The sequence below is a fragment of the Cupriavidus numazuensis genome (genome assembly GCF_905397435.1).
GTDB classification, from domain to species: domain Bacteria; phylum Pseudomonadota; class Gammaproteobacteria; order Burkholderiales; family Burkholderiaceae; genus Cupriavidus; species Cupriavidus numazuensis.
This window is the reverse complement of the sequence record NZ_CAJPVI010000020.1, coordinates 57,672-113,058: the sequence shown is the minus strand read 5'-3', so window position 1 is coordinate 113,058 and position 55,387 is coordinate 57,672. Positions and strand designations below refer to the sequence as shown.

General features: G+C 66.2%; 55 protein-coding genes, 1 other RNA gene and 1 riboswitch (1 of these 57 running past the window's edge). Of the genes, 30 read left to right on the top strand and 26 right to left on the bottom strand.

The features are described from left to right. Positions 1–79: 79 nt before the first annotated feature. The 5 genes from KHO41_RS17560 to KHO41_RS17540 all read right to left on the bottom strand — a co-directional run bounded on the left by KHO41_RS17560 (position 80) and on the right by KHO41_RS17540 (position 3,409). The gene (locus tag KHO41_RS17560; RefSeq protein ID WP_211954549.1) at positions 80–631 is read right to left on the bottom strand and encodes a CinA family protein; all 552 of its coding nucleotides are present in this window, start codon (positions 629–631) and stop codon (positions 80–82) included. 80 nt (positions 632–711) lie between these two features. Then, the gene (locus tag KHO41_RS17555) at positions 712–936 is read right to left on the bottom strand and encodes a DUF2188 domain-containing protein (protein ID WP_211954548.1); all 225 of its coding nucleotides are present in this window, start codon (positions 934–936) and stop codon (positions 712–714) included. A 193-nt stretch (positions 937–1,129) separates the two neighbouring features. Then, positions 1,130–2,149 (bottom strand): FUSC family protein, encoded by a 1,020-nt coding sequence (locus tag KHO41_RS17550; protein WP_211954547.1) that lies wholly within the window; start codon positions 2,147–2,149, stop codon positions 1,130–1,132. Between the two features lie 86 nt (positions 2,150–2,235). Then, positions 2,236–2,517 (bottom strand): hypothetical protein, encoded by a 282-nt coding sequence (locus tag KHO41_RS17545; RefSeq protein ID WP_211954546.1) that lies wholly within the window; start codon positions 2,515–2,517, stop codon positions 2,236–2,238. A gap of 214 nt (positions 2,518–2,731) precedes the next feature. Next, on the bottom strand, positions 2,732–3,409 hold the full coding sequence (locus KHO41_RS17540; RefSeq protein WP_211954545.1) for a DUF2076 domain-containing protein: 678 nt from the start codon (positions 3,407–3,409) through the stop codon (positions 2,732–2,734). Positions 3,410–3,615: 206 nt separating this feature from the next. Between KHO41_RS17540 and KHO41_RS17535 the strand changes: the two genes are divergently transcribed. The 3 genes from KHO41_RS17535 (at position 3,616) to fdxA (ending at position 6,302) form a co-directional block, all read left to right on the top strand. After that, the gene (locus tag KHO41_RS17535; protein WP_211954544.1) at positions 3,616–4,653 is read left to right on the top strand and encodes a transporter; all 1,038 of its coding nucleotides are present in this window, start codon (positions 3,616–3,618) and stop codon (positions 4,651–4,653) included. 291 nt (positions 4,654–4,944) lie between these two features. Then, positions 4,945–5,868, top strand: coding sequence for a polyphosphate kinase 2 (gene ppk2 / locus KHO41_RS17530; protein WP_211954543.1), 924 nt, complete (start codon positions 4,945–4,947; stop codon positions 5,866–5,868). A 104-nt stretch (positions 5,869–5,972) separates the two neighbouring features. Next, the gene (fdxA, locus tag KHO41_RS17525) at positions 5,973–6,302 is read left to right on the top strand and encodes a ferredoxin FdxA (protein ID WP_211954542.1); all 330 of its coding nucleotides are present in this window, start codon (positions 5,973–5,975) and stop codon (positions 6,300–6,302) included. Positions 6,303–6,328: 26 nt separating this feature from the next. Here the strand turns inward: fdxA and KHO41_RS17520 are convergent, their stop codons facing one another. Beyond that, entirely contained in the window at positions 6,329–7,426 is a 1,098-nt protein-coding gene (locus KHO41_RS17520) for a substrate-binding domain-containing protein (RefSeq protein WP_211954541.1), read from the bottom strand. A 146-nt stretch (positions 7,427–7,572) separates the two neighbouring features. Between KHO41_RS17520 and KHO41_RS17515 the strand changes: the two genes are divergently transcribed. The 5 genes from KHO41_RS17515 to KHO41_RS17495 are packed head-to-tail and all read left to right on the top strand — an operon-like array spanning position 7,573 to position 13,669. Continuing rightward, a complete protein-coding gene (locus KHO41_RS17515) occupies positions 7,573–8,100 on the top strand; it encodes a formate dehydrogenase subunit gamma (RefSeq protein WP_211954540.1) in 528 nt (175 codons plus the stop codon). Continuing rightward, positions 8,097–9,662 (top strand): formate dehydrogenase beta subunit, encoded by a 1,566-nt coding sequence (locus KHO41_RS17510; RefSeq protein WP_211954539.1) that lies wholly within the window; start codon positions 8,097–8,099, stop codon positions 9,660–9,662. The genes KHO41_RS17515 and KHO41_RS17510 overlap by 4 nt, the downstream gene beginning before the upstream one ends. Before the next feature lie 33 nt (positions 9,663–9,695). Then, positions 9,696–12,566 (top strand): formate dehydrogenase subunit alpha, encoded by a 2,871-nt coding sequence (gene fdhF, locus KHO41_RS17505; RefSeq protein WP_211954538.1) that lies wholly within the window; start codon positions 9,696–9,698, stop codon positions 12,564–12,566. Between the two features lie 15 nt (positions 12,567–12,581). After that, complete coding sequence (gene fdhD, locus KHO41_RS17500; protein ID WP_211954537.1) at positions 12,582–13,448, top strand: formate dehydrogenase accessory sulfurtransferase FdhD; 867 nt, start codon at positions 12,582–12,584, stop codon at positions 13,446–13,448. After that, complete coding sequence (locus KHO41_RS17495; protein WP_211954536.1) at positions 13,445–13,669, top strand: formate dehydrogenase subunit delta; 225 nt, start codon at positions 13,445–13,447, stop codon at positions 13,667–13,669. Before fdhD ends, KHO41_RS17495 begins: the two co-directional genes overlap by 4 nt. A gap of 751 nt (positions 13,670–14,420) precedes the next feature. On the opposite strand, the gene KHO41_RS17490 is transcribed toward KHO41_RS17495, so the two are convergent. Further along, a complete protein-coding gene (locus KHO41_RS17490) occupies positions 14,421–15,116 on the bottom strand; it encodes a transglycosylase domain-containing protein (RefSeq protein WP_211954535.1) in 696 nt (231 codons plus the stop codon). 336 nt (positions 15,117–15,452) lie between these two features. Between KHO41_RS17490 and KHO41_RS17485 the strand changes: the two genes are divergently transcribed. Next, positions 15,453–15,719, top strand: coding sequence for an RNA-binding protein (locus tag KHO41_RS17485; RefSeq protein ID WP_211954534.1), 267 nt, complete (start codon positions 15,453–15,455; stop codon positions 15,717–15,719). Between the two features lie 62 nt (positions 15,720–15,781). After that, positions 15,782–16,612 carry a tyrosine-protein phosphatase gene (locus tag KHO41_RS17480; RefSeq protein WP_211954533.1) on the top strand — a complete coding sequence of 277 codons (831 nt, stop codon included), beginning with the start codon at positions 15,782–15,784 and terminating at the stop codon, positions 16,610–16,612. 24 nt (positions 16,613–16,636) lie between these two features. Here the strand turns inward: KHO41_RS17480 and KHO41_RS17475 are convergent, their stop codons facing one another. Beyond that, positions 16,637–17,860 (bottom strand): acetate/propionate family kinase, encoded by a 1,224-nt coding sequence (locus KHO41_RS17475; protein ID WP_211954532.1) that lies wholly within the window; start codon positions 17,858–17,860, stop codon positions 16,637–16,639. Between the two features lie 34 nt (positions 17,861–17,894). Next, positions 17,895–18,878 (bottom strand): phosphate acetyltransferase, encoded by a 984-nt coding sequence (locus KHO41_RS17470; RefSeq protein ID WP_211954531.1) that lies wholly within the window; start codon positions 18,876–18,878, stop codon positions 17,895–17,897. 295 nt (positions 18,879–19,173) lie between these two features. On the opposite strand from KHO41_RS17470, the gene KHO41_RS17465 reads away from it, so the two are divergent. Genes KHO41_RS17465 through KHO41_RS17445 form a run of 5 tightly spaced genes read left to right on the top strand, consistent with a single transcriptional unit; the run spans position 19,174 to position 24,106 of the window. Continuing rightward, the gene (locus KHO41_RS17465; RefSeq protein ID WP_211954530.1) at positions 19,174–21,555 is read left to right on the top strand and encodes a DUF3141 domain-containing protein; all 2,382 of its coding nucleotides are present in this window, start codon (positions 19,174–19,176) and stop codon (positions 21,553–21,555) included. A gap of 33 nt (positions 21,556–21,588) precedes the next feature. After that, on the top strand, positions 21,589–22,368 hold the full coding sequence (fabI, locus tag KHO41_RS17460) for an enoyl-ACP reductase FabI (protein WP_211954529.1): 780 nt from the start codon (positions 21,589–21,591) through the stop codon (positions 22,366–22,368). 33 nt (positions 22,369–22,401) lie between these two features. Further along, positions 22,402–22,680, top strand: a complete 279-nt coding sequence (locus KHO41_RS17455) for an RNA recognition motif domain-containing protein (RefSeq protein WP_211954528.1) — start codon at positions 22,402–22,404, stop codon at positions 22,678–22,680. A gap of 51 nt (positions 22,681–22,731) precedes the next feature. Next, a complete protein-coding gene (locus KHO41_RS17450) occupies positions 22,732–23,526 on the top strand; it encodes a TOBE domain-containing protein (RefSeq protein WP_211954527.1) in 795 nt (264 codons plus the stop codon). Between the two features lie 40 nt (positions 23,527–23,566). Beyond that, positions 23,567–24,106: a class IV adenylate cyclase gene (locus KHO41_RS17445; RefSeq protein WP_211954526.1), complete on the top strand. Its 540-nt coding sequence runs from the start codon at positions 23,567–23,569 to the stop codon at positions 24,104–24,106. On the opposite strand, the gene KHO41_RS17440 is transcribed toward KHO41_RS17445, so the two are convergent. From KHO41_RS17440 to KHO41_RS17420, 5 genes are all read right to left on the bottom strand, one after another. Further along, positions 24,076–24,798: an ATP-binding cassette domain-containing protein gene (locus KHO41_RS17440; protein WP_211954525.1), complete on the bottom strand. Its 723-nt coding sequence runs from the start codon at positions 24,796–24,798 to the stop codon at positions 24,076–24,078. The genes KHO41_RS17445 and KHO41_RS17440 overlap by 31 nt on opposite strands. A gap of 8 nt (positions 24,799–24,806) precedes the next feature. Further along, the gene (gene modB, locus KHO41_RS17435; protein WP_211954524.1) at positions 24,807–25,523 is read right to left on the bottom strand and encodes a molybdate ABC transporter permease subunit; all 717 of its coding nucleotides are present in this window, start codon (positions 25,521–25,523) and stop codon (positions 24,807–24,809) included. Between the two features lie 18 nt (positions 25,524–25,541). Then, positions 25,542–26,339 (bottom strand): molybdate ABC transporter substrate-binding protein, encoded by a 798-nt coding sequence (modA, locus tag KHO41_RS17430; protein WP_244873874.1) that lies wholly within the window; start codon positions 26,337–26,339, stop codon positions 25,542–25,544. 217 nt (positions 26,340–26,556) lie between these two features. After that, positions 26,557–26,751, bottom strand: coding sequence for a DUF1059 domain-containing protein (locus KHO41_RS17425; RefSeq protein WP_011296823.1), 195 nt, complete (start codon positions 26,749–26,751; stop codon positions 26,557–26,559). 63 nt (positions 26,752–26,814) lie between these two features. After that, positions 26,815–27,756 carry a 2-hydroxyacid dehydrogenase gene (locus tag KHO41_RS17420; RefSeq protein WP_211954523.1) on the bottom strand — a complete coding sequence of 314 codons (942 nt, stop codon included), beginning with the start codon at positions 27,754–27,756 and terminating at the stop codon, positions 26,815–26,817. A 160-nt stretch (positions 27,757–27,916) separates the two neighbouring features. Here KHO41_RS17420 and KHO41_RS17415 point away from each other — a divergent pair, with 160 nt between their 5' ends. After that, on the top strand, positions 27,917–28,468 hold the full coding sequence (locus tag KHO41_RS17415) for a nucleoside 2-deoxyribosyltransferase (protein ID WP_211954577.1): 552 nt from the start codon (positions 27,917–27,919) through the stop codon (positions 28,466–28,468). Between the two features lie 898 nt (positions 28,469–29,366). On the opposite strand, the gene ilvD is transcribed toward KHO41_RS17415, so the two are convergent. Then, positions 29,367–31,040, bottom strand: a complete 1,674-nt coding sequence (gene ilvD, locus KHO41_RS17410; protein WP_211954522.1) for a dihydroxy-acid dehydratase — start codon at positions 31,038–31,040, stop codon at positions 29,367–29,369. Positions 31,041–31,171: 131 nt separating this feature from the next. Here ilvD and KHO41_RS17405 point away from each other — a divergent pair, with 131 nt between their 5' ends. Then, positions 31,172–32,128, top strand: coding sequence for a LysR family transcriptional regulator (locus KHO41_RS17405; RefSeq protein WP_211954521.1), 957 nt, complete (start codon positions 31,172–31,174; stop codon positions 32,126–32,128). 17 nt (positions 32,129–32,145) lie between these two features. Continuing rightward, positions 32,146–32,976 carry a prolipoprotein diacylglyceryl transferase gene (gene lgt / locus KHO41_RS17400; RefSeq protein WP_211954520.1) on the top strand — a complete coding sequence of 277 codons (831 nt, stop codon included), beginning with the start codon at positions 32,146–32,148 and terminating at the stop codon, positions 32,974–32,976. An 18-nt stretch (positions 32,977–32,994) separates the two neighbouring features. Here the strand turns inward: lgt and KHO41_RS17395 are convergent, their stop codons facing one another. Then, positions 32,995–34,038 carry a M48 family metallopeptidase gene (locus tag KHO41_RS17395; protein WP_211954519.1) on the bottom strand — a complete coding sequence of 348 codons (1,044 nt, stop codon included), beginning with the start codon at positions 34,036–34,038 and terminating at the stop codon, positions 32,995–32,997. Between the two features lie 50 nt (positions 34,039–34,088). Further along, complete coding sequence (locus KHO41_RS17390) at positions 34,089–35,189, bottom strand: YjgN family protein (protein ID WP_244873876.1); 1,101 nt, start codon at positions 35,187–35,189, stop codon at positions 34,089–34,091. 758 nt (positions 35,190–35,947) lie between these two features. On the opposite strand from KHO41_RS17390, the gene KHO41_RS17385 reads away from it, so the two are divergent. The 5 genes from KHO41_RS17385 to KHO41_RS17365 all read left to right on the top strand — a co-directional run bounded on the left by KHO41_RS17385 (position 35,948) and on the right by KHO41_RS17365 (position 41,704). Next, positions 35,948–36,682 carry a GntR family transcriptional regulator gene (locus KHO41_RS17385; protein ID WP_211954518.1) on the top strand — a complete coding sequence of 245 codons (735 nt, stop codon included), beginning with the start codon at positions 35,948–35,950 and terminating at the stop codon, positions 36,680–36,682. Beyond that, positions 36,679–38,121, top strand: coding sequence for a malonyl-CoA decarboxylase domain-containing protein (locus KHO41_RS17380; RefSeq protein ID WP_211954517.1), 1,443 nt, complete (start codon positions 36,679–36,681; stop codon positions 38,119–38,121). The genes KHO41_RS17385 and KHO41_RS17380 overlap by 4 nt, the downstream gene beginning before the upstream one ends. A gap of 138 nt (positions 38,122–38,259) precedes the next feature. Then, positions 38,260–39,264 carry a Bug family tripartite tricarboxylate transporter substrate binding protein gene (locus KHO41_RS17375; protein WP_211954516.1) on the top strand — a complete coding sequence of 335 codons (1,005 nt, stop codon included), beginning with the start codon at positions 38,260–38,262 and terminating at the stop codon, positions 39,262–39,264. Between the two features lie 3 nt (positions 39,265–39,267). Beyond that, positions 39,268–40,050, top strand: a complete 783-nt coding sequence (locus KHO41_RS17370; RefSeq protein WP_211954515.1) for an enoyl-CoA hydratase/isomerase family protein — start codon at positions 39,268–39,270, stop codon at positions 40,048–40,050. 100 nt (positions 40,051–40,150) lie between these two features. Beyond that, positions 40,151–41,704, top strand: a complete 1,554-nt coding sequence (locus KHO41_RS17365; RefSeq protein WP_211954514.1) for a malonate--CoA ligase — start codon at positions 40,151–40,153, stop codon at positions 41,702–41,704. Between the two features lie 112 nt (positions 41,705–41,816). Here the strand turns inward: KHO41_RS17365 and KHO41_RS17360 are convergent, their stop codons facing one another. From KHO41_RS17360 to KHO41_RS17335, 6 genes are all read right to left on the bottom strand, one after another. Continuing rightward, the gene (locus KHO41_RS17360) at positions 41,817–42,521 is read right to left on the bottom strand and encodes an SIMPL domain-containing protein (protein ID WP_211954513.1); all 705 of its coding nucleotides are present in this window, start codon (positions 42,519–42,521) and stop codon (positions 41,817–41,819) included. Between the two features lie 106 nt (positions 42,522–42,627). Continuing rightward, a complete protein-coding gene (locus KHO41_RS17355; protein WP_211954512.1) occupies positions 42,628–43,440 on the bottom strand; it encodes a sulfite exporter TauE/SafE family protein in 813 nt (270 codons plus the stop codon). Positions 43,441–43,534: 94 nt separating this feature from the next. Continuing rightward, the gene (locus tag KHO41_RS17350) at positions 43,535–44,038 is read right to left on the bottom strand and encodes an EVE domain-containing protein (RefSeq protein WP_211954511.1); all 504 of its coding nucleotides are present in this window, start codon (positions 44,036–44,038) and stop codon (positions 43,535–43,537) included. Between the two features lie 101 nt (positions 44,039–44,139). Next, positions 44,140–44,357: non-coding RNA, 6S RNA (gene ssrS / locus KHO41_RS17345), on the bottom strand. Between the two features lie 253 nt (positions 44,358–44,610). Next, positions 44,611–44,952: a cell division protein ZapA gene (locus tag KHO41_RS17340; RefSeq protein WP_211954510.1), complete on the bottom strand. Its 342-nt coding sequence runs from the start codon at positions 44,950–44,952 to the stop codon at positions 44,611–44,613. Next, positions 44,949–45,284 (bottom strand): hypothetical protein, encoded by a 336-nt coding sequence (locus KHO41_RS17335; protein WP_211954509.1) that lies wholly within the window; start codon positions 45,282–45,284, stop codon positions 44,949–44,951. The genes KHO41_RS17340 and KHO41_RS17335 overlap by 4 nt, the downstream gene beginning before the upstream one ends. A 219-nt stretch (positions 45,285–45,503) precedes the next feature. Further along, positions 45,504–45,755, top strand: a riboswitch (cobalamin riboswitch). A gap of 73 nt (positions 45,756–45,828) precedes the next feature. Between KHO41_RS17335 and KHO41_RS17330 the strand changes: the two genes are divergently transcribed. The 7 genes from KHO41_RS17330 to cobC are packed head-to-tail and all read left to right on the top strand — an operon-like array spanning position 45,829 to position 52,687. Continuing rightward, positions 45,829–47,745 carry a TonB-dependent receptor plug domain-containing protein gene (locus KHO41_RS17330; RefSeq protein WP_211954508.1) on the top strand — a complete coding sequence of 639 codons (1,917 nt, stop codon included), beginning with the start codon at positions 45,829–45,831 and terminating at the stop codon, positions 47,743–47,745. A gap of 18 nt (positions 47,746–47,763) precedes the next feature. Then, the gene (locus KHO41_RS17325) at positions 47,764–48,771 is read left to right on the top strand and encodes a FecCD family ABC transporter permease (RefSeq protein WP_211954507.1); all 1,008 of its coding nucleotides are present in this window, start codon (positions 47,764–47,766) and stop codon (positions 48,769–48,771) included. After that, positions 48,768–49,601, top strand: coding sequence for an ABC transporter ATP-binding protein (locus KHO41_RS17320; protein ID WP_211954506.1), 834 nt, complete (start codon positions 48,768–48,770; stop codon positions 49,599–49,601). The genes KHO41_RS17325 and KHO41_RS17320 overlap by 4 nt, the downstream gene beginning before the upstream one ends. Beyond that, entirely contained in the window at positions 49,598–50,239 is a 642-nt protein-coding gene (cobO, locus tag KHO41_RS17315) for a cob(I)yrinic acid a,c-diamide adenosyltransferase (protein WP_211954505.1), read from the top strand. The genes KHO41_RS17320 and cobO overlap by 4 nt, the downstream gene beginning before the upstream one ends. Before the next feature lie 46 nt (positions 50,240–50,285). Then, on the top strand, positions 50,286–51,326 hold the full coding sequence (gene cobT, locus KHO41_RS17310) for a nicotinate-nucleotide--dimethylbenzimidazole phosphoribosyltransferase (protein ID WP_211954504.1): 1,041 nt from the start codon (positions 50,286–50,288) through the stop codon (positions 51,324–51,326). A 9-nt stretch (positions 51,327–51,335) separates the two neighbouring features. Next, positions 51,336–52,112, top strand: coding sequence for an adenosylcobinamide-GDP ribazoletransferase (locus KHO41_RS17305; RefSeq protein ID WP_211954503.1), 777 nt, complete (start codon positions 51,336–51,338; stop codon positions 52,110–52,112). After that, on the top strand, positions 52,097–52,687 hold the full coding sequence (cobC, locus tag KHO41_RS17300; RefSeq protein WP_211954502.1) for an alpha-ribazole phosphatase family protein: 591 nt from the start codon (positions 52,097–52,099) through the stop codon (positions 52,685–52,687). Before KHO41_RS17305 ends, cobC begins: the two co-directional genes overlap by 16 nt. Here cobC and KHO41_RS17295 read toward each other — a convergent pair whose 3' ends face one another. The 3 genes in view from KHO41_RS17295 to cbiB are tightly spaced (at most 14 nt apart) and all read right to left on the bottom strand, a layout consistent with a single transcriptional unit that may run on beyond the window. Continuing rightward, positions 52,688–53,590, bottom strand: coding sequence for a cobalamin-binding protein (locus KHO41_RS17295; protein WP_211954501.1), 903 nt, complete (start codon positions 53,588–53,590; stop codon positions 52,688–52,690). Positions 53,591–53,604: 14 nt separating this feature from the next. Beyond that, complete coding sequence (cobD, locus tag KHO41_RS17290) at positions 53,605–54,627, bottom strand: threonine-phosphate decarboxylase CobD (RefSeq protein WP_211954500.1); 1,023 nt, start codon at positions 54,625–54,627, stop codon at positions 53,605–53,607. After that, positions 54,624–55,387, bottom strand: the 3' portion of a protein-coding gene (gene cbiB, locus KHO41_RS17285) for an adenosylcobinamide-phosphate synthase CbiB (RefSeq protein ID WP_211954499.1). The gene runs 217 nt beyond the window's last position; only the last 764 of its 981 coding nucleotides appear in the window; the start codon falls outside the window, past its right edge; the stop codon is at positions 54,624–54,626. Before cbiB ends, cobD begins: the two co-directional genes overlap by 4 nt.

Genomic DNA, 55,387 nt, shown 5'->3' with positions numbered 1-55,387 from the left:
CGCCACCGTTGGCCTCATTGGCCGTCTTGCGGCTATTCGTCCGGCGGCGTTCTGCCATCGGGGGTTCCGCTGTTGGAAGTCATTGTCGGCTCCTGCTTATCGGTAAGGTTGGACTTCGCATCGGCGACTGGCTGGTAGAAGTTGCCAGCGCGTAGTAGTGCGGAATGCGCTGCAGGGCCCACGCCGAGGCGGCCTGGCGGATATCGGTGCGATTGCCGCAGAAGCGCCGTGTCTCGGTGAACGTGTGCGCAAGTGCGGCGCGTCCGGGCAGCCGGATCAGCCAGGCGAAGCATTGCGTGCCCGGTGGCGTGCCGTCCGGCGCGCCGTCATCGGCAACGCCGGTGTTGGCCACGGCGACATTGGCCTGGCTGATGGCCATCACGCCGTGCGCCATGGCCAGCGACACGGCTTCACTGGTCAGGCCGTGGCGTTCGATCAGCGCGGCGCTGACACCCAGGATCTGTTTCTTGGCCTCGGGCGAATAGGCGACGACCGCACACTGCAGCGTGCTGCCGCAGCCGGGAACGTCGGCAATGTGCGAGGCAATGAGTCCGGCCGTGCATGACTCGGCCGTGGCAAGACGCAGGCCGCGCCGCTGCAGAAAGCGGGCGGTCTGCTCGATGGGATCCATCACTTACTCCGCTGGGCTGATTGGGGACTTCTGCAAGGTTCAAGCCCGACATGCGCCGCGATGCGCAATGTCAGGCGCCTTCAGCCCCTGGTATTGCGCGGATCATTGCCGAACGAACTGCGGCTGCGGATCTGGCCGTCCCGGCCGTGGATGAACAACTCGCTCTTGCTCCGCATGGCCATCTCGGTGGCAACCGCAATGGCGTCTTCCTGCGTCGCAAACAGCTTGCGTCCGGACGGATGGCTTGCTTCCTCGACGGCCCAGCCTTCCTGTGCGGGAACGACATGCACGTCCATGGACTTCATTCCGGTACCTCCGGTTTGCTTGCACACCTTCAGATATTCCTTGCATGGCGTGCCGCAACTATCCGCGCCAGTCTGACAACGGCGTAGGTGGGAACCGTACTACCGCCGGCGGCCCGCAGCCCGGCAGGGACAATGTATGGAACTCGGGACTTGCGCAGCGTGCGGTGTCAGGGCTACCGCACCCCACGGGCTGTTATCGTACCTTGTACGGGAACCCGTGTTGTGCGCTCAGGCGATCCAGCCGCGTGCGCATGCGCGTCAGGTCCGCGGCGAGCTGCCGCGCCATGAACGGGAGCGGGCCCGGCTGCGTGTCGATGTCGTTCTCGACCGTGGCCACGGATGAAGCGGGCGTCGGTGCCTGCCCAGTTTCCAGCGCCTCGGCCATCGCCAGCAGGGAGGGCTCGATGCCCGGGTCCTCGCCTTCGCGCAGGCCGGTCTCCTGTTCGATCGCGGCCATCAGTTCGAGCGCGCTGATGCAGACGCGCGCGGCATGCTGGATCTCTTCGAACTCTGACGACGGTACGCCAGTTTCCTTCGCTACCGAAGGAATCAGTCCGCGCAGCGGGATCAGCCGCGTGCCGAGGTCAAGCATCGCGGCACGCTGTTCGGCGGCATCGGCAAAGCCGCTCTGCATCTTGCGGTGCACGGCCGCGCTTGCGCGCAGCAGCGCGGCCAGCCGGATGCGCCAGGAATACGAGGCATAGGCCGGCAACGCGAACGAGAACACCAGCGCGATGGCTGTGCCGATGAATACATCGACCGTGCGCCACAGCGCGTCATAGACGTTCTGGTTGCCGTGGCCAGCCGTGATGACCACCGTGATCGCCGCGAGCAGCGCGATATAGCCGCCCTTGCCGATCGCGTGGTACGCGCAATAGCCGCAGATCACGGCCATCAGCGCATAGGTCAGCAGCGGCGCGCCGAAATACGACTGCTGCAGGATCAGCGCAAGCCCGACCAGCGCGCCGATCAGCGTGCCAACGCCGCGTTCCGCCGCGCGGCGCCGGATATTGCCATGGTGCTGCAGCCCACCGATTACCACCAGTACGGTAATGGTGGCCCATTCGCCATGCGGGATGTCGATGCCCGTGGTGAGCGCGATCGATACCAGCAGTGCAAACGCGACGCGTATCGCATGGAACAGCCTGGCCTGAAGGAAACGCCGGTTCGTGTCGAACAGAACATCGGTGGTCTTGCGCAGGATGTCGAGCATGGTCGCGTGGCGGCAAGGGGGCGAATGCCCAGTGTACGTCACGTAATGGCAATCGACTCCCCGTCGGTGCGCAGTCTGCTGGCAACCTACTCGTTCACCCAGGCCTGATTGCGCCACGACACAATTTCACTCGGCGGCGCGGCACCGCCGGGGGCGACGCCCTTGCGATAGGCCAGCGTGAAAAGCACCAGCGAGGTGCGACGTGACGAGTACCGGTCGCGCAGCGGCATGCCGGATCTTGCCGGCCACCAGTGCGGCGGCAGACGCCCGGCGCTGGCATACGCCAGACCGCAATATCCCCAGCCAGTGGACGACAACTGCCACAGCCAGCGGAATCCTGCGATCGGAGAGCGGGAGCGTGCGCGCATGCGAGTCCCTCCGTGATGCGCGTCGGGCGCGATGTCCTGTGCGGCGCGGCCGGCGTTGTCGCAATGCATGCCGGCCTGCCGCGCGCATGCGGAAACGGGCAGGGTGCCTCGCGTCAGCGAGGGGGCCTGCCTCGGATCCGTACCTGCCAACATAGCATCTGACGGCGGCTTAGCAAACCTTCACGGCCGCCGCGCGCGAATTACCGCGTGCGCGTCACACGAGCGATGAATCGTCATCGGCGAAGCCACTGTCGTCGAGACCGCTCGACAGTCCGCCGTCGTCAAGGAAGCTGTCAGCCGTATTGCCACCACGTGACAAGGCGGGATCGTCGTTGCCGTAGTAGTTGTTGACGATGGTCGTGTCGGACGCAGGCAAGCCCGAACCCGACTGGCCGAAGAAGCCGTTGCCGCTGCCGCTGTTGCGGTGGAACAGGTTCTCGATGCCCTGGAACAGGAATGCCCCGCCCGCGACGCCGGCAGCCGTGGTGGCGATGCTGCCCAGCGTACTGCCGAGCCCGCCGCCCAGGAAGCCCGAACGCGCCGGTTGCACGGGTGCTGCCTGGGGCGGCACGGGCGCCGGTACGGCCGGCATCGGCGCGGCACTGTTGCCCCACGCGTTCTGCGCGCTGATGAAGCTGCCATTGCCAGCGCCATTCATCGAATTGGTTTGTGCAGCCGCAAGCTGTCCCTGCAGCGACGTGACCTGCGCCTGTGCCGCTGCGAGCGCGTGATCGAGCAGCATGGCGCGCTGGACCAGCAGGTAGGCGGCATCGGGCTGGCGTGCCACAGCCTCGGCAATAAGCTGTTGCGCCTGCGGGTCCTTGGCGCCGGCACGGGCCTGCGTGAGCTGGGTCAGAAAGGCTTCGAGTGCCTGCAGTTCCTGCGGGGTCATGAGATCTCTCCTGTCCGGATGGTCCGGTGCTTGCGTATGGAGGGCAGTCTATGGGGACAGACTTAAGCGAAACTTAAAGGCTCGCGAAGGCATGTGGCGGGTGCGTACGGAACCTGCGAACCCGCCAGCGCGGTCTGGCCAGCACGTCACGCTGGCGTGGTAATGTCTCCGGTCAAGCAAACAGTACTGCGGCAACGAGGGCATGCATGCAACCTGGCATCGTCGAACCCGGCTATGGCTCCGATCCGGTGGGGCTGGTCAACGGCTATCTCTTTACTCCCGGCCAGCCGGCGCGTGAGATCGGTTCGGCCGATGCGCTCGAATGGCTCGCGCGTGCGCGCGCCGCGGAGCAGGGTGGCTTGAGCGGCGAGGCCTTCCTGTGGCTGCATTTCAACCTGTCGCACAGTGCCTGCGAGCGCTGGATGAAATCCCGCCTCGAATTGCCCGAGGACTTCTTCGAGTCATTGCGCCAGGGCTCGCATTCCACGCGCATCGAGCGCCAGGACCCGGCGCTGCTCGCGGTGGTCAATGACGTGATCTACAACTTCGGCGTCTCGTCCAACGACATCTCGACGCTGTGGGCGTGCGCCGACCGCTGCCTGCTGGTCACGGCGCGCGCGAAGCCGCTGCGCTCGGTCGACAAGCTGCGCGCCGCGGTGCGTCGCGGCGAGGGCTTTCGTTCGCCGCTGGACCTGCTGGTGCACCTGCTGCGCGACCAGGCCGATGTGCTGGTGCAGATCGTGCGCGAGACCGGCATCGGCGTGGACCGCATCGAAGACCAGCTGCTCGCGCAGCGGCTGCAGGCCAATCGCGCCGACCTGGGCGCCATGCGGCGCGGCCTGGTGCGGCTGCAGCGCCTGCTGGCGCCTGAGCCGGGCGCGATGTTCCGGCTGCTCAACCGACCGCCGGCATGGATCCGCGACGACGACCTGCAGGAACTGCGCGAAGCGACCGAAGAATTCTCGCTGGTGCTCAACGACCTGGCGGCCATGGTGGAACGCATCAAGCTGCTGCAGGAAGAGATCGCAGCCAAGCTCAACGAGCAGACCAACCGCACGCTGTTCACGCTGACGCTGGTCACCGTGCTGGCGTTGCCGATCAATATCGTGGCGGGCTTTTTCGGCATGAACGTCGGCGGCATTCCGCTGGCCGAACACCCGCATGGTTTCTGGATTCTGGTGGCACTCGTTGCCACGTTCACGGTGCTGGCGGGGCGCTGGGCATTCCGCAAGGAGGGACCCTAGTCCACTGCGTCAGTCGAAAAGCACCCCCGATCGACTGCGCCTCAAGGCCGCATGCGTCGTTGCAAATGCTCGCAATAGCCGTGCTATTGCTGCGCTTTGCGCCTAGCCTGCAACCTTGATGCACAGCCGCTCGGGTGCGTTTTCTCTGACGCAGCGGACTAGCAGCCGCAGATTCAGGGCTGACGGGTTTCACACGAATGCCATATTGCCGCGCTAGCATCGCCACCCGGAGGGTCTGTGCCGGACCCTCTGGAACCGTACCAAGCGGGCCCAAAGCATGCGGAGCGAGCCATGACAGACCACGAAGAAGCGCTGATCCGGCGCATCCACCGCGAGGTGGCGGACAACTACGACGAAGAACTCGAACTGGAGCTCGAAGACCGCGAGTTCGTGCTGGGCCCTGACGGCCAGGCCATGCTGGTCGAGGACGGCCCCGACGAGCGGGCGCATCGCCAGCATTACTTCCACGAGTTGTTCCGCCTGCAGGGCGAACTGGTCAAGCTGCAGAGCTGGGTCGTCAGCACGGGGCACAAGCTGGTGGTGCTGTTCGAAGGGCGCGATGCGGCTGGCAAGGGCGGCGTGATCAAGCGTATCTCGCAGCGGCTGAACCCGCGCGTCTGCCGCGTGGCCGCGCTGCCTGCGCCCAACGACCGCGAGCGCACGCAGTGGTATTTCCAGCGCTATGTGTCGCACCTGCCCGCCGCCGGCGAGATCGTGCTGTTCGATCGGAGCTGGTACAACCGCGCCGGCGTCGAGCGCGTCATGGGTTTCTGCAACGACGACCAGTACGAGGAATTCTTCCGCTCCGTGCCGGAGTTCGAGCGCATGCTGGTGCGCTCGGGCATCCAGGTCGTCAAGTACTGGTTCTCGATTTCCGACGACGAACAGCACCTGCGCTTCCTGAGCCGCATCCATGATCCGCTCAAGCAGTGGAAGCTCAGCCCGATGGATCTGGAGTCGCGCCGGCGCTGGGAAGACTACACGCGCGCCAAGGAGATCATGCTGGAGCGCACGCATATCCCCGAGGCGCCGTGGTGGGTCGTGCAGGCCGTGGACAAGAAGAGCGCGCGCCTGAACTGCATCGACCACCTGCTGCGACAGGTGCCCTATGCGGATGTGGAGAGCCCCTCCGTGGTGCTGCCCAAGCGCGAGCGGCATGCCGACTATGTGCGCATGCCGGTGCCGCAGGACATGATCGTGCCGGAGATCTACTGACCGGATTGAAGCAATTTGAACGACTCGGACAGTGCGCGCCGTCCTGTGGGCCGTGTCGGCGCGCTAGTATCGACAGGTTTGCTGTCCGCTGTTCGCCCCCCCAGATGACCTTTGTCGTAACGGATGCCTGCATCCAGTGCCGCCACACCGATTGCGTGGAAGTCTGCCCCATGTCGTGTTTCCACGAAGGGCCCAACTTCCTTGCCATCGACCCTGACCAGTGCATCGACTGTTCGATGTGCGTGCCGCTGTGTCCGGTGGGCGCCATCTATTCCGAGCATGACCTGCCTGAAGACCAGCGCCATTTCCTGGCGATCAACGCCGAACTCGCGCGCCGTCCGGACTGGGTGCCGTTGCTGAAGGCCAAGGGGCCTTTGCCCGACCATGCCGACTGGGCCGATCATCCCGACCGGTTTTCGCTGTTGATCCGCTAAGACGGCGACAGAGCCCGATATTCCGCTCAGCGTTTCCCGGCCCGGTATTCGGGGAACGCCTCCGCCAACGTCAGGACCGTGCCTGTCAGGCTGCCGTCGTAGCCGGGCAGCGCATCGACGCGCTGGCGGAAGGTCTCGCTCGTGAGCGCGCCCACGGCGCCGGCCAGCGCGGAGCTGGCGAGCATCTTCTTTTCGATCGCGAAGAAGTAGCGCTCCTTCAGCACCGGCACGAATTCCAGCCCGAAACGCCGCGCGGCGGTCTCTACGCCAAAACCCACGTCCGCCATGCCGCTGCCGATGTAGGCCGCTACCGCTGCGTGGGTGAACTCGCCATTGTTGTAGCCCTCGATCCGGGCCGGATCGATGCCGCGTGCTTCCAGGATCAGGTCCAGCAGCAGCCGGGTGCCGGAGCCGACCTGGCGGTTGACGAAGCGCACTTCACGCCGCGTCAGGTCTTCGAGTGTCTGCACGCCGAGCGGATTGCCCATGCGCACGAATAGCCCCTGGCTGCGTACCGCAAGGTGGATCAGGCAGTGCGTGTCGGGTTTCAGCCACGTGGTGAAGTGCCGGACCATGCCGTGCTCGAACTCGCCGACCGGCACATGGAAGCCCGCGATGTCGCACGCGCCTTCGGCCAGCGCGGCCACAGCCTCGACGCTGCCGCAGTACTTCAGGTCGTGCCGTACCTGCTGCTCATCGAGGAAATCGCGCAGCGCCGCCACGGCGAAACCATGGCTCGCGTGCAGGCGCACCGTCGGGTCGGTGCGGTCCATCAGCTTCTTCAGTTCGATCTCCAGCTCCGATGCCAGGCTGTCCAGCGTCGGCGACAGGCGCGCGCCGATGCGCTTGCTGGCCCACACGAGTTGCTGCGCGAGCGGCGTGAGCGCACTGCCGCGCCCGCGTGTCTTGGCAATCAACGGGCCGCCGAACAGCGATTCGGCATCGCGCAGGATGCCCCAGGCGTAGCGGTAGGACAGCGCCACGGCCTCGGCGGACTGGCTGATGCTGCCGGAGGCCTCGATATGGCCCAGCAACGCTACCAGGCGCGACACGTCCAGCGGGTCGCCAGCCGGGTGGTCATCGTCCCGGATCTGCAGATGGGGGGAGATCGAGATGCGGATCATATGAACAAAATAGCTTATTGAATCAGTCCAAACAGTTATTTATAGTCGCTCCAACGGCCATAAACCCGTCGTTATACTCGGTAAATAGGAAAAAAATAGCATATAAACGGTCGCCCTGCCGAGGGCGCGGCCCCACAGGAGACGCCATGCCAGATACCGCCACTTCCGCTCCGGCGCCGGCCGACGCGGCCCGCACAGCGGCCATCGCCGCGATCGTGGCGGCGCGCCAGGATATGCCGGGCGCTTTGCTGCCCATCCTGCACGAAATCCAGGACACCCAGGGCTACATCCCCGAGACGGCCGTGCCGGTCATCGCCAAGGCGCTGAACCTGTCGCGCGCCGAGGTGCATGGCGTGATCACGTTCTACCACCATTTCCGCCAGCAGCCGGCCGGCCGCCAGGTGGTGCAGGTCTGCCGTGCCGAGGCCTGCCAGTCGGTCGGCGCCGAGGCGCTGGCCGAGCACGCCAAGCGCGCACTCGGTTGCGACTTCCATGAAACCACCGCCGATGGCGCTGTCACGCTGGAGCCGGTCTACTGCCTCGGCCAGTGCGCGTGCGGTCCGGCCGTGATGATGGGCGAGCAACTGCACGGCTATGTCGACGCAAAGCGCTTCGACGTGCTGGTGCGCAAGCTGCGCGCCGACCAGACCGCCAACGAGGAGGCTCAGGCATGAGCGCCGCTGTCACCACCATCTTTGTCCCGCGCGACTCCACTGCGCTGGCACTCGGCGCCGACGACGTGGCGCGCGCGATTGCACGTGAAGCCGCTGCGCGTGGCGAGTCGGTGCGCATCGTGCGCAACGGTTCGCGCGGCATGTTCTGGCTGGAGCCGCTGGTCGAAGTGCAGACCGAGGCGGGCCGCTTGGCCTACGGCCCGGTCAGCGTCGACGATGTGCCGGGACTGTTCGATGCCGGCTTGCTGCAAGGTGCCGAGCATGCACTCGCGCATGGCCTGACCGACGAGATCCCTTTCCTCAAGCGCCAGGAACGCCTGACGTTCGCGCGTGTCGGCATCACCGATCCGCTGTCGCTCGACGACTACCGTGCTCATGAAGGCTATGCCGGCCTCGAGCGTGCGCTGTCGATGGAGCCCGCCGCAATCGTGCAGGAAGTGACCGACTCCGGCCTGCGTGGCCGTGGCGGCGCGGCGTTCCCGACTGGCATCAAGTGGAAGACCGTGCTCGGCGCGAAGTCCGCGGTCAAGTACATCGTCTGCAATGCCGACGAAGGCGACTCGGGCACGTTCTCCGACCGCATGGTGATGGAAGACGACCCGTTCGTGCTGATCGAGGGCATGACCATCGCCGGTCTCGCGGTCGGCGCGGAGTCCGGCTATATCTACTGCCGTTCCGAATACCCGCATGCGATTGCCGTGCTGAATGCAGCCATTGCCACTGCCGTGGCCGCCGGCTGGCTCGGCGACGATATCCGCGGCAGCGGCAAGCGTTTCCACCTGGAAGTGCGCAAGGGCGCTGGCGCCTATGTGTGCGGCGAGGAAACCGCGCTGCTCGAAAGCCTCGAAGGCAAGCGCGGCGTGGTGCGCGCCAAGCCGCCGCTCCCGGCGCTGGAAGGTTTGTTCGGCAAGCCCACGGTCATCAACAACGTGATTTCGCTCGCGACCGTGCCGGTCATCCTTGCACGCGGCGCGCAGCACTACCGCGACTTCGGCATGGGTCGTTCGCGCGGCACGCTGCCGTTCCAGCTCGCGGGCAATATCAAGCAGGGCGGCCTGGTTGAAAAGGCATTCGGTGTGACGCTGCGCGAACTGCTGTTCGACTACGGCGGCGGCACGCGCAGCGGCCGCGCCGTGCGCGCGGTGCAGGTCGGCGGCCCGCTGGGCGCATATCTGCCGGAATCGCGCTTCGATGTGCCGATGGACTACGAAGCCTATGCCGCGTTCGGCGGCGTGGTCGGTCACGGCGGCATCGTCGTGTTCGACGAAACCGTCGACATGGCCAAGCAGGCGCGCTACGCGATGGAGTTCTGCGCGATCGAATCGTGCGGCAAGTGCACGCCGTGCCGGATCGGCTCCACGCGCGGCGTGGAAGTCATGGACCGGATCATCGCGGGCAACGAGCCCGTCAAGCATGTGAAGCTCGTGCGCGACCTGTGCGACACCATGCTCAACGGCTCGCTCTGCGCCATGGGCGGCATGACGCCGTACCCGGTGCTGTCCGCACTCAACGAATTCCCCGAGGACTTCGGCCTCGCCTCCAACCCAGCCAAGGCGGCCTGAGCCTGCGCCAGAACAGAACAACGGGAGACAACCATGGATTGCCGCGATGTGATTGACTTCGGCACCCCCGCCAGCGAATCGACCGAGATGGTCACCCTCGAGATCGACGGCGTCAGCGTCACCGTGCCGGCCGGCACGTCGGTGATGCGCGCCGCGATGGAGGCGGAGGTCAGCGTGCCCAAGCTGTGCGCGACCGACAGCCTGAAGTCCTTCGGCTCGTGCCGCCTGTGCCTGGTCGAGATCGAAGGGCGCCGCGGCTATCCGGCCTCGTGCACCACGCCGGTGGAAGCCGGCATGAAGGTCAAGACGCAGAGCGACAAGCTGGCCGACCTGCGCCGCGGTGTGATGGAGCTGTACATCTCCGACCACCCGCTCGACTGCCTGACCTGCCCGACCAACGGCAACTGCGAACTGCAGGACATGGCCGGCGAAGTGGGCCTGCGCGAGGTGCGCTACAACGACGGCGGCCCGATCGCCACGCACACCGACATGAAGAAGGATGAGTCGAATCCTTACTTCACCTACGATCCGTCCAAGTGCATCGTCTGCAACCGCTGCGTGCGCGCATGCGAGGAAACGCAAGGCACGTTCGCGCTGACGATCTCGGGCCGCGGCTTCGACTCGCGCGTTTCGCCGGGCACCAGCCAGTCGTTCATGGAATCGGACTGCGTGTCGTGCGGTGCCTGCGTGCAGGCCTGCCCGACCGCGACGCTGACCGAGACTTCCGTCATCAAGCTGGGCCAGGCGCCGCGCAGCGTCGTCACTACGTGCGCCTACTGCGGCGTCGGCTGCTCGTTCAAGGCCGAGATGAAGGGCAACGAAGTCGTGCGCATGGTGCCGTACAAGGACGGCAAGGCTAACGAAGGCCACGCGTGCGTGAAGGGCCGCTTTGCCTGGGGCTATGCCACGCACCAGGACCGCATCCTCAAGCCGATGATCCGCGCGAAGATCACCGATCCGTGGCGCGAGGTGTCGTGGGAAGAGGCCATCAACTACGCGGCTTCGGAGTTCAAGCGTATCCAGGCCAAGCACGGCAAGGACTCCATCGGCGGCATCGTCTCGTCGCGCTGCACGAACGAGGAAGGCTACCTCGTGCAGAAGCTCGTGCGTGCCGCGTTCGGCAACAACAACGTCGACACCTGCGCCCGGGTCTGCCACTCGCCGACCGGCTACGGCCTGAAGCAGACGCTCGGTGAATCGGCCGGCACGCAGACCTTCAAGTCGGTCGAGAAGTCCGACGTGATCATGGTGATCGGTGCCAACCCGACCGATGGCCATCCGGTGTTCGCCTCGCGCATGAAGAAGCGCCTGCGCGCCGGCGCCAAGTTGATCGTCGCTGACCCGCGCAAGATCGACCTGGTCGATTCGCCGCATATCCGCGCCGACTTCCATCTGCAACTGCGACCGGGCACCAACGTCGCGCTGGTGACGTCGATGGCCCACGTGATCGTGACCGAAGGCCTGCTCGCCGACGCGTTCATCGCCGAGCGTTGCGAAGACCGAGCGTTCCAGCAATGGCGCGACTTCGTCTCGCAGCCCGAGAACTCGCCCGAAGCCATGGCCGACGTGACCGGCGTGCCGGCCGACACGCTGCGCGGCGCTGCACGCCTGTACGCTACCGGCGGCAACGCTGCGATCTACTACGGCCTCGGCGTGACCGAGCATGCGCAGGGCTCGACCACGGTGATGGGCATCGCCAACCTCGCCATGGCGACCGGCAACGTCGGCCGCGAAGGCGTGGGCGTGAATCCGCTGCGCGGCCAGAACAACGTGCAGGGCTCGTGCGACATGGGCTCGTTCCCGCATGAACTGCCGGGCTACCGCCACGTGTCGGACTCGACCGTGCGCGCCCTGTTCGAATCGGCATGGAACGTGGAGATCAGCCCGGAGCCGGGCCTGCGCATCCCGAACATGTTCGAAGCCGCGCTCGGCGGCAGCTTCATGGGCATGTACTGCCAGGGCGAGGACATCGTCCAGTCCGATCCGAACACGCAACACGTGGCCGAAGCGCTGTCGTCGATGGAATGCATCGTCGTGCAGGACATCTTCCTGAACGAAACCGCCAAGTATGCGCACGTATTCCTGCCGGGTTCGTCGTTCCTCGAAAAGGATGGCACCTTCACCAACGCGGAACGCCGCATCTCTCGTGTGCGCAAGGTGATGCCGCCCAAGGCCGGCTACGCCGACTGGGAAGCGACCATCCTGCTGGCCAATGCGCTTGGCTACCCGATGCACTACAAGAACCCGTCCGAGATCATGGACGAGATCGCGCGCCTGACGCCGACGTTCCACGGCGTGAGCTACAAGCGCCTCGACGAGCTGGGCAGCATCCAGTGGCCGTGCAACGAAGACGCGCCCGAAGGCACGCCGACCATGCACATCGACCGCTTCGTGCGTGGCAAGGGCAAGTTCATCATCACCAAGTACGTGCCGACCACCGAGAAGATCACACGGGCCTACCCGCTGATCCTGACCACGGGCCGGATCCTGTCGCAGTACAACGTGGGCGCGCAGACGCGCCGCACCGAGAACGTCCACTGGCACGACGAGGATCGGCTCGAGCTCCATCCGCACGATGCCGAGGAGCGCGGCATCAAGGACGGCGACTGGGTCGGCGTGCAGAGCCGGGCAGGGGAGACCGTGCTGCGCGCGATCGTCAGCGAGCGCATGCAGCCGGGCGTGGTCTACACGACCTTCCACTTCCCGGAATCGGGCGCCAACGTGATCACGACCGACAACTCCGACTGGGCCACCAACTGCCCCGAGTACAAGGTGACTGCGGTGCAGGTGATGCCGGTGGCGCAGCCTTCGGAGTGGCAGAAGCAGTATCAGGCGTTCAACGCGCAGCAGCTTCAGCTGCTCGAAGCGGCAAGCGCCGACCCGGCCCAGGCCGCAGTAGGCTGACAGGAGGACCGCATCATGATGCGCTGCCTGAACGGGCCGGAACTCGAACCGGCCCAGCAAATGGAAGGCGAGCCGGCCACGCACAGCACCTTCGCGGTGAGCCGGTGGCGCCACGGCGAACATGCGCTGAGCCCTGACGAACTCGCAGAAGAGGTGCCCGTTGCGCTCGAATACAACGGCATCTCGCATGCGGTGATGCTGGCCACGCCGGCCGACCTGGAGGACTTTGCGCTGGGCTTCAGCCTCAGCGAAGGCATCGTCTCCAATGCGCGCGATGTGTATGACATCGAGACCGAGACGCGTGAGCATGGCATTGCCGTGCGTATCGAGATCGCCTCGGAAGCCTTCATGGGCCTCAAGGAGCGGCGCCGTTCGCTAGCCGGCCGCACTGGCTGTGGGCTGTGCGGTACGGAATCGCTGGAGCAGGTGATGCGCATGCCTGCACCGGTGAAGAGTGTGGCGAGCTTTCACACCGACGTGATCCAGGCCGCGTTCGTGCAACTCCAGTTGCGGCAGGCGCTGCAGCGTGAGACCGGTGCCACGCATGCTGCTGCATGGCTGCGTGCCGACGGCCATGTCGCGATGGTGCGCGAGGATGTGGGGCGCCATAATGCGCTCGACAAGCTCGCCGGTGCGCTTGCGCGCTGCGGCGAGGACATAGCCACCGGCGCGGTGCTGGTGACCAGCCGAGCCAGCTATGAAATGGTGCTCAAGACTGCGGCCATCGGCGCTGGAGTGCTGGCTGCCGTTTCAGCGCCGACGGCGCTGGCCGTGCGGCTGGCCGAGCAGGCCAACATCACACTGGCCGGCTTCGTCCGCGCGAGTGGCCACGTGGTTTATTCCCATCCCCAACGACTGCAACACGAAGCGAGTCTGGTATGAAGATCGACAACCTGATTACGATGGCCAATCAGATTGGCAGCTTCTTTGAGGCTATGCCGGATCGTGACGAGGCAGTGGCCGATATTGCCGGGCATATCAAGCGGTTTTGGGAGCCGCGGATGCGGAGGGCTTTGCTTGGTCACGTGGATGCCGATGCTGGCACCGGGCTGCTGGAGATTGTGCAGGAGGCGGTGGGGAGGCATCGGGGGGTGTTGGAGTAATTGGGAGGTTGATGGGACGTCGTGCTTGGCAGGCGCCGCTGTTTCGCCGGCGTAGCCGGCGACCTCCTTTTGTCCGAGCGACAAAAGGAGGCAAAAGCGCGTTTGCGTCGTCAATCCAAGGCTCGATGCCGTTGTTGCATCAGAGGACCGCTGGACTGCCTGCCGCGTAGATGATTAGGATGGGACAGCGCGTACGAGCGAACCCGGATTACGGAGTGGTCCCTTCTAATAACGCCTTCACGGGGACGCCTACGGCTGCGCTACGCGCGGCTCGGAGTAAGAACGTTGAGGTCTAGTCCTAACCTCGCCTCGGTGACGATGCCTTGGGCGCATTGCATGCGCGTAGAGGCAGGACATCGGGAACTGGAACTGGAACTGGAACGGGGACTCGTGCGCCAGCCACGTTGATGAGCTTGCATCCAGACGACGACGTGCGCGCAGCGCAGCCGAAGGCGTCCCACCACTGACCGTGTTGAAACGCTGTACCCGAGTCCGTCTTGGGGATCGTCCAAAAGCCGTGCCGCGTCAGGCACAGGTTCTGACTCACATGGCGTAGCAGGGTCGAACGGCCGACCACCATCGCAGGCGTCCAAAGCCGTCTGAACCACTGCCACCGTGGAATTGATGGCCAGCGGCAACGACGCGCTTTTTGGTTACTTTTTGTCGCTCGGACAAAAAGTGACTCGCCGGCTACGCCGGCGAAACAGCGGCGCCCGCCAAGAACGACAACCCCAACAAGCCCACAAAACCCTCACTTCAACCTCATCGGCTCCAGCAACGCCCCGTCATACTCCCCCCTGGAAATCTTCCCCAACTCCAGCATCCGATGCAGGATATAAGCCTGCCGCTGCCGCGCCCGCCGAGGATTGACCACTGGGTTGTTCGCAGACGGCGCCTTAGGCAACCCAGCAAGCATCGCGCATTCGGCAAGCGTCAGCCGCTCAACCGGCTTGCCAAAATAAGTCCGCGCCGCATCGCCAAATCCATACGCCCCCTGCCCGAGATAGATCTTGTTCATGTAGAGCTCAAGAATCTCATCCTTGCTCATGGCATGTTCGATCCGGTACGACAGCAACACTTCATACAGCTTGCGGGTGTACGTCTTCTCGCGCGACAGGAAGAAATTCCGCGCGACCTGCATGGTGATGGTGGACGCCCCCTGCGACAACTCGTCGGACAGATTGGCGACGCCCGCACGAATCACACCGACGTAGTCGATGCCGTCATGCAGATAGAACCGCTCATCCTCGATGGCGACCACCGCGTCGGTCAAATCGCGCGGAAATTCGCGCAGCGGCACGTAGTCGGATGTGCTGCGGAACGCGGTCAGTGCATCGAGCGATGGCAACTGGCGATTGGCCACCAGCACGGCGACGGTGGCAAGCAGCGCGCCGCCGATCATGGCGAGCACCAGCAGTTTGACAAAGGCGGACCAGAGACTTTTCATGCCGCGTATTGTGCCAGCCCGCGTGGCGCGGTGTCGCGCGGGCGTCGCATATGGGCCGCGGCAGCGGCCCGCCCTGGCGAACCGCCGCGTTCGCACGATGGGAATCCTGGGACGCGGTTCAGAGCTTTTGTCGAGCCGGAAGCAGCGCAAATTGCGGCCGCCATGAGCCAGATCAAGATTGCAGGCGATGCGGGGATTCCTCGCGCGGCAGCGGCGTCTTACCTGTAAAGGCGCATGCAGCAAGGCAAAGCGGCATGCGCCGGGGTCCTGCGCAATGCGGGAAATTGGCAGGTGACGCATGCGCGGGCAGGGACATGAAATAATCAGGAGTCGATCATGAAGGTTTTGGTGCGTGGTCTCCGGCCCGGTGTTGATGCGGCAACCTTGCGCAAGGCGCTGAAGCCCTATGCCGAAGTGCGCGCAGTGGAATTCGTGCGCGAAGGCGATCCGAATCGCCCGTGGGCATGGGTCGATATCGCGGCGGGCGCGCTGGCGGTATGGAAGCTGGTGCACCGCCTGGATGGGCGTTACATTGCCGGTTGCCATTTGCGCTGGTACGTGCCGGCCTATCGCGGCCGTACCGCGGCGCCGGCAGCGGCCTGAAGGATCGCCAGGAACGAGGCGCGAAGAGACAGCGCCAGAGAAGACAGATAAGAGGACAACAGATGATCAGCCATTGGTTGGCCTGGGCCGGATGCCTGCGGGCATCGCACGCGCCGGGCTTGCACGCGGTAGTGCCGTTCGGGCCTGCCGGAAACGGAAGCGAACTGGGACTGGAAAGCATCAGCAATGCACGGGATCTCGGTGGTCTGGCCGGCGCCGGCGGAAGCCGCGTGCGGCATGGCCGCCTGTACCGCAGCGGCAATCCCGCGCTCGCGTCCGTCGCGGACATCGAGCGCTTGCAGGGCCTGGCCCTCGACGCCGTCGTGGACTTCCGCTCTCCGGGCGAGAAGTCGGCCGACGAAGCGCCGTTCGGGCAGCGCTTCAACTGGATCGCCATGCCGGTGCTCGAAGGCAGCATGGCCATGGACGTGCTGATGCCGCGCCTGCGCGAGAGCACGCCGGAAGACGTCGATGCGTTCATGCTCGGCGTCTATCGCGATTTCCCGGTGCGCTACCGGCAGGTGTTCGGCGATTTCATGCGCAATGCCCAGTCGGGCAAGACGCTGCTGTATCACTGCACCGCGGGCAAGGACCGCACGGGCTTCGCGTCGCTGCTGCTGCTCTCTGCGCTCGGTGTGGCGCAGGACGATATCCTGGCCAACTATCTCGAATCGAACCAGCGCAATGCGCGTTTCAACACGCAGGCGCTGGAGCGCATCACGCAGTTTGGCATTCGGCCCGAGGTCATGATGCCGCTGCTCGAGGTGCGCGCCAGCTACCTCGATGCGTCCGTGCAGGCCATCGAGGCCGCGTACGGCAGCATGGACGGCTTCCTGCGCGACGGGCTGGATGTCGACGTGGCGCAGTTGCGCGCACACTACCTGGAAGCCTGACACGCGGCGTGCGCCGCGCCGGCCTTACAGCTTCCCGCTTTCGCGCAGGATGCGCGCGGTGCTCAGCGCGATCATGCCTTCTTCGTCGGTGGGCAATACCAGCACCGGCACGCGGCTGGCGTCGCTGCTCACGCGCTGGCTGTTGTCGTTGTTGGCCGCATTGTCCAGGCTGATGCCGAACAGGTCCGTCAGGTGCGCACAGATACGGGCGCGCACCGGCGGCGAATTGGCGCCGATGCCGGCGGTGAACACCAGCGTGTCCAGGCCGCCGAGTGTGACGGCCAGCTTGCCGATTTCCTGCGCGGCGCGGTAGGCGTAGAAGTCCACCGCGAGCCGCGCGCGCGGCGCTTCGCTGGCCAGCAGCGCGCGCATGTCGCTGCTGACACCAGACAGCCCCTTCAGGCCGGATGCCCCATACAGCATGTTCTGGATCGCGTCAGCGGTCATGCCCTGCTGCGCCAGCCACAGCACTGCACCGGGGTCGATCGCGCCGCAGCGCGTGCCCATCGGCATGCCGTCGAGTGCCGTCAGCCCCATGGTGCTATCCACGCTGCGGCCATCGCGCATGGCGCACAAGCTTGCGCCGTTCCCAAGGTGGGCGACGATCACGCGGCCCGCGGCCACGTCCGGTGCCACCTGGCCCAGGCGCCGTGCAATGTACTCGTAGGACAGCCCATGGAAGCCATAGCGCCTGATGCCTCGCTCGTAGTACTCGTAGGGCAGCGCCATCAGCTGCGCGAGCATGTCGTGCCCGGCATGGAAGGCCGTGTCGAAGCAGGCGACCTGCAGCAGCTCGGGCGCGGCCTTGCGTACCGCGCGGATCGCGGTCAGGTTGTGGGGCTGGTGCAGCGGCGCCAGCGGGATCAGCGCCTCGAGGCGTGCGATCACGTCGTCGTCGATGCGCACGGCCTGCGCGAAGTCACTGCCGCCGTGGACCACGCGGTGGCCGATGGCGACCGGCGGGTTGTCGCGCAGCCCGACGCTCAGCACCAGGCGTACCAGGCGGAAAGCCGCGTCGTGGTCGGCGATCTGCGCGACAGGAAACGATTCGTCGGCAACGACATGCCCATCGGCCATGTTCGCGCGCAGCCGCGGCGCGACGCCGATGCCTTCGATCTGCCCGTGCGCGCTTAGCACGGGGTTGATGTCTGCGTTGTCATGCGCGGCTTCCGGCACGTTGTAGACGGAAACCTTGACGCTGGAAGAGCCGGCATTGACGACCAGGATGACAGGATGGGTGGCACTCACGCTCGATGCACTCCGCATAAGGTTGGGGGGCGGCTCAGACCGGTACGGCAGCTTCGGCGCTGCGGCGCGCGTGCGCCAGCAGGACCGCGATGGCGCAACTGCCGATGCGCGCGCGCACGCTGTCGGCGCGGCTGGTCAGGATGATGGGCACGCGAGCCCCCAGCACGATGCCCGCGGCTTCGGCGCCCGCCAGAAACGTGAGCTGCTTGGCGAGCATGTTGCCGGCTTCGAGGTCGGGCACAAGAAGGATGTCAGGGTCGCCGGCCACCTCCGAGTCGATGCCCTTGGTAATGGCGGCTTCGCGGCTGATGGCGTTGTCGAACGCAAGCGGGCCGTCGAGCAGCGCGCCGGTGATCTGCCCGCGCCGGCTCATCGTGCACAGCGCCGCGGCATCGATGGTCGACGGGATCTTGTCGGTCACGGTCTCCACGGCAGAGAGGATGGCCACCTTCGGGCGCTCGACGCCGAGCACGCGCACGAGGTCGATCGCATTGCGGCAGATGTCGGCCTTGTCGTTGAGCGTGGGGAAAATGTTCACCGCGGCATCGGTGATGAACAGCGGCTTGTGGTAGCTCGGCACATCCATCGCGAATACGTGCGACAGGCGCCGGCCCGTGCGCAGGCCGCTGCCCGAGGCGGTCACTTCGTGCATCAGTTCATCGGTGTGCAGGCTGCCCTTCATGAGCAGCTCCGCTTCGCCATTGCGCACCGCTTCGACCGCGCGCGCGGCGGACGCATGGCTGTGCGGCGTATCGACGATGACGGTGTCGCCAAGCGGCAGCCCCTGTTCGGCGGCGACTTCGCGGATACGCGCCTGCGGACCGAACAGGATCGGCACGATCAGTCCGAGGCTGGCGGCTTGCATGGCACCGCTCAGCGATGAGGCGTCGCACGGATGCGCCACCGCGGTGGGAATCGGCGGCAGGCCGGCACAGCGGGCCAGCAACGTGGCGTACTTGTCGGTGCCGGGAGCAGCGGGCTCGGCAGGCACGGACAGGGCGGGCGAGGCAGCAGTCATGGCGGATTCCGGTCAGGTTGGTCGGCATGTTGCGCTGCGCAAGGCGCATCGCGCCCAGTATAGGCGACGAATCTTGCCATTCCGTGTTTCATAGAATGTGCCGGAATGACCACGGGCGCGAGGCCGCGAGGTGCGCGAACCGCCTCGCGATCGACATAGTGCGGCGATTGCCATCGGCACGACACGCTGGTAGGCTTGTTTTTGCTGCGAAGCACAACGCGTCACATCCAGGTGATCCCGAGGGACTGTTCCGGCACGCGTGGCGCGTCCGCCGACACCAATCAGGGGAAGTGGAATGTCAGCTAGCGAATCCACCGGCACGCCGGGCACGCAGTCCGGCCAGCCTCAATCCACCGGCTCACTGGCGCAGTTCGGCGCCTTCGCACCGTTCTTTGCGTGGCCATGGGCCGCCGTCGAATACGGTGTCGATGCCTGGCAGCGCTCCATCCTGCTGCAGGACATCCTGCGCCAGCGTGGCAACGAATCCACCGAGCACGAGCGTGAAGGCATGCCGCCCGTGCTGGTGTTCGAGCACGAAATGCTCGCTGACGCGCGCACGCTGCCCGAGCCGGTCAACTACGCGCTCCTGCGCATCATCCCGCCCGCCGACATGCCGACCGATCCGGCCAAGCGGCCGTTCGTCGTGATCGACCCGCGCGCCGGGCACGGCCCCGGCATCGGCGGCTTCAAGGCCGACAGCGAAATCGGCATCGCGCTGCGCACCGGGCACCCGTGCTACTTCATCACGTTCTTCCGCGACCCGTGTCCGGGCCAGACCATCGAGGCCGTCGCGCGCGCCGAGGCGGGCTTCATGAAGATCGTCAACGAACGCCACCCTGACGCACCCGGCAAGCCGTTCGTGGTCGGCAACTGCCAGGCGGGCTGGGCGCTGATGATTCTCGCGGCGGTGGCGCCGGACGCCGTCGGCCCGTTGCTGGTGGCCGGCGCGCCGCTGTCGTACTGGGCGGGCGTGCGCGGCACCAACCCGATGCGCTACAGCGGCGGCCTGCTGGGCGGCTCCTGGCTGGCCTCGCTGACAGCGGACCTCGGCAACGGCCGCTTCGACGGTGCATGGCTCGTGCAGAACTTCGAGCAGCTCAATCCATCCAACACGCTGTGGGGCAAGCTCTACAACGTCTACGCCAAGGCCGATACGGAAGGCCCGCGCTTCCTCGAATTCGAGCGCTGGTGGGGCGGCCACTTCCTGATGAACCGCGCCGAGATCGACTGGATCGTGCAGAACCTGTTCGTCGGCAACCGCCTCACCGCGGGACAGGTGCGTAGCGCCGACGGCAAGACCGTGGTGGACCTGCGCAACATCCGCTCGCCGATCGTTGTGTTCGCGTCGTGGGGGGACAACATCACGCCGCCGCAACAGGCGCTGAACTGGATTCCCGACCTGTATGCGACCGACGAAGAGCTGGTGGCCAATGACCAGGTCATCGTGTACTGCCTGCATCCGACCGTGGGCCACCTGGGCATCTTCGTATCGGCTGGCGTGGCCAACCGCGAGCACAGTGAACTGTTTTGCGCGCTCGACCTCATCGACGTGCTGCCGCCCGGTCTGTACGAGGCGAAGATCGAGGACATCGCGCCAGGCACGCCGCATCGCGACCTGATCGAAGGGCGCTACCTGGTGCGCTTCGAGCGTCGCAAGATTGCCGACATCCTCGCGCTGGACGATGGTCGCGAGGACGAGCGCCCGTTCGAAGTGGTGCGCCGGATTTCGGAAGTCAACCAGCATCTCTACGACACCTTTGCTTCGCCAATGGTGCGCGCGTCGACGACCGAGCTCACCGCGGAAGCCGCGCGCTCCGTCCACCCCTCGCGCCTGGAGCGCTCGCTCGCCACCGACAACAATCCGTGGATGGCGTGGGTCCGCGCGCTGGCGCCGATGGTGCGCGAGCATCGGCAACCTGTCGCACAGGACAATCCTTTGCTCGCGATGGAGCGCGCGGTGTCGGCGCAGATCATCAGCGCGCTGGACCAGTACCGCGATACGCGCGATGCCTGGTACGAGCTCGTATTCGAGACCCTTTACCAGTCGCCGATGATGGCGGCGCTGGTGGGCATGCAGGCGCAGGCGCCAGTCAACCTGGAATCGCCGGTGACCGTGCAGCTGCGCAAGGAGTTGGCGCAGCGCCGCCTGAGCGACGCCCAGGCCGCCACGGAACAGGGCGGTATGCGCGAGGCTTTCGTGCGGATCCTGGCCTACGTGGCAGACGCCGGCGCGGCGATCGAGGAGCGACCGTTCAACCTGCTGCGCCAGATGGCGCGCGAACAGCCGGAAGGGCGCGGCCGCCTGACACTGGCCGAATTCAAGTCGCTGGTGCGGCAGCAGACCTCCATCGTGCAGCTTGACCGACAGCGCGCGCTCCGTGCGCTGCCGCAGCTGGTGCCGGACCACGACGAGCGGCGCAGGCTGATGGTGGCCGCGCATCGCGTACTGACCGTGATCGCACCATTGGAAGGTGAACGCCTGACGCGCTACCGCGAAGTGGCCGAGGTGCTCGGCACCGACCACGCCCATGGCGGGGCACAACCGATCGAGCCGGCGGTGGCGCCAAAGGCCCCGGCGGCAAAGACCGGCAATGGACGCGCGCGGGTCACGCGCCCGGGGGCGAACAACACGCAGGCGGCCGGCAAGCCCCGTGGCAACCCCGGCCCGCGCACTTAGCCTTCACTGACCGAAGCCTTCCGGGAGTTCGCCATGGTGCAAGTATCGAGTCCGCCGCTGGGCGGCGCGCGTGTGCTGATCGTCGGCGTCGCCAATGCCGATTCCATTGCCTGGGGATGCGCGCGCGCGTTTCGCGAGCTGGGCGCGGAAATCGCGCTGACGTATCTCAACGACAAGGCCCATCCGCACGTCGCGCCGCTGGCCGAAGCGGTGCAGGCGCCGATCCTGATGCCGCTCAATGTCGAGGACGACACGCAGATGGACGCGCTGTTCGCACGCATTGCCAGCGACTGGGGCCGGCTCGATGCGGTCGTGCACTCGGTCGCGTTCGCGCCGAAGGAAGACCTGCAGGGCGGCCTGATCAACTCGTCCGCGGCCGGCTTCGCGCGCGCGATGGATATCTCGTGCCACTCGTTTATCCGCATGGCGCGCCGCGCGGTGCCGCTGATGACCGAAGGCGGCACGCTGTTCGCCATGAGCTATGAGGGCGCTAACCGCGTGGTGCCCAATTACGACCTGATGGGGCCGGTCAAGGCCGCGCTGGAAGCGAGCTGCCGCTATCTCGCGCATGAACTCGGGCCGCGCGGTATCCGCGTGCATGCGATTTCGCCGGGGCCGCTCAAGACGCGTGCGGCATCGGGTCTGAAGGACTTCGACCTGCTGCTTGCCGAGGCCGCGGGCCGCGCACCGCTCGGCGAACTGGTCGACATCATGGACGTCGGCTTCGCGACGGCCTACCTGGCCACGCCTTATGCGCGGCGCATCTCCGGCAATACGATGTACGTCGATGGCGGCGTGCATATCATGGCCTGAACGCCTGCGCCGCGTTCCAGCGCCACGAGCGCCATGCAGATACTGATCCGCGGCCTGCGCCGCAACGTCACCGAAGCGATGCTGCGCGACATGCTCGCGCGGCATGCACCGGTCAGCTCCGTGGAGATCGTGCGCGACGGCGATCCTGAGCGCCCGTGGGCATGGGTGGACCTGGCGGTCGACCGCTTCACGGCGTGGAGCCTGATGCGCCAGTTGGACCGGCAGGTCTTTGCCGGCGGGCGCATGCACTGGTACATCCCCGTGCATCAGGAGTCTGATGGACGGCCTGGCGGCGCAAAGCGATTACCATAGCCGCATTCCGACTCTGTCGCGCTGCCATCGCAAGGCGGCGCCATTCACGCCATGCTTGAACTCCAGGGGGCCATCTGGTTCCGCGCCGGCTCGCAGGACTGGGGCGGCAAGGACCGCATCGCGCTGCTGGCCGCCATTGGCGAGCAGGGCTCGATCACGGCCGCCGCGCGCGCCGTGGGCATCAGCTACAAGGCCGCGTGGGATGCCATCGACGCCATGAACAACAGCGCGGGCGAACCGCTCGTGGTACGCGCCGCCGGCGGCAAGGGCGGCGGCGGCACGCGCCTGACCGAGCGCGCCGAGCAGTTAATCCGTACCTATCGCGCGCTCGAAGAAGAACACCGGCGCTTCGTCGCACACCTCGGCCGGCTCGGCGATGCGGCGGCCGAAGACCTTAACGTAATGAGGCGTTTCATGATCCGTACCAGTGCGCGCAACAAGCTCTTCGGCAAGGTAGAAAGCGTCCGCGGTGGCGCCGTCAATGACGAGGTGGTGCTGGCCTTGCCGGGCGGGCAGACCATCGTGTCGACGATCACGCACGAGAGTGTCGAGACGCTGGAGTTGCAGCCCGGCGTGGAGGCGTTCGCGCTGGTGAAGGCATCCTCGGTCCTGATCGGCCTGCCTGACCCGGGCCTGCGCCTGTCCGCGCGCAACCAGCTTCCCGGCGTGGTGTCGCGGGTCGTGCCGGGCGCGGTCAATGCGGAGATCGTGCTGGACCTTGACGGCGGCGGCAGCGTCGCGGCCATCGTCACCAATGAAAGCGTGCAGACGCTGGCGCTCGCACCGGGCGTGCGCGCGCTGGCGATCTTCAAGGCATCGGCCGTGATCCTCGGGGTGGTCGGGTAGGCCGCCTGCGCATTCGTCATTTCATTACGGCAGATAGCCCATGGCAAGAAACGTAGAAATCAAGGCACGCCTGGACAGCATCGGCGCCATCGAACCACGCGTCGCCGCGCTGGCGGACAGCGGTCCCGAGCGAATCGAGCAGGACGACACCTTCTTCCCGTGCGCCAACGGCCGGCTCAAGCTGCGGGCGTTCGGCCCCGATCGCGGCCAGCTGATCTTCTATGCGCGCTCCGATCAGGCCGGTCCCAAGGAAAGCTTCTACATCCTGTCGCCGACGGCATCGCCCGATACGTTGCGAGCGGCACTGACGGCTGCACAAGGCGAAGCAGGGCGCGTGCGTAAAGTGCGCACGCTGTACCTGGTGGGCCGCACGCGCGTGCACCTGGACCGTGTGGAAGGGCTGGGGGATTTCCTCGAGCTCGAAGTCGTGCTGGCCGACGACGAAAGCGTCGCGGCCGGCGTGGCCGAGGCGCATGGCCTGCTGGAACGGCTCGGGGTAGAAACGGGCGCCCTGATCGAGGGCGCCTATGTGGACCTGCTGCGTGCGGTTCAGACCACCCCGGCTCGCAGCGGGGCGTAGACGGGCGGGTGCTGTCGCGTGTTGCCGCTGCCGTAGATCCTGCCTTCGCGGATTTCCAGCACGTGTTCGCCGAGTGCTTCCACATCGGCCGGATCGTGCGAGATCACGAGCATCGGCACGTCCAGACTGGCTTGCAGCGCGCGCAATTCTTCGCGCATGCGGACGCGCAGGGCCGGATCCAGCGCGGAGAACGGTTCGTCGAGCAGCACGATATCGGGCTGCGCGACCAGCGCGCGCGCCAGTGCCACGCGCTGCTTCTGCCCGCCGGATATTTCGGCCGGATAGTTCCCGACGATCTCGCGCAGGCCGAAGGCTTCGATCCACCGCTGCGCTTCCGGAAGCGAGGCGCCGCGGCGCGGATTGCGCCAGCCCTTCGCGAGACCGAACGCGATATTCTGGCCCACGGTCAGGTGCGGGAACAGCGCGTATTCCTGGAACAGGTAGGCCACGCGGCGTTCCTGCGGACGCACGTTGATGCCGGCCTCGGCATCGAACAAGGTTCGGCCGTTGAGCACGATGCGGCCTGCGTCGGGCATCAGCAGCCCGGCGATGGCGCGCAGCGTCAGGCTCTTGCCCGCGCCGGACGGGCCGAACAGCGCAATGCGCCGGCTGTCCGAATCAAAGGCGATGTCGAGCGCGAACTGGCGGTCGGACGAGACCATGCGCTTGCGGATGCTGACTTGCATGCCCATGGCGTGCCTCACTGGACCGGGCGCGCGCGCCGCAGGCGCCCGCGCTCGTAGATTTCCGCCGGGTTGCGCGCGGTGGCGGGCACCAGCCGTCCGGCCACCACCAGCAGCACGATGCACGTGACCGAGGTCACCAGCACGAGCAGGTTGGCGGTGTTGTCGTCGCCGGCCTGCACGGCTTCGTAGATCGCGACGGATAGCGTCTGCGTGCGTCCGGGCAGGTTGCCGGCGATCATCAGCGTGGCGCCGAACTCGCCAAGCGCGCGTGCAAACGCGAGCAGCACACCGGCCACGATGCCGCGTGCGGCCAGCGGCAGCGTCACGCGGAAGAAGATGCCGGCTTCCGGCACGCCCAGCACGCGCGCAGCGTTCTCGAGCTGGTGGTCCACACCTTCAAACGCGGCGCGGGCCGATTTCAGCACCAGCGGAAACGCGACGATGGTCGAGGCCAGCACCGCGCCCTGCCATGTGAACACCAGTTCGATGCCGAGCTTGCCGAGCCATTCGCCGAACACGCCGCGCCGGCCCACCAGCACCAGCAGGTAGTAGCCGAGCACCGTCGGCGGCAGCACCAGCGGCAGTGTCAGCACGGCATCGACGACATCACGTGCCGGCGAACGCCAGCGCGCCAGTGCGTAGGCGGCCGCCACGCCGAGCACGGCGTTGAGCGCGGTAGCCCAACCTGCGACCTTCAGCGACAGCAGCAGCGGTACCCAGACAGCGTCCATGGCTTGCGGCGACTCCGGTCAGGGCTTCTGGAAGCCGTAGCGCGCCAGGATGGCCTGGCCTTCGGCCGACATCACATAGCTGACGAAGGCCGTCGCCTGCGCGTTCTGTTTGGTGACGCTGGTCACGGCGATGGGGTAGGTCACCGGCGTGCGGCTCGGCACGCGCACGGCCACCTTCACCTTGTCAGGCATGACCGCCGCATCGGTGGCGAACACGAAGCCGGCCTCGACCTCGCCGCGCGCGACGTAATCCAGGCTCTGGCGCACGTTCTGCGCGAGCACGCCCTTGGCGGAGACGGCGTCCCACAGTCCGGCGGCTTCGAGCGCGCCCTTGGTGTAGCGGCCGACCGGCACCGAGGCCGGGTTGCCGAAGGCGATGCGCTTCACCTCGGGTTTGGTCAGGTCCTGCAGCGAGGCGAGGTTGAGCTTGCTGTCTTGCGGCACGATCATCACGATCTGGTTCGCGGCAAAGTCGCGGCGCGTCGCCGGGACCACGACCTTCTCGGCCTCGGCCTTGTTCATCGCTTCCTGGTCGGCCGAGGCGAACACGTCGGCCGGCGCGCCCTTGACGATCTGCTGCATCAGCACGTCCGATGCGCCGAAGTTCAGCACCACTTTGGTATCCGGATGCGCTTTCTCGAACGACTCGGCCAGCGTCTTGAACGCATTGGTCAGGCTCGCCGCCGCCGAAACCACCAGGTCGGCGCCAAAGGCGGGCGGCGCGGCCAGCGCCAGGGTGGCCAGCGCGGCGCTGGCGAAATGAACGGCACGGCGCCGGAAAGCCGAGCCCGCGCGGTCGGTGCGGAAGGTGTGCATGGAAAGATTCCTGGAGTCGCGCGCGTGCGCGCATGGCCTGAGGTGTACTGTCAGGCGCAATATAAGGCTGTATATAGCGAGGCGTCAATGTTGCGCCATCACGGCCGGCATGGGTATGGGCAAAGGCACAAGGCGGGTATCACGGGCGGCGAATGCCGCACAGGCGGGAATGGCGGGGCAGGGAGCTGGCGCGCCGGAGCCGGCGCGCCAGCCGGGTTCAGGCTGGCGGAGCGCCGTCCTTGAACATGGTCTTCAACTGCGCGCGCAGCTCAGGGGTGTCCTGATGCTGGTGCACCGCTACGGCATGCTGGACCGCGGCTTCGAGCAGTTCGTCTTCGCTGTCGGCGCTAAGCGCGACCGTACAGTTTGTGTCGCTCGGGTAGTCGCGGCAATCGACATACTTGCGTCCCATATCGCCTCCTGACGCCGGCCTGGTAACCGGCGTTTTCCAGTATAGGGCGCACGCTCGCGTCGGTTACAGGACCGGGGTCAGCACCTTGCCGGTGGCCAGGAACGCTTCCAGATTCTCAAGCGTAAGGGCAGTCATGGCAGCGCGCGTTTCATGCGTGCCGCTGGCCATGTGCGGTGCCAGCACGACATTGTCGAGCGTCAGCAGCGCGGGCGGGACATTGGGTTCGTCGCGGAACACGTCGAGTCCCGCGCCGCCGAGCCGGCCTTCGACGAGCGCCTCGACCATTGCCGCCTCGTCGATCACGCTGCCGCGCGACACGTTGACCAGAATGCCCTTAGGCCCCAGCGCCTCGATGATCTCGCGCGAGACCAGTCCGGCGGTTTCCGGGCCACCGACAACGGCCACCACGAGGAAGTCGGCCCATGCCGCCAGCGCTTTCAGGTCGCCTTCGAAGCGCCACGGCGCACCGTCGCGCGGACGGCGGTTGTGATACGCGATCTCCATGTCGAAGCCGCTGGCCCGGCGCGCCACGATCTCGCCGATACGGCCCAGGCCCAGGATGCCGAGCTTCTTGCCCGAGACACGCGTGGTCAGCGGAAAGCCGCCTTGCGGCCAGCGTTGCGCACGCACGAAGCGGTCGCCATGCGCAATGCCGCGTGCGGCGTCGATCAGCAGCCCGAAGGCCAGGTCGGCCACGCAGTCGTTAAGCACATCGGGCGTATTGCTGACCTGGATGCCGCGCGCGCGTGCCGCATCCAGTGCGATGGAGTCATAGCCCACGCCGAAACTGACAATGGCCTCGAGCTTCGGCAGCGCACCGATCAGTGCCGCGGTGCAGCCATGGCGCGCGGACGTCACCACGACGCGCACCTCGCCGCCATGCTCGCGCGCCCACGCCAGCGGATCAGCCTGCTGCCACAGCGCGGCCGCGCCGAAGCGTTCCTGCAGGGTCGAATTGGTCTGCGGCGCGAGCGGGCCGACCTGGAGGATCTGGATAGCGGACATGGAAGCGGACGGAAATCGGGAGGATGAATGGGGCAGCGCGGGCTGGGCGCTCGAGCCGGCAATAGTAGCGCAGCCCCCACGATCTTGCCGGCCGCTGCCGTGCGCGCTGCGTTATGCTGACAATCGTGCCGATCCATCGCCGCGCATACGCGCCCATGTCATGAAGACCCTCTACCTGGCCGGTTTTGATGTGTTCCGCGAAGATGCCCTCGACTGGGGCAGGCAGCTCAAGGCGCTGTGCGCCGAGTTCGGCTTCGAAGGGCTGTATCCGCTCGACAAGCAGGTGCCGGTGGGCCTGCAAGGGCCCGACGCCGCGCGATGGATCTACGACGCCAACATTGCGCTGCTGCGCCGTGCCGATATGGTCATGGCCAATCTTGATGACTTTCGCGGGCCGGGTGAACCGGATTCCGGCACGGTGTTTGAAGTCGGGTTTGCCGTGGCGCTGCAGAAGCCGGTATGGGGTTATTTTGCTGACGCCGGGACGTTGCTTGAACGGGTGGGGGTGGGTGTGGACGACGAGGGTCGCGCGCGCGATGAAAAGGGTTTTCTCGTCGAAGATTTCGGCTTACCGAAGAATCTGATGCTTGCGTGTCCGGTCAGGCTGGTGCGCGGTGGGCCGCTGGAATGCCTGCAGGCGATGGTTGATGGTGAGCGGCGGCGCGCCGTGCGACGGGAGCGTGAGGCGGGGTTTTGGGATGGGGATGATTAAGGTGTTTGAGGGGGGCGTGCTTGGCAGGCGTCGCTGTTTCGCCTGCGTAGCCCAAGGGGCTTCTCGTTGGGGGTGGGTTATCGCTCTTGGCAGGCGCTGCTGTTTCGCCGGCGTAGCCGGCGAGTCACTTTTGTCCGAGCGACAAAAGTAACCAAAAACGCGTTTTGGTTGCCCCAAAGGGGCGAATTTTTATCGTAGTGTGCCAGGGGTGTTGTACGGGTATAGGCTTCAGAGTTCTTCACGCTGCCTGCCGCGTGGGGCACGACCGTGGTCAGAATTACAGCGCTGATTGAACGAGCCCTGCAAGCGTCTGTGGACCCTGCTGCTAGCGGCATCGTGTGATCGCCTTCGGCTGCGCTCCGCGCAGAGCTCTAGTCTGGGCACGCAGGCCCAGGGCGAACCACGCCTCGGTGACGATGCCTGCCAATGCATGTGCGGAGTAGAGAGAGGGGCGAGAAGAATGCAGACCTCGGGCGCCAGCGAGGTTGATCAGCTTGCGCCCAGGCTACGACGCGCGCGCAGCGCAGCCGAAGGCGTCCCACCACTGATCTGGTTGAAACGCTGTACCCGAGTCCGTCTTGGGGATCGTCCAAAAGCCGTGCCGCGTCAGGCACAGGTTCTGACTCACATGGCGTAGCAGGGTCGAACCACTGATCACCATCGCAGGCGTCCAAAGCCGTTTGAACCACTGTCGCCGTGGAATTGATGGCCAGCGGCAACGACGCGCTTTTCTGCCTACTCTTTTGTCGCTCGGACAAAAGAGTAGGTCGCCGGCTACGCCGGCGAAACAGCGGCGCCCGCCAAGAGCGATAACCCCCCTTTAACCAGAAGCCCGCCGGCGACGCCGTCGAAACAGCGGCGCCTGCCATGAACGATAACGTAACCCCATCCCAATCCCTCAGTCCGTCACCGCCCCCTTACTAGCCGTCGACGCCAGCCGAGCAAATTTGGCCAATACCCCCCTCGTATAACGCGCCGCCGGCTGCTTCCACTCAGCCCGGCGGCGAGCCAACTCTTCATCCGACACATTCACCTGCAACACCAGCTTGTGCGCATCGATCGTGATCGAATCTCCTTCCCGCACGAGCGCAATAGTGCCGCCGACATAAGCTTCCGGCGCGACGTGCCCGACAACCATCCCCCAGGTACCCCCAGAGAACCGGCCATCGGTAATGAAGCCAACTGACTCGCCCAACCCCTTGCCGATGATGGCCGACGTAGGCGCCAGCATCTCCGGCATCCCGGGCCCGCCCTTGGGCCCAAGGTAGCGCAGCACCAGCACATCCCCCGCATTGATCTTGTCGGCCAGGATCGCCTCCATGGCGCTCTGCTCATCCTCGAACACCCGCGCCGGGCCGGTGATGACCGGATTCTTGAGGCCGGTGATCTTGGCCACCGCGCCTTCTTCGGCCAAATTGCCCTTCAGGATCGCCAGATGCCCCTCCGCATAGAGGGCCTTCTCGATCGGCATGATCACATCCTGATCGGCCCGCGGCTGGTCTGGCACGTGCTCCAACTCTTCAGCCAGCGTGCGGCCCGTGATGGTCAGGCAATCGCCATGCAGCAGCCCGGCCTTCAGCAGGATCTTCATGACCTGCGGAATGCCGCCCGCCTTGTGCAGGTCGGTGGCCACGTACTGGCCCGACGGCTTCAGGTTGCAGAGCACCGGCACCTTGCGGCGGATGCGCTCGAAATCGTCGATGGTCCATTCGACTTCGGCCGAGTGGGCGATGGCCAGGTAGTGCAGCACCGCGTTGGTCGAGCCGCCGGTGGCCATGATCAGCGCGACGGCGTTTTCGATCGACTTGCGCGTGATGATGTCGCGCGGCTTGATGTCCTTCTTGACCGCCTCGACCAGCACGCGCGCCGATTCGGCCGCGCTGTCGACCTTTTCCTGGTCAGGGTTGGCCATCGTCGACGAATACAGCAGCGACATGCCAAGCGCCTCGAACGACGAGCTCATCGTATTGGCGGTGTACATGCCGCCGCACGATCCGGTCGACGGACAGGCGTTCTTTTCCACGCCCTCGAAGTCTTCTTCGCTCATGCGGCCGGCGGTGAATTCGCCCACGGCTTCGAACGACGACACGATGGTGAGGTCCTTGCCTTTCCAGTTGCCCGGCTTGATCGTGCCGCCATAGACGTAGATGCCAGGCACATTGGTGCGCGCCAGCGCGATCATGCCGCCCGGCATGTTCTTGTCGCAGCCGCCGATCACGACCACGCCGTCCATCCACTGGCCCTGCGCAGCGGTCTCGATGCAGTCGGCGATGACCTCGCGCGAGATCAGCGAGTATTTCATGCCCTCGGTGCCCATCGACATGCCGTCGGAAATCGTCGGTGTGCCGAATACCTGAGGATTGGCGCCCGAGGCCCTCACGGCGTCGATCGCCGCGTCGGCCAGGCGCTGCAGGCCCGCGTTGCACGGCGTGATGGTCGAGTGGCCGTTGGCAATGCCGACCATGGGCTTGTCGAAGTCTTCCTTCTGGTAGCCGAGCGCGTAGTACATCGAGCGGTTCGGGGAACGCGCCACACCTTGCGTGATGTTACGGGAGCGTTTGTTGAATGCCATGGTCGTGTCTCCGGGGGATGTTCTTCGGCTGAGAGCTCGTGGTGTTGTGCGCAAAGAATGCGACTTGCGTTTTGGAGTGTCAAATATATTATTTGACCTTTATTGAGTCGAAAAACATATCAGGAGCGATTTTGGACCTGCGCCAGTTGCGGTATTTCGTCACAGTGGCGGAAGAGCTGCATTTCGGCCGGGCGGCCGCGCGGCTGGCCATGACGCAGCCGCCGCTTTCCCAGCAGATCCAGTCGCTGGAGGAGGAAATCGGCGTGCAGCTGTTCGTGCGCACGCGCCGTTCGGTGATGATGACTCCGGCCGGCCAGCAGTGGCTGCCGGAAGTCCGACGCGTGCTCGCGGACGCGGCGGCGTTGCCGGGGCTTGCGCAGCGGCTGGCGCGCGGGGAGATCGGCTCGCTCGCGCTGGCCTTTGTCAGCACGGCCGACTACGGCATCCTGCCGGACCTGCTGCGGCGGTTCCGCGCGCAGCATCCGGAGGTCCAGCTGCAGTTGCGCGAGGCGACCAGCGATGTCCAGCTCGAAGCGCTCAGCGACGGCAGCATCGATGCCGGGCTGGTGATCCGCCCGCAGTTGCCGGCGATGCCGCATGGCCTGTCCTACCTGCCGCTGGTGCGCGAACCGCTGGTGCTGGCCGTGCCGGACGGCTGGCGGCCCGCGCATGGCGGCATGCCGGCGGATGGCAAGGTCTCGCTGCGCGATGCCGCGCGCGAACCGCTGATCATCTTCCCGCGTCGAAGCGCGCCGGTTTTTTATGACATCATTACGGGCTACTATGCGCGCGACGGCTTGTCGCCAGTGATCGCGCAGGAAGCCATCCAGATGCAGACCATCGTGAGCCTGGTGTCTGCGGGCATGGGGGTGGCGCTGGTGCCGGCCTCGCTCTGCAACCTTCGCCGCACCGGCGTGTCGTACCTCGCGTTGCGCGAGGCAGGGCCGCAGATCGAGACCGGACTGCTCTGGCGCGAAGGCGCTGCCGGCGTCGCGCCGGCACTGCGTTCACTGATTGACATCGCGAGCGGGCTGTCCTCCGCGGAATCTGCGCAACCTGCAGTCTCCGCGGCGGCCGGGCCTTTTTAACTTCCACCCACCTCACCATGCTGATTCATCCCCAATTCGATCCGGTCGCCATCCATATCGGCCCGCTTGCCATCCGCTGGTACGGGCTGATGTACCTGGCCGGGTTCATCATGTTCCTGTGGTTCGGGCGCCTGCGCATTCGCCAGCCACATATGGCGGCACGAGGCTGGGCCGCGCGCGACCTCGACGACATGCTGTTCTTCGGCGTGATGGGCGTGATACTGGGCGGCCGGCTCGGTTATGTGCTGTTCTACAAGCCGTCGTACTACCTCACGCACCCGCTCGAGATCTTCAAGGTGTGGGAGGGCGGCATGGCGTTCCATGGCGGCTTTCTCGGCGTGCTGGTTGCGATGTGGCTGTTCGCGCGGCTGCGCAAGCGCCACTGGCTCGAGGTCACCGATTTCATCGCGCCGATGATCCCGTGCGGCCTGGCAGCTGGCCGCATCGGCAACTTTATCAACGGCGAACTGTGGGGCCGTCCGACGGACCTGCCGTGGGGCATGATCTTCCCGCAGGCCGGCGACAATATTCCACGCCATCCGTCGCAGCTCTACCAGTTCGCGGGCGAGGGCGTGGCGCTGTTCATCATCCTGTGGCTGTTCGCGCGCAAGCCGCGGCCGATGGGCGCGGTGTCGGGCGTGTTCCTGATCGGCTATGGCTGCTTCCGCTTTGCCGCGGAATTCGCGCGCGAGCCGGACAGCTTCCTCGGCCTGCTGGCGATGCGCCTGTCGATGGGCCAGTGGCTGAGCCTGCCGATGATCCTGATCGGTATCGCGATGGTGGTGTGGGCCTATCGCCGGCAGGCGCGTTCCGCCGACGAGCGGCCCGTGATCGATTCGGGCGCCTGAAGGAGCGTCCGCCCCCGGTCAGGAGCCCGCGGCCCGCAGGGCCTCGATCCGTTCGCGCGTGTGCGGGTGCGTCGAGAGAAAATCGTCGAGCGGGGGTTCTTCCTCGTGGGCACGCGGCGCGGAATCCTTCTTGTCCGCGTTGCGGCCCTGGTTTTCGAGCGCGACCAGCACCTCGGCGAGCGCCGACGGCGGCAGCCGGTTGCGCTGCATGATCTCGATCGCATAGGCATCGGCCTCGCGTTCGTGCTCGCGCGAATAGCGCAGCGTCAGCATGGCGGCGGGCACGCCCGCCAGCACGGACGAAAAATCCCCGAACATATACGCTGCCAGCGCGCCGACCGCCGATGCCTGGATGACCTGCTGCAGGCCATGGCGCTGCGCGATATGCCCGGCTTCGTGCGCGAGCACGCCCAGCATGCCGGCGCCGGTGCCGGCGAGGCTCACAAGTTCGTCCGTCACAACGATGGTGCCGCCGGGCAGCGCCAGCGCATTGGCGCCCAGGCGTCCGCCGCGCCGGAACACGATCTGGTAGTCGTGGCCGGGATCCTCCGGCCGCTTCAGCGACGCGAAGCCCGTGCGGATGCGCGCCTGTTCAGCGGGCGGCACGCGCGTCGGCTCGACCAGTCCGTTGTCGAGGCTGGCCAGCGTCGCACGGCCAAGCTGCGCTTCCAGTGCGGCAGGCACGGCGCGCGCCATATGGGCAGCGCTCCACGGCAGCAGCACGTAGTAGCCGAGCACGAGCACGGCTACCAGTGCGGCTACGGCCATGCCGGCCATGCGCCAGCTGTTCTGTGCCTTGGCCACCCAGCCTTCCTGGTGTCCCGTGTCGGCCAGCAGCCGGTCGAACGCGGCATGGTCGCTGACCTGGCAGAACGCACCGTCCGCAAACGTCACGAGCCGCGGTGCGCGCCGTACCCGCTCCGATACCCGTAGCGACGACAGCGAAGCGCGCCGCAGTTCCGCGCCATCGGCATCGCGCAGCACGGCCTGGCCCGCATCCACGGCAAGCGTGGCGGCGTGCGCCCGCGACGAGCGGCCATCGAAGTAGGTCACAGGAATCATCGGCGCAATTTCATCGGTGAGTCATTTTGGTCACGGCGACGAACGCAAGCTCAGAGCGCGATGTCGATGTCGTACCAGTCCGCCGCGGCATCGCCAAGCGCGTCGACATTTTCCGACTGGCCCGCGACAAAGGCATCGAGCGGGGCGCGTGCCATCAGCGTCATGCACTCCACACGGTAGCGAGCGGACCTGACGCGCGCGAACGGCAGGAACAGCCCCAGTGTGAGCGCGACACCAACCATGTTCGTCAGGAAAATATAGAACAGGCGGCTTGCCTTCACCTCGCTGCGGAAACTGTGCGGGGCCAGCGTGGTGTGATTCCAGACGAGGTTCTGGAGCGCCGCATTGAAATACGGCCCGACGGCGAGCAGCGCCACATACATGCCGAGTGTGCCCAGCAGGCCGGCGAAGACCGCGGCGCCACGGCCGGAACCGGCGCTGACGCCGAGGGCAATGCCGCCGACTGCGGCTACCACCACGACCACGACGGCCATCGCGAACGTACGCAGGTACACGCCATAGAACGAGGCGGTATCCGCACTGAACGCAAACGGCGCGGTGCCGAAACGCGTGTGGTTGTGCTGGTAATGCTTGAGGCGCTGGTGCGCCAGCGGCGCAAGCGCGCCGAGCGTGAACACCGTGAGCAGCGGCCAGAGCACGAACACTTTGTACGCATCGCCGTCGCGGCCGGTGAACGCGAAGCGCAGCCCGCGATAACTCGAATTCGCCATGCGGAAACGCAGCGACCGCACCAGCAGCAACGGGAATACCACCATCAGCGCGATGGCGAGCAGGACTGCGAGCATCGGCGCCACCTTGCCGGCCAGCTGGAACGCCAGGGCCAGCCCGAATACGATGGCGCGTCCCTTGAGGATGGCCGCGGGCCTGCCGTGGTAGTCGAAAGTCGCGCCATCGAGGCTGGTGTTGCGATAGAAATACTGGAGCGTGCGGACCTTGGCCCAGGCGGAATAGATGCCGAAGGTGACGATGGTCAGCAGCGTATTGACGATCCAGATCCGGAAATATTCCGATCCGGTACCGGTGAAGGCGAACTGCAACGGTTGTGGCGCGGCGGTGCGGGTCGCCAGGGCCTGTCCGAAGTCAGGCGATTCAGGTTGGGCGGGGAATGCGCTGTTGTTGCCGGTTTGCATCATCTGGACTCCCGTCTTGGTCGGATGGCGGTAGCTTTACCGCGTTGTTTCATCGGTGCAACCAAATTGATCGTGCTGATTGTGCCTTACACCGCATACGGCTGCTGTTCAAACTGGCAAATTCGCCACAAATGCCAATGTCTGCAAGCGAACACGAAAATTCTCGCGTGCCGTCAGTGTGACATTGGTCGTAACAGGCGAGAAACATTCTGTTACATGGATGCCGTCTTGTAACAAGTCGCTCATTATCAACGTCAATAAAAACAATGACTTAGTTCTCGTGGCACGATACTCGCTATCTCTGCTGTTACAAGAAAGCGGACCATGCCGATGTCCGCCAGGAACGGGGCCAGGGGAGGACCTGCGGGACAGACAGGGGCGCCGGAACCACAAAAAAGGCAGACGGGAAAATCTGTGCACACGCGAGTGTGCGCCATCAGGGGGGACGCAGGGTCAGCGTCGGAAGTCAATGACCCACGCAGGACGGTGCCATCACGGCAACGACCCGCGATGACATAGTCCGCAAGCTGTTTCTTTCAGGCGCGGACGGATGCCGGCAGGGAGGCCAGCATCCGTCCGCCGCACCTCTGCCGCACACCCCTACATTCCCGCCATAACGTCCTTCGGTGCAAGCCTGCGTTGCGCGCCGCAACATCGAAATGCCTTGCCTGCGACTTCCAGTTATTCATAATTATGAATTATGGGCTTGCCGGCACAATGCGCCGGTAGCAGCCCAAACTGGCTCTTGGCAGAGGCTCATGCGGATCATCCAGCAGGCGCTGTACCTCGAAGTGGCGGACCGCTTGCGCGGCATGATCGACGCGCACACGCTCATGCCCGGCGCCTGGATCGACGAGACCACGCTCGCCACCCAGCTCGGCATTTCGCGCACACCGCTGCGCGAGGCGCTCAAGGTGCTCGCCGCCGAAGGCCTGGTCCGGCTGGAGCCCCGGCGCGGATGCTTCGTCAACGAGTTGTCCGAGCGCGATCTCGACGAGATCTTCCCGCTCATGGCCCTGCTCGAAGGCCGCTGTGCCTACGAGGCGGCACGCAATGCCACCGCGCAAGACCTCGAAGCGCTCGAAGGGCTGCACGCCGAGCTCGCGCGGCATGCCGGCGCCGGCGATATCGATGCCTACTACGAAACCAATTTCCAGATTCACGAAGCGATCCAGCGCCTGGCCGGCAACCGATGGCTGTCGGGCCTGATCAGCGACTTGCGCAAGGTGCTGCGGCTGTCGCGGCACAAGAGCCTGAAGCTGCCGGGGCGCATCAACGAATCGTGCGCGGAACACCTGAGCATTTTTTCGGCACTCAAGGCACATGATCCCGAAGGCGCGGAAGCGCTGATGAAGACCCATCTGCTGCGCCAGCGCGTAGCGCTCACGGCGCTGGATCGCAGCGCACAGGCCGAAACTGCCACGCTGCACGCGCTCCCGAATGTTTCAACGGTTTCCTCAGTTTCATCACGCACCAAGGCAGATACCCCATGAGCTCCCTCGACTCCGGCGACCAGAAGATCAGCGCCCCGCTGGGCGTGAGTGAACCATCCGGCCCCAACCTGTTGTCCAGGATCGGGCGCTGGTGGGGCCGCAAGGGCGATGCAGAAGCGGCACCAGTCCCGGCGAAGAACGCCGAGCCGGCGCCGTTGCCCGCGCGCGTGGCGCGACGCCAGCGCGAACAGTTGCGGCTGTGCCTCGATGCGCGGCTGACCGACAGCAATGCCAACGCTGCAGCGCAAGCCTGGCAGGCGGAGTACGAGTCGGCGGACGAAGTTACGCGCAGCGGGATGCTCGAGGTGCTGGCGGAAGTGGCTGGCAGCACAGGCCCGGAAGAGGGCGCGGCGGACGCCGATAAATCGGGCAAGTCGGCACGCGGGGGTTCCGGCCTGAGCCAGGCCTTGTCCAATGCGCGCATCCGTTTCTTCAAGCGGCTGGCCGCGTTGCATGGCCAGCGCGGCAATAGTGCGTGCGGGCTGCATTTCCTGATCCTTCTGCGTGCAGACATGTTGCGCTGGCAGCGGCGTATTCCGGGCCTGCGCGTGCTGGACGAGGACCTCGAAGCGCTGTTCTCGAACTGGTTCGATGTCGGCCTGCTCGAGTTGCAGCCGATCACGTGGGACTCGCCGGCGTCGCTGCTCGAGAAGCTGATCCGCTATGAAGCCGTGCACGAGATTTCATCGTGGACGGACCTGCGCAACCGGCTCGATTCCGACCGGCGCTGCTATGCGTTCTTTCATCCGCGCATCCCGCGCGAGCCGCTGATCTTCGTGGAGGTCGCGTTCGTGCCCGACATGGCCGCCAACGTGCAGACACTGCTCGACGAGGCTGCGCCGCTGGAAGACCTGCGCCGCGTGAAATGGGCCATCTTCTATTCGATCTCGAACACGCAGGCAGGGCTGCGCGGCGTCAGTTTCGGCAATTTCCTGCTCAAGCGCGTGATCGAGGAACTGCAGCGCGAGTTTCCGAAGGTCAGGCAGTTCGCGACGCTGTCGCCGATTCCGGGGTTTGCCGACTGGCTGCGCAAGCTCGATGGCGCCGGCGTGGCCGGCGCACTTGGCGAGAAGCGGCTTGCGCGCTGGAAAGAACGGCAGGGCGAAGTGCCGGCGGACGGCGCGGCGTGGCTGGAAGCGCTGCCCGCCGACTCCCACGACGCCATCGTGCGTGACACGGCGCTCTCGCTCGCCGCCCACTACCTGGTGCGCGAACGCAGCCAGGCCATGCCCGCGGACCCCGTGGCCCGCTTCCATCTGGGCAACGGCGCATGCGTCGAGCGTCTGAACTGGGGTGCAGACCTGTCGCGCAAAGGCCGCACACAATCGTGCGGCATGATGGTGAATTACCTTTACGCGCCCGAGGCACTGGATGACAATCTAGCGCGCCTTGGCGAAGGCAACCCGCGCATCAGCCGTGCAGTGGGGAAGCTGTTGTGACTCCGGTCAGGTCACGGAAAACATGCCTTGGCGCCGCCGACCCTTGACCTCAAGGGCGGCATTTTGTCGGGGCTTTCAAAGCAGAAACGCAGGATCGGGATCAACTTTCCACTTCCAGAGAAAGAGGAGACAGTAAAGATGAATCGTCGTCAGTTCAGCCTGGCCGCGTGCGCGCGCGCCACCGCCCTGGTCGCTGGCCTTGCCGCAGGCATGGCATGGCAGGCACCGTCGGCGCTTGCGGATACCTGGCCGTCCAAGCCGGTCACCGTGATCGTGCCGTTCCCCGCAGGCGGCGGCACCGATGCGTTCGCGCGTCCGCTGACCGCGCAGCTTTCCAAGCAGCTCGGCAAGCAGTTCGTGATCGACAACCGCGGCGGTGCCGGCGGCACGGTCGGCGCCAGTGTGGCGGCCAAGGCCGCGCCGGATGGCTACACGGTCTTCATCGGCGGCGCGCACCACGCGATTGCGCCGTCGTTCTACAAGAAGCTCGACTACGACATCGAGAAGGATTTCATTCCCGTCACCGTCATTGCGCAGCCGCCGCAGGTCGTGGTGGTAAACCCCACGCGCGTCCACGCCAATACGCTGCAGGAACTGCTCGACTACGCGCGCAAGAATCCGGGCAAGCTCAACTACGGCTCGGCAGGCAATGGCTCGTCGCACCACCTTGCCGGTGAGTTGTTCAAGCTGCAGACCAAGACGTTCATCACGCATATCCCGTACAAGGGCGCAGGCCCGGCGCTGTCGGACCTGATCGCCGGCCAGGTCGACATGATGTTCGACGGGCTGGGTTCATCCGCGCAACATATCCGCGCGGGCCGCATCAAGGCGCTGGCCGTGGCATCGGCCAAGCGTTCGCCCGCATTCCCGAACGTGCCGACTGCCGCCGAAGCCGGCGTACCCAACTACGAGGTCTCGACCTGGTACGCGATGTGGGTGCCGAAGGGTACGCCAAAGGACATCGTCGACCGCCTGTATACCGAGACCGAGAAGGCGCTGAACACGCCGGAACTCAAGCAGGTCTGGATCAGCAACGGGTCGGAAACGCCGCAATTCACGCAGGAGCAGTTCGCCCAGTTCCAGCGCAACGAGATCAAGCGCTGGGCCCAGGTGGTGCAGCAGTCCGGCGCCAAGATCGACTGAGCGATGAGCGGTATTGTCCTTTTCGCTGTCGATGGCACGACGGCCACCGTCACGCTATCGCATTCGGGCAAGCTCAATGCGATATCGGCGCAGATGTGGCGGGCGCTGGCCGACGGCTTCACGCGGCTGTCGGCCGATACTTCGCTGCGCTGCGTGGTGGTGCGCGGCGCTGACGGCAATTTTGCCGCCGGCGCCGACATTGCCGAGTTTCCCGTCGTGCGTGGCGACGAGGCTGCGGTACGCCGATATCACATGGAGATCATCGCTCCGGCGCTGCAGGCCATTGCCAATTGCCTGCTCCCGACCGTGGCGAAGATCGAGGGCGTGTGCGTCGGCGGCGGCCTGGAGATCGCCTGTCATTGCGACCTGCGGATCGCAGCGGATAACAGCCGCTTCGGTGTGCCGATCAACCGGCTTGGTTTCCCGATGGCGCCAGGTGAGTTGCAAGGCCTGCTGGCGCTGGCGGGGCGGGCTGTCGCACTGGAGATTCTGCTTGAAGGGCGCGTCTTCGATGCCGCCGAAGCGCGCGACAAAGGTCTGCTGACGCGCGTTGTGCCGGCTGGTGCACTGGCGGCGGAAGTCGACGCCACCGTGCGCCGCATCACCGCCGGGGCGCCGGCCGCGGCGCGCATCAACAAGGCCACGATCCGGCGGCTGTCGCCGCAGCCGCAACCGCTGTCCGCCGAAGAACTCGACGCGCACTTTGCCTATGCCGAAGGCGGCGACCATGCCGAGGGCGTGGCCGCCTTCCTTGCGCGCCGGCCGCCGCAATTCGAAGGGAACTAGCGCATTTGGTTGCCAGGTTTCCCGATTACAATCGTCCATCGCTCACACGCGCCCGGAGCCCCGAGCCTGGATTCCGGAAGCCCCTGTCTTCATCCGCACCATGAACGCCAATCTGTTCGCACTGTTCGAAACCCGCTTTCCCGCCGACCGTACCGCCTGCTGCATCGAAACGCACGACGGCCTGTACTACAGCTGGGACGACCTCGACCGCGCTACCGCCAAGCTCGCCAACCTGCTGACTGGCCTGGGCCTGCCCGAAGGCGCGCGCGTGGCCGTGCAGGTGGAAAAATCGCCCGAGGCGCTGTTCCTGTACCTGGCCACGCTGCGTGCGGGCTATGTCTACCTGCCGCTGAACACGGCATACCAGGAAGCGGAGATCGACTACTTCATCGGCAATGCCGAGCCATCGGTGGTCGTCTGCAGCAGCAAGAATTTCGCCTGGGTGTCGAAGGTGGCATTCCGCCACGGCACCAGCTATGTCTTCACGCTCGACGAAGACCGCTCGGGCTCGCTGCTGTCGCGCGCCGCGGCCCGGCCCGATACGTTTGAAACCGTGCAGCGCACGGATGACGATCTTGCGGCCATCCTCTATACGTCCGGCACAACGGGCCGCAGCAAGGGTGCGATGCTCACGCACGGCAACCTGTCGGCCAACGCGCAGACGCTGCATGAATACTGGGGCTGGCGCAGCGACGACGTGCTGCTGCACATGCTGCCGATCTTCCACGTCCATGGCCTGTTCGTCGCCTCGCACGGTGCGCTGCTGGCCGGTGCCAAGATGATCTGGACGCCCAGGCTGGACATGGCGCAGGTATTGAAATTCCTGCCACGTTCCACGGTGATGATGGGCGTGCCGACCTACTATGTGCGCATGCTGCAGGAGCCGCGTTTCGACGACGACACCTGCCGCCGCATGCGGCTGTTCGTGTCGGGCTCGGCACCGCTGCTGCTCGAAACGTTCGAAGAATTCCGCAAGCGCACGGGTCACACGATCCTCGAGCGCTACGGCATGAGCGAGACCGTGATGCTGGTTTCCAATCCGTATGACAGCGCGCTTGGCGAGCGCATTGGCGGTACGGTCGGCATGCCGCTGCCGGGCGTGTCGGTGCGCGTGGTCGATGGCGAGGGCAAGCCCAGCGCCATCGGCGAGATCGGCAATATCGAGGTCAAGGGCCCGAACGTGTTCAAGGGCTACTGGCGCATGCCCGAGAAGACGCAGGAAGAGTTCACTGCGGACGGCTGGTTCAAGACCGGCGACGTAGGTCGTTTCGGCGGCGCGATCGTGAGCCAGGCGGGCGAGCGACCGGTGCCGGACAACTACGTGACCATCGTCGGCCGCAGCAAGGACCTGATCATTTCCGGCGGCTACAACGTGTACCCGAAGGAAATCGAGAGCTTTATCGACGAGATGCCTGGCGTGGCCGAAAGCGCGGTGATCGGCGTACCGCATGCCGACTTCGGCGAGGCCGTGGTGGCTGTGGTGGTGAAGAAGCCAGGTGTCGACCTGGATGAGACCGAGCTGATCGGCACGCTCAAGGGCCGCATCGCCAACTTCAAGGTGCCCAAGCGCGTGCACGTGGTGGAAGAGCTGCCGCGTAACACGATGGGCAAGGTGCAGAAGAACGTGCTGCGGCAGCAGTTCGCCGCGTTGTAATTGCCACGGGATCTGCGAACAGAATCAGGTTGCAGACAAAGCGGAATGGTGAATGTTGTCTCCCCTCTCCCGCAAGCGGGAGAGGGGAGTAACCCTAGCCTTGTAAGACTTCTTACTTCAGCATCTGCACTGACCCATTCACCGACACGGTGACCTGCGTCTTGCCGCCCTCGACGGGCACCGGTGCAGCGGCATCGGCCATCATCGCCTTGGCTGCACCATACATGCGCGGCATCGGCGGCACCACGCCGCTTTCGTTCACATTCACTTCGCGGATCGTATAGCTGCTGTAGCCGAACAGCTTGGACGTCGCCTGTGCCTTGTCGCGGAACGAACTGACGGCCTGCTCGGTGAGCTTGCCTTCCGCCGCCAGGCGCGCTTCGCGCGACAGCGAGAACGCAATGCCCTGCACCTGCATCTGGTTCGCAAGGTCGCCGGCCAGCTTCGATACGGCGGCGAAGTCGCGCGACTGCAGGATGACTTCCGAGCGGCCGCGCCACGTGCTGATGCGGCCGTTGCGGTCGGTGCTCGGACGGATCGTGAAGCCGCCCGATTCAGCTTGCACGCCTGGCGTGCGCTTGGCCTGGTTGATCACGGCCTGCGTGCGGGTCGAAAGCTGCGACGAGATCGCGCCCGGCTCCGCGCCTTCCTGCTCTGCTGCCAGCGTCAGGTGCACGACATCGGTCGGCACTTCGGTCACGGCCTGCGCCGACAGTGCCAGCACGCCGGACGGCACCTCGGCATGGCCTGGCATGCCCTGTGCAGATGCGGCCAGCGCAGACGTGCCAAGCAGGGTGGCGGCAAGCAGTTGTTTCATCTTGTTCTCCCGGTCAAAGTGATGGGTATGAGACGCGAACTGCCTGCAATCGTTCCCGGTACGGTCTATGCCGGTGTATCGAGATATTGCAACGTCGTGTGCAGGCTCAGAAGGCACCCCAGGCCTTCCACAGCATGTAGGTCGCCAGGCAGAGCAGCAACACCGCGAAGGCTTTCCTGAGCTGGCCCACGTCCATGCGGTGCGCAGTGCGTGCGCCCAGCGGCGCCGTCAGAACGCTCGTTACGACAATCGCCAGCAGCGCCGGCAGGTAGATGTAGCCAAGCGACCCGGCCGGCAGGCCCGGCTGCTGCCAGCCGCTCCAGATGTAGCCGACCACGCTGGCGACGGCAATCGGGAAGCCCAGCGCGGCAGATGTGGCCACGGCGTTGTGGATCGGCACATTGCACCAGGTCATGAACGGCACGGAGACGAAGGCGCCGCCGGCCCCGACCAGGCTGGACAGGAAGCCGATCGCTGACCCCGCGCCCACCATGCCCGGCACGCCCGGCAGTTGCCGGCTCGGAGCCGGCTTCCGGCTGCGCAGCATCTGCAGTGCGGAGAACCCGACGAAGCAGGCGAACGCGAGCGACAGCCAGCTCGTCTTGAGTGCCGCGAACACCTTGCCGCCGCCGATCATGCCGCCGAGCAGGATCCCCGGCGCCAGCGAAAGCACGATCGGCCAGCGCACGGCGCCGCGCTTATGGTGAGCGCGCACCGATGACAGTGACGTGAAGAGGATGGTGCCCATCGACGTGGCGATGGCCATATGGACAATCGCTTCGCCGGCAAAGCCGAGACTTGTGAACAGCAGCGTGAGGAAGGGCACCATCATCATGCCGCCGCCCACGCCGAGCAGGCCGGCGCAGAAGCCGGTAAAGGCGCCCAGCGCAAGCAGGGCGGGAATCAGGGTAAGGCTCATGGAACAGAAGGGCGCTGCGTCGCTCGTTGTTGTCGTTGTGGATGCTGGCCGCCGGAGACGCGGCCGCGGCTCCGGGCATCAACCCGTCAGCCCGTTAGCCCATCAGCCGCGTGGTGATGAAACGCCATTCGGCCGGCGTGACCGGCGTGATCGACAGCCGGTTGCCGCGCCGCAGGACGACCATATCGGCCAGTTCCTCGTGCGCACGCAGTTCGGCCAGCGGGATCAGCGCGCTCTTGCGCACGTATTTCACGTCGACGAGCTGCCAGCGCGGTTCGTCCGGCTTCGACGCGGCGTCGTAGTAGTGGCTCTTCGGATCGAACTGGGTCGGGTCGGGGTAGGGCTGCGAGCAGACCTCGGCGAGTCCCGCAATGCCCGGCTCGGGGCACGACGAGTGATAGAACAGCACGCCGTCGCCGATGCGCATGACGTCGCGCATGAAGTTGCGCGCCTGGTAGTTGCGCACGCCGGTCCACGGCAATGCCCCTTCTTTCGCAAGGGTATCGATGCTGGCCTCGTCCGGTTCGGACTTCATCAGCCAGTACTGGCGGGCACGTGCGGGCGCTTTTTCTGTGCGGCTGTTCTCGGCGCGGCTCATGGCAGTCGGGGGTGCGGGCGTTGGCGACACGCGCTGCACGCGCGACGCGGCAGCGCACGGCAAGAAAAAAGGCGGTGGTCTGTTAAACCACCGCCTTTTGAGGGGTCCCCGCCTCGGCCGCTGGGTCGGCATCCTGAACCCAAGTGAGGTTCAGAGTGGCTGCGGAAGTCGTATTTCGGGTACATCACCCACTCAGGGAGTCCAAGCCAGGCCCAGACTATGAATGCTGCGACGCGCTCGCCCATACGACATGATCCCGCACCATGCGATGCATATCGGTTCAAGGAGTCTATGACCCTTGCGAACCAGGCAGGGAAACTGTCAAACGTCTGACGCTCCTAACATCCCGACGTGACCAAAAACCGGGTCCGCGGGCGGGATGTCAGACGTTTGCCGTTTCTAACTAGGATGGGATGAGAACGGCGGCCAGGCGCGATAACCCGGCCATTTTGCTGCACGTCTGTGGTGCCTCGTGCAGTCTGGCTACACTATACACCTCGTCCTCATGCATACCAAGCCCACCCGGCCACGTCGTTACACTTTGCACGACAGCGCACATGCGTGCGGCCCGTTCAGTTCGGCTGTGCCTGCGTGCCCGTGCCGACATGAGCGTATTGCCGCAGGGCTTCGTCGGCGCGCTCGTTGAGCTCGCGGATGCGCGCGCGGATGGCATCGACCGGGATCGCGCCATCGGCCTGCTGCTTGCGCTGCAGGGCCAGCAGGTCGGATGCGATGGTAATCGCCGCCATCACTGCAACGCGTTCCACACCCTTGGCCGAGGCGTTGTTGCGCAGCTTGTTCATCTGCGTGTCCACCAGCGCCACCGCGTCGAGCAGTGCGGCTTCGTTCTCCGGCGCGATCGCGAAGCGGTAGGGCTGGCCGGCGATGTTCACTTCGACTTGCTTGTTGCTCATGCGTGTTCTCCCGAGGCCTTGTGCGCGGCGCGTTCCTCGGCCGACGACCCGGTGTCCCCGGTGTCTTCACCGAGCAGGTCGAGCTGGCGCGAATCGCTCGCGGTGGGCAGCTTGTCCAGGATGGACTGGATGCGCAGTTGCGCTTCCTCGATCTTGATGTTGAGCAGTTCGCGGTCGGCGGCCATGGCTTCGCGTTCGCTGCGCAACTGCGTGGCTTCGCCTTGCAGGCGCGCGATTTCGTCGCGCAGCCGCTGGTTCTCCGCCGCCAGGGTGTCCGCGTGATGGAGCACGCGCCCGATCTTGGCGGCCAGCTGTTCGAGTTCGTTAAGCATAGGGCCTGTCATGGTGAATGGTGTCAGGTATCGCGATTCTAGCCGAAGCGTCGTCGCGCACAATGAGAGGCAAGGCGGGTGTGACTGCCATGGCGCGCGGAAGTTGCACGCTTCTGCGCCGAAAACGGCGTTTGCGGCCGATTTGCGCCCCATTTGTGCGCCGTCAAGCGCGGTCCGACCCGCACGGACTCACGCATTGACTCAGTTAGGGAAACTGCCTACACTCGCGCACGTTCCAGGTGCTCGCCATTCCGCCCACGGCAGGGTGGCAGTTCAACGGGAAACAGGGAGCCGCGGCCGACGAACAGCTCGGCCAGGCCAACCTGTGCTGCCCCCGCAACGGTAAGCGGCCGCGATGCCTGTCCACACGGCGTCGCAGGGCTGGCCAATCGCCACTGAACCACGCGTGTTCGGGAAGGCGGCCAGTCCGGAGCCGCCAGCCCGGATACCGGCCGGAACGTGGGCTGCCGCCCCTGCGCGGCACGCCTCATCGCCAATTGGCCCGCGGGGGAACGGGTCCGGCCGTCCTATCCATTCCTGCATCATGCGTTCATCGCTTTACAGGTCGAACCGTCCGGCACTGCCGACGGTGCGTCCGTCCGTGGCTGCTGTCCTGGCTGCCCTGTCTTCCCTTGTCCTGAACCCCGCCTTGGCCCAGACCGAGCCTGCCGCTTCGTCTCAGCCGGCCGCCGGTGCCGCCGCTGCGACACAGCTGGCGCCGGTGGTGGTCACCTCGACCCGCACGGCGCAGCCGCTGACCGAGGCGCTGCCGCATACCACGGTGGTGACGCAGGAAGACATCGTCAACTCGCAAGCGCCGGACCTGCGCACGCTGCTGCGCAACCAGGCCGGCGTGGAGCTGACCGCCAACGGCGGCATGGGCTCGAATACCTCGCTGTTCATGCGCGGTGCCAACTCCAACCAGACACTGATCCTGATCGATGGCGTGCGCGTCTCGTCGGTCAGCAGCGGCACGGCCCAGCTGGCCAACATCCTGCCCGACCAGATCGACCATATCGAAGTGGTGCGCGGCAACGTATCGGCGCTGTACGGCTCGGATGCGATCGGCGGCGTGGTGCAGATCTTCACCAAGAGCGGTGCGGGCCAGGCACCCGCGGCGAACGCGCAGGTGGAGTACGGCAGCAACAATACGCGCCAGGGTACGGTCGGTTATGGCGGCCAGATCGGCGACACCTCGTTCAACGTGACCGGCTCCGCGTTCAAGACCGACGGCTTTTCGTCGATCAACACGCAGCAGGCTCCGCGCGCCAACCCGAACGACAACCCGTACGAGAACCAGAGCGTGTCGGCGCAGGTCAAGCATCGCTTCACGCCGAACTGGGATGCGGGCATGGCCGGCTACTACTCGAAGAGCAAGCTGTCGTATGACAGCAGCTTCGGCCGCCCGACCGACGACAACCGCAGCAACAGCGAGCTGTACACGGTGTCGGCCTTCGTCAACGGCAAGGTGCTGCCGGACTGGTCCACGCATTTCAAGCTTGCGCAGAGCGAGGACCGCAGCGAAAACTTCCTGAACGGTGCCAACAACGGCACCTTCAACACGCGCAATCGCCAGTTCAACTGGCAGAACGAATACGCGCTGGCGCCGACCCACACGCTGCTGTTCGGTACCGACTACCTGCAGCAGGAACTTGATTCCAACTCGTACGGCGCGCCGTCGCGCAATGTGTTCTCGGTATTCGGCGGCTATGACGGGCGCTTCGGCAAGCACCAGCTGCAGCTGAACGGCCGCAACGACCACTATTCGGACTTTGGCAACCAGGGCAGCTTCTTCGCGGGCTACGGCTATAACGTAACCGAGGCGCTCAAGCTGATCGCCAACATCAGCAACGCGTTCCGCGCGCCGACGTTCAACGAGCTGTATTTCCCGGGCTTCGGCAATCCGAACCTGAACCCCGAGCGCGCCAAGTCGGCGGAAGTCGGCGTGCAGTACAACACGCCGCAAACCGGCCTGCTGCGTGTGACGACGTTCGAGACCCGCTATGACGACCTGATCGTCAATGTCACGCAGCCCAACGGCCTGCTGGCGCCGACCAATGTCAACAAGGCGAAGGTGCAGGGCATCGAGGCGTCCTGGCGCGCTTCGCTGTGGGGGACCGATGTGGGCGCGAGCGTGACGTTCCAGAACCCGGTGGACGAACAGACCAACACGCAGCTGCTTCGCCGCGCACGCCGCCATGCGGCGTTCGATGTGGGCCGCAACTTCGGCAACTGGCGTTTTGGCGGGGAATGGCTGCTGTCGTCGTCGCGCCTGGATACGGGCTCGCGCACGCTGGGCGGATACGGTATCGTCAACCTCAACGCGCGCTACAACATCGACAAGCAATGGTTCGTCGCTGCCCGGGTCGAAAACCTGTTCGACAAGAACTACCAGCTGGTCTATCCCTACAACACGCAGGGTCGGGCCGGCTATATCACGCTTGGCTGGCGCCAGAAATGACGGGTGGTGCGGCGCGCCATGTCTGACTTCCGGCGCGCCCTCGCGGTGTGGCTAATACTCGCGGCCGCTGCGGTGGCGGTGTTCCTGCTGTCGCTGGCGCTTGGCAGCGTGCGCATGGACACCGCGCAGCTCTGGCAGGCGCTGACGGGCGCCGACACCGGCACCGCGGGCGCCATCGTGCGCGACCTGCGCCTGCCACGCGCTGCGGCGGCATTTGCCTGCGGCGGCCTGCTGGCCCTGTCCGGCGCGCTGATGCAGGTGCTGCTGCGCAATCCGCTGGCCGAGCCCTATGTGCTGGGCGTGTCTGGCGGTGCCGCCACCGGTGCGCTCGGTGCCATGCTGTTGATGCTGCCGCTATGGGCCGTGCAGGCCGGCGCGGCAAGCGGCGCGCTGCTGTCGATGGTGCTGGTCGCCACGCTCGCGCGGCGTGACCTGCTGCACCCGCAGGTGCAGGGCGGCCACCACGAGGCCGGTGCGCGCCTGCTGCTGACCGGCGTGATCCTGGCCTCGGGCTGGGGCGCGCTGATTACGCTGATCCTTGCCATCGCGCCGGAAGCACGGTTGCGCGGCATGCTGTTCTGGCTCACGGGCGATCTGGGCGGCACGGCCGAATACGGCGTGGCGCTTGCCATGCTGATGCTCGCCGTGTTGCTGGCGATGCCGATGGCGCGCTCGCTCAATGTGATGCTGCTCGGCGAAACCGTGGCGCAGTCGCTGGGCGTTCGCGTGGGCCGCGTGCGCCTGGCCACGTTCGTGCTCGCTTCGCTGTCGATTGCCGTGGCCATCACCACGGCCGGTTCCATCGGCTTTGTCGGCCTGGTGGTGCCGCATCTGGTGCGCCTCGCATGGGGCAATGACCAGCGTCTGCTGCTTCCCGCCTCGGCATTGCTCGGTGGGGCGCTGCTGATGGCGGCCGATCTGATCGCACGTACTGTGATTGCGCCTGCGCAGCTGCCAGTGGGCGTCATCACCGCGCTGCTGGGCGTGCCCACGTTTCTCTACCTGCTGCTGCGGAGGCCACGATGACGCACTGGTCGGAACCCGTAGCCGCATGCCCGACGCTGTCCCTGCACGACGTGAGCCTGCGCACCGGCGCGCGCGTGCTGCTCGATCGCCTGTCGCTCGAGATCGCACCGGGTCAGCTCTGGTGCGTGGCCGGACCCAACGGTGTCGGCAAATCCACGCTGATGGGTGTGCTGTCGGGCCTGCGCCATGCCGACGGTAGCGCCCGCCTTGACGGCACGCCGCTGGAGCGCCTGTCGCCGGCCACTCTGGCACGCCAGCGGGCTTACCTGCCGCAAGCCGTGCACGACACGTTCTCGATGTCCGTGCTCGACGCCGTTCGCGTCGGCCGCCATCCGCACCTGTCCGGCTGGGGCTGGACCGGGCGCGATGACGATGCCGTGGTACGCGCCGCCATCGAGGCCATGGATCTCGACACGCTGTCCGCGCGCGACGTACTCACGCTGTCCGGCGGCGAACGCCAGCGCGCGGCGCTGGCCGCCGTGCTTGCGCAGCAGGCGCCGCTGCTGCTGCTCGACGAACCCGTCTCGCACCTGGACCTTCGCCACCAGATCATGGTGCTCGAAGTGCTCGCGTCGCTGGCGCGTGCGGGCCGCCATGCGATCGTGGTGATCCTGCACGACCTGAACCTGGCGCGGCGCTACGCGACCCATGCGCTGCTGATGGCCGAAGACGGCACCGCGCTCCATGGCCCCGCGCAACAGGTGCTGACTCCCGAACAATGCTCACGCGCGCTGCGCACGCCCATCGTCAGTGTCACGGATGGCTTCCACACCGCGCTGATTCCCGATGGATTTCCCCGCCCGCAGGCGGGAACGAACAAACAATCATGAACGACAACACGACAGCACCGGACAACGGTACGGACGATGGCGGCCGCGACGAGCGCCACAAGGCCCGCATGGTCCGCAAGAAGGAAGTGATCGACGCGAAGATCGCCGCCGCGCAGGACGAGCGCGGCGTGATCGTGATCACGACCGGCAACGGCAAGGGCAAGTCGAGCTCGGGCTTCGGCATGGTGGTGCGCGCGCTTGGCCATGGCATGCGGGCCGGCGTGGTGCAGTTCATCAAGGGCGCGCAGCCCACCGGCGAGGAGATGTTCCTGCGCCGCTTCCCTGACGTGTGTGATTTCCACGTGATGGGCGAGGGCTACACGTGGGAGACCCAGGACCGCGCGCGTGACGTGGCCAAGGCAGAAGCTGCGTGGGAAGTGGCGCGCGGCATGCTGCGCGACCCGTCGATCGGGCTCGTGCTGCTCGACGAACTCAACATCGCGCTCAAGCTGCACTATCTTGATGTGGAGCGCGTCGTCGAAGACCTGCGCGCGCGGCCACCGATGCAGCACGTGGTCATCACCGGCCGTGGCGCGCCGCCGGCACTGGTGGAAGCAGCGGACACTGTCACCGACATGGTGCCGGTCAAGCATGCATTCCAGCAGGGCATCAAGGCGCAGCGCGGCGTGGAGATGTAGCGGTACACTGCGCCCGGTTCATTTTTACCCGTATTCATTGCGCACTATGCTGTTTCCCGAAATCGCCCCTCTCGACGACGCGCTGCGTCCGGCCCTGCGGGCCGCCATTGATGACAAGACCAAGCCGCTCGGCGCGCTCGGCCGGCTCGAAGACCTTGCCATGCAGATCGGCCTGATCTGCGGCACCACGCAACCAGCGCTGAAACGACCCACGGTGATCGTCTTTGCCGGTGACCATGGTGTGGCGGATGCCGGCGTCAGCGCGTATCCGGCCGAAGTCACCGCGCAGATGGTGCTGAACTTCCTGAAGGGAGGCGCGGCCATCAATGTGTTCTCGCGCCTGCACGGCGTTGCACTGGAAGTCGTCGATGCCGGCGTGCGGGTGCCGCTGCCCGCATCGCCTGGACTGGTCAATTGCCGGATCGCGGACGGCACGCAGAACTTCGCCGAGACGCGTGCGATGAGTGCGGAGCAGGCCAGCGCCGCGATGATGGCCGGCATGGCCCGCGTGCTGCGCGCCGCGCAGCAGGGCTGCAACGTGATCGGTTTTGGCGAGATGGGCATTGCCAATACCTCGTCCGCAGCCTGCCTGATGAGCCGGCTCACGGGCGTGCCGCTGGCGGACTGCATTGGTCGCGGCACCGGACTCGACGACGCGGGCCTCGCGCGCAAGCGCGAAGTGCTGGAGCGCGCGCTTGCGCTGCACGCGGACGCTGTCACGCCGCTCGATGCGCTGGCCGCTTTCGGCGGCTTCGAGATCGCGATGATGGCGGGCGCGTTCCTGGCCGCGGCCGCGAGCCGCATGGTGATCCTCGTCGACGGCTTCATTGCCTCGGCCGCGCTGCTGGTGGCGCACGGCATCGACGCGCGCGTGCTGCAGTACTGCGTGTTCTCGCACTGCTCGCACGAACGCGGCCATCGCGCGCTGCTCGACCACTTCCAGGCCGAGCCGCTGCTGGCGCTGGACCTGCGTCTCGGCGAAGGGACCGGCGCGGCGCTTGCGTGGCCGCTGGTGTCGTCGGCCGCCGCCTTCCTGAATGAGATGGCCACGTTCAGCGGTGCAGGCGTCAGCGGCGCCTCGGCCTGACCGCACCGCATGGCCGACGAACTGCGCTTCTTCCTGACTGCGCTCGGCTACTTCACGCGGGTGCCGCTGCCGTCGCCGCTCGCGCAGTGGGTCGGCTACGAGCCGCGCTATCTCAATGCGGCGGCGCGCTACTTTCCGCTGGTTGGCCTGATGGTCGGCGGCGTGGCCGTGCTGGTGACATGGGGTGCCGTGCAGTGGTGGCCGCCCGGCGTCGCGGTGCTGCTCGGCATGGCGGCGACGCTGCTGTTGACCGGTGCCTTCCACGAAGACGGACTCGCCGATTGCGTCGATGCGTTTGGCGGCGCGTGGCGGCGCGAGGACGTGCTGCGCATCATGCACGACTCGCGCATCGGGGCGTTCGGCGCCATCGCGCTGGTTGTGGCGCTGTTGCTCAAGTGGCAACTGCTTGTCGCCATCGGCGCACGCAGCGGATTGCAGGAGTTGTTGCTCGTGCTGCTGGCCGCGCATGGCGCGAGCCGTGCCATGGCCGTGAGCTATCTGGCAACGCTGGACTACGTGCGCGACGAGGGCAAGGCCAAGCCCGTGGCGCAGCGGCTTGGCGGCGCGGGGCTCGGCTTTGCACTGCTGTGCGGCGCTGCGCCGCTGGTGCTGGTGTCGCCGCTGTTCGCGGGCGTGGCGGTGGGTGCGCTCGCGGTCCTGCGTTTCCTGCTGGGCCGCTATTTCGTGCGCCGCATCGGCGGCTATACGGGCGACTGTCTCGGCATGGCCCAGCAACTGGGCGAGCTGCTTATCTACCTGGTGGCTGCCGCATGGACGTGGTCCTGATTCGCCACGCGCGGCCAGACGTCGGCGCCGGCATCTGCTACGGCAGGCTGGACTTGTGCCTGACCACGCCTGCTACCCCGTCGCCGCATGCCATGGTTGCAGCGCTGCCTGCGCCGCAACGCGTGCTGACGAGCCCGTTGCGTCGCGCGGCCGACACGGCCCGGTTGTTGCTGCAGTCCTTACCTGCCCACACGCTCGAACCCGAAGTCGATTCGCGTCTGGCCGAGATCGATTTCGGCAACTGGGAAGGGCGCGCGTGGGACGATATTCCGCGCGGCGAACTCGACGCGCTCGCGCAGGATTTGCTCGATGCGTGCCCCCATGGAGGAGAAACTGCGGCAGTGGCGATGGCGCGTGTGTCTGACTGGGCCGCGTCGCTGACGGACCAATCCTCATCCGATACCTGCATGTGGGTCGTCGGCCACGCGGGGCCGATGCGCATGCTCGCCGCGCACTGGCTCGGGCTGCCGCTGGCTACAACGCTGGGCTGGGAACTCGGTTTCGGATCGAGCAGCCTGTTCCGCCTTGGCAGCGGCACGCCCCAGCTCGCCTGGTGGAACCGCAGCGCAGGCTGATCAGCGCGCGGGCCGGCGGCTGCGCGCCGTGTCGAGGTCCTTGCAGATCTGCTCGGCGCCCTGGACCACGCGCGGGCCTGCACGATTGACGAGATCGCCGTTGATCGTGAACAGGTTGCCGCGCGCGACCGCGGTGACCTGCTTCCATTTCTCCCACATCGCGAAGTCCGCCAACGGCCGGTCCGACTGCGTGGCGCCCGTGCCCGCGGTCAGCATGACTTCGGGGTTCCCGGCCACCACGGCCTCCACCGATACGGTCGGCACGAGCGGAGACTCGCTCGCGAACAGGTTGCGGCCGCCACACAGCGTAAGCAGGTCGCTCACGAGGTGCTGGCCGTTCAGCGTCATCAGCGGCTGCTGCCAGACCTGGTAGAACACGGTGACCGGCGGCTTGGCCGCGTAGGTCTTGCGCAGCGCTGCCACGCGCTGGCGGAAATCGTCCGCGGCGCGATGGGCCGTGGCTTCCGTGCCGAGCAACGTGCCGAGCTTCTCAAGATTGTCGGGGATCGACTCGAGCCGGCGCGGCTCGCTATAGAACAGCGGCAGGCCCAGCGCACGCAGGCGGTCGGTCTGCTTCTGCGCATTGCCATGGCGCCATACCACGATCAGGTCCGGCTTGAGCGCCGCAATGCGTTCGAGGTCCAGCGCCTTGTTGTCGCCGACGCGCGGGATATCGCGCGCCTGCGGCGGATAGTCGCTGTAGTGCACGGTGCCAACGATGCGGTCGCCGCCGCCTGCGGCGTAGATCAGTTCGGTCACATGAGGCGCGAGCGATACCACGCGGCGTGCGGGCTGGGCGAGCGTGATGGTCTGGCCCGCGTCATCGACCGCCGAAACGGCGGCCATGGCGTGTGTGGTGGCGACGAGCAGCGCCGCTGCGGCGATCTGGCGGATAAGGGACATGCGGGTCAGTGCGTTCAGGCGCGCATCACGGCGGACAGCGCGGTTTCCAGTTGTTGCCACGCGTGCGGCGAATCGGGCGGCAGGCCAAATCGCAGGCCCGGCGCACAGTCGCCGGCGGCATCGAAGCGGCGGGTCCAGACGCCATGGCGGGCCAGCGCATCGTGCAGGGGTGCTGCGTATTGATGCGGCACCCAGCAGAACAGCGGCTGCATCACCGGCGCTAGTCCGCCATCGGCCAACAGTGCGGACAATCGTTCGCCTTGGACCGTCAGGCGTTCGCGGTTGGCTGTCTGCCATCCGGTGTCGGCCAGCGCCGCGCGAGCGATCACGCGCGCCGGGCCCGATACGGTCCAGTGGCCCAGTCGCTCGCGCAATGCACCGAGCAACGCTGGTTCGCCAAGCACGAAGCCGCAGCGTACGCCGGCAAGTCCGTAGAACTTGCCGAGCGAGCGCAGTACCACGAGCCCCGGTGCGCCGCTATGCGCCGCGATCGAATGCTGCGGCGTGCAGTCGATGAACGCTTCATCGACAAGCAGCGTGCCACCACGCGCGGCGAGCGTCGCGTGCCAGGCCAGCAACGTCTGCGGCGCAAGCAAGCGGCCTGACGGGTTGTTCGGATTGACCACGACGAGGTGGTCGAGACCACCGGCAAGCGAAGGCTGGGCAAAGTCGGACTCGCCGAGCAGCACGACTTCATGGCCCGCGGCAGCGAACGCAGGCGCGTACTCGCTGTAGCCGAGCGCGGCCACGCCCACGCGTCCGCGCGCAAGCAGTTGCGGCAGCGTGCGGATCGCGGCCTGCGACCCGGCAACCGGTAGGGCCTGGGGCGCGCCGAACGCTTGAGCGGCGATCTCCGCCAGGCCGTCGTCGTCGTCCGGCAGGCGCTGCCAGGCCTCGGCCGGAATCGGCGGCACCGGGTAGCCCGTCGGATTGATGCCGGTGGACAGGTCCAGCCATTCAGCAACAGGCCGGCCATAGCGGCGTACGGCGGCCTGCAGATCGCCACCGTGGCGGATGGGAGCCAGCGCGAATTTCACGGGGTCAGCAAGGCAGGGAGCCAGTGCAGCGCCGCGGCACTGGCAATGGCCAGTGCCAGCCAGAGCCACAGCGTGCGCTGTACCAGCTGCAGGCAGGCCAGCACATGCGCGGCCTCAGGCCGGGCGCCAGTGCCCAGTGGCGGACGTGCTTCCAGTTCGCCGTGATAGCGGGCCGGTCCGCCCAGCGCGACGCCTACCGCACCGGCGCCGGCAGCCATTACCGGGCCCGCGTTCGGGCTGGACCACGCGGGTGCCTGCGTACGCCAGCAGCGCAGGGCCTGCGCGGTGGCACCGAGCAGCGCATAGGACAACGCCGTGAGCCGTGCCGGTGCGAGGTTCAGCACATCGTCGAGCCGGGCTGCGGCCCAGCCGAAATATCGCAGGCGCGGCGTGCGATAGCCCCACATCGCGTCGAGCGTGTTGGCGAGACGGAAGGCAACCACTGCGGGCGCGCCGCCCACAAGGAACCAGAACAGCGCGCCGAAGATCGCGTCATTGCCGTTCTCCAGCGCCGATTCACAGGCGGCGCGTGCCAGAGCTTCGCTGTCGGCATCGGCCGTATCGCGCGAGACGATACGGGCGGTCAGTGCCCGTGCAGCGCCAAGGTCGCCGCTTGCCAGTGCCGCCGCAATTGGGGCGATGTGTTGATCGAGGCTGCGCGCGCCAAGCGCGGCATAGAGCGCGACTGCGTGCACCGACCAGCCCAGCCATGGATGCCATCGGCTTGCGGCATCGGCCAGCAACGCAATCAGCGCGGCCG

Coding starts and splice junctions, on each gene's coding strand:
- KHO41_RS17560 (WP_211954549.1), bottom strand. CDS start 631: ATGGATCCCATCGAGCAGACCGCCCGCTTTCTGCAGCGGCGCGGCCTG.
- KHO41_RS17555 (WP_211954548.1), bottom strand. CDS start 936: ATGAAGTCCATGGACGTGCATGTCGTTCCCGCACAGGAAGGCTGGGCC.
- KHO41_RS17550 (WP_211954547.1), bottom strand. CDS start 2,149: ATGCTCGACATCCTGCGCAAGACCACCGATGTTCTGTTCGACACGAAC.
- KHO41_RS17545 (WP_211954546.1), bottom strand. CDS start 2,517: ATGCGCGCACGCTCCCGCTCTCCGATCGCAGGATTCCGCTGGCTGTGG.
- KHO41_RS17540 (WP_211954545.1), bottom strand. CDS start 3,409: ATGACCCCGCAGGAACTGCAGGCACTCGAAGCCTTTCTGACCCAGCTC.
- KHO41_RS17535 (WP_211954544.1), top strand. CDS start 3,616: ATGCAACCTGGCATCGTCGAACCCGGCTATGGCTCCGATCCGGTGGGG.
- ppk2 (WP_211954543.1), top strand. CDS start 4,945: ATGACAGACCACGAAGAAGCGCTGATCCGGCGCATCCACCGCGAGGTG.
- fdxA (WP_211954542.1), top strand. CDS start 5,973: ATGACCTTTGTCGTAACGGATGCCTGCATCCAGTGCCGCCACACCGAT.
- KHO41_RS17520 (WP_211954541.1), bottom strand. CDS start 7,426: ATGATCCGCATCTCGATCTCCCCCCATCTGCAGATCCGGGACGATGAC.
- KHO41_RS17515 (WP_211954540.1), top strand. CDS start 7,573: ATGCCAGATACCGCCACTTCCGCTCCGGCGCCGGCCGACGCGGCCCGC.
- KHO41_RS17510 (WP_211954539.1), top strand. CDS start 8,097: ATGAGCGCCGCTGTCACCACCATCTTTGTCCCGCGCGACTCCACTGCG.
- fdhF (WP_211954538.1), top strand. CDS start 9,696: ATGGATTGCCGCGATGTGATTGACTTCGGCACCCCCGCCAGCGAATCG.
- fdhD (WP_211954537.1), top strand. CDS start 12,582: ATGATGCGCTGCCTGAACGGGCCGGAACTCGAACCGGCCCAGCAAATG.
- KHO41_RS17495 (WP_211954536.1), top strand. CDS start 13,445: ATGAAGATCGACAACCTGATTACGATGGCCAATCAGATTGGCAGCTTC.
- KHO41_RS17490 (WP_211954535.1), bottom strand. CDS start 15,116: ATGAAAAGTCTCTGGTCCGCCTTTGTCAAACTGCTGGTGCTCGCCATG.
- KHO41_RS17485 (WP_211954534.1), top strand. CDS start 15,453: ATGAAGGTTTTGGTGCGTGGTCTCCGGCCCGGTGTTGATGCGGCAACC.
- KHO41_RS17480 (WP_211954533.1), top strand. CDS start 15,782: ATGATCAGCCATTGGTTGGCCTGGGCCGGATGCCTGCGGGCATCGCAC.
- KHO41_RS17470 (WP_211954531.1), bottom strand. CDS start 18,878: ATGACTGCTGCCTCGCCCGCCCTGTCCGTGCCTGCCGAGCCCGCTGCT.
- KHO41_RS17465 (WP_211954530.1), top strand. CDS start 19,174: ATGTCAGCTAGCGAATCCACCGGCACGCCGGGCACGCAGTCCGGCCAG.
- fabI (WP_211954529.1), top strand. CDS start 21,589: ATGGTGCAAGTATCGAGTCCGCCGCTGGGCGGCGCGCGTGTGCTGATC.
- KHO41_RS17455 (WP_211954528.1), top strand. CDS start 22,402: ATGCAGATACTGATCCGCGGCCTGCGCCGCAACGTCACCGAAGCGATG.
- KHO41_RS17450 (WP_211954527.1), top strand. CDS start 22,732: ATGCTTGAACTCCAGGGGGCCATCTGGTTCCGCGCCGGCTCGCAGGAC.
- KHO41_RS17445 (WP_211954526.1), top strand. CDS start 23,567: ATGGCAAGAAACGTAGAAATCAAGGCACGCCTGGACAGCATCGGCGCC.
- KHO41_RS17440 (WP_211954525.1), bottom strand. CDS start 24,798: ATGGGCATGCAAGTCAGCATCCGCAAGCGCATGGTCTCGTCCGACCGC.
- modB (WP_211954524.1), bottom strand. CDS start 25,523: ATGGACGCTGTCTGGGTACCGCTGCTGCTGTCGCTGAAGGTCGCAGGT.
- modA (WP_244873874.1), bottom strand. CDS start 26,339: ATGCACACCTTCCGCACCGACCGCGCGGGCTCGGCTTTCCGGCGCCGT.
- KHO41_RS17425 (WP_011296823.1), bottom strand. CDS start 26,751: ATGGGACGCAAGTATGTCGATTGCCGCGACTACCCGAGCGACACAAAC.
- KHO41_RS17420 (WP_211954523.1), bottom strand. CDS start 27,756: ATGTCCGCTATCCAGATCCTCCAGGTCGGCCCGCTCGCGCCGCAGACC.
- KHO41_RS17415 (WP_211954577.1), top strand. CDS start 27,917: ATGAAGACCCTCTACCTGGCCGGTTTTGATGTGTTCCGCGAAGATGCC.
- ilvD (WP_211954522.1), bottom strand. CDS start 31,040: ATGGCATTCAACAAACGCTCCCGTAACATCACGCAAGGTGTGGCGCGT.
- lgt (WP_211954520.1), top strand. CDS start 32,146: ATGCTGATTCATCCCCAATTCGATCCGGTCGCCATCCATATCGGCCCG.
- KHO41_RS17395 (WP_211954519.1), bottom strand. CDS start 34,038: ATGATTCCTGTGACCTACTTCGATGGCCGCTCGTCGCGGGCGCACGCC.
- KHO41_RS17390 (WP_244873876.1), bottom strand. CDS start 35,189: ATGCAAACCGGCAACAACAGCGCATTCCCCGCCCAACCTGAATCGCCT.
- KHO41_RS17385 (WP_211954518.1), top strand. CDS start 35,948: ATGCGGATCATCCAGCAGGCGCTGTACCTCGAAGTGGCGGACCGCTTG.
- KHO41_RS17380 (WP_211954517.1), top strand. CDS start 36,679: ATGAGCTCCCTCGACTCCGGCGACCAGAAGATCAGCGCCCCGCTGGGC.
- KHO41_RS17375 (WP_211954516.1), top strand. CDS start 38,260: ATGAATCGTCGTCAGTTCAGCCTGGCCGCGTGCGCGCGCGCCACCGCC.
- KHO41_RS17370 (WP_211954515.1), top strand. CDS start 39,268: ATGAGCGGTATTGTCCTTTTCGCTGTCGATGGCACGACGGCCACCGTC.
- KHO41_RS17365 (WP_211954514.1), top strand. CDS start 40,151: ATGAACGCCAATCTGTTCGCACTGTTCGAAACCCGCTTTCCCGCCGAC.
- KHO41_RS17360 (WP_211954513.1), bottom strand. CDS start 42,521: ATGAAACAACTGCTTGCCGCCACCCTGCTTGGCACGTCTGCGCTGGCC.
- KHO41_RS17355 (WP_211954512.1), bottom strand. CDS start 43,440: ATGAGCCTTACCCTGATTCCCGCCCTGCTTGCGCTGGGCGCCTTTACC.
- KHO41_RS17350 (WP_211954511.1), bottom strand. CDS start 44,038: ATGAGCCGCGCCGAGAACAGCCGCACAGAAAAAGCGCCCGCACGTGCC.
- KHO41_RS17340 (WP_211954510.1), bottom strand. CDS start 44,952: ATGAGCAACAAGCAAGTCGAAGTGAACATCGCCGGCCAGCCCTACCGC.
- KHO41_RS17335 (WP_211954509.1), bottom strand. CDS start 45,284: ATGCTTAACGAACTCGAACAGCTGGCCGCCAAGATCGGGCGCGTGCTC.
- KHO41_RS17330 (WP_211954508.1), top strand. CDS start 45,829: ATGCGTTCATCGCTTTACAGGTCGAACCGTCCGGCACTGCCGACGGTG.
- KHO41_RS17325 (WP_211954507.1), top strand. CDS start 47,764: ATGTCTGACTTCCGGCGCGCCCTCGCGGTGTGGCTAATACTCGCGGCC.
- KHO41_RS17320 (WP_211954506.1), top strand. CDS start 48,768: ATGACGCACTGGTCGGAACCCGTAGCCGCATGCCCGACGCTGTCCCTG.
- cobO (WP_211954505.1), top strand. CDS start 49,598: ATGAACGACAACACGACAGCACCGGACAACGGTACGGACGATGGCGGC.
- cobT (WP_211954504.1), top strand. CDS start 50,286: ATGCTGTTTCCCGAAATCGCCCCTCTCGACGACGCGCTGCGTCCGGCC.
- KHO41_RS17305 (WP_211954503.1), top strand. CDS start 51,336: ATGGCCGACGAACTGCGCTTCTTCCTGACTGCGCTCGGCTACTTCACG.
- cobC (WP_211954502.1), top strand. CDS start 52,097: ATGGACGTGGTCCTGATTCGCCACGCGCGGCCAGACGTCGGCGCCGGC.
- KHO41_RS17295 (WP_211954501.1), bottom strand. CDS start 53,590: ATGTCCCTTATCCGCCAGATCGCCGCAGCGGCGCTGCTCGTCGCCACC.